Origin of the sequence: Curtobacterium phyllosphaerae, from assembly GCF_049341865.1 — a bacterium.
GTDB classification, from domain to species: domain Bacteria; phylum Actinomycetota; class Actinomycetes; order Actinomycetales; family Microbacteriaceae; genus Curtobacterium; species Curtobacterium phyllosphaerae.
Window position 1 is genome coordinate 111,709 of record NZ_JBMPIU010000006.1, and the last position, 57,671, is coordinate 169,379.

General features: G+C 69.9%; 48 protein-coding genes (2 of these 48 only partly in view). 22 read left to right on the plus strand and 26 right to left on the minus strand.

Translation table 11 applies throughout. The features are described from left to right. The 3 genes from ACO0E0_RS12340 to ACO0E0_RS12350 form a co-directional block, all read left to right on the plus strand. Positions 1-611: the final stretch of a TIM-barrel domain-containing protein gene (locus ACO0E0_RS12340; protein WP_422871727.1), read on the plus strand. The gene continues 3,112 nt to the left of window position 1, outside the view; 611 of the gene's 3,723 nt are visible here — the last part of the coding sequence; its start codon lies beyond the left edge, outside the window; the stop codon is at positions 609-611. A 184-nt stretch (positions 612-795) separates the two neighbouring features. Continuing rightward, the gene (locus ACO0E0_RS12345; RefSeq protein WP_422871728.1) at positions 796-3,477 is read left to right on the plus strand and encodes an OmpL47-type beta-barrel domain-containing protein; all 2,682 of its coding nucleotides are present in this window, start codon (positions 796-798) and stop codon (positions 3,475-3,477) included. A 168-nt stretch (positions 3,478-3,645) separates the two neighbouring features. Then, a complete protein-coding gene (locus ACO0E0_RS12350; RefSeq protein WP_422871729.1) occupies positions 3,646-4,224 on the plus strand; it encodes a hypothetical protein in 579 nt (192 codons plus the stop codon). 1,274 nt (positions 4,225-5,498) lie between these two features. On the opposite strand, the gene ACO0E0_RS12355 is transcribed toward ACO0E0_RS12350, so the two are convergent. The 4 genes from ACO0E0_RS12355 to ACO0E0_RS12370 all read right to left on the minus strand — a co-directional run bounded on the left by ACO0E0_RS12355 (position 5,499) and on the right by ACO0E0_RS12370 (position 8,553). Next, on the minus strand, positions 5,499-5,723 hold the full coding sequence (locus ACO0E0_RS12355; protein WP_422871730.1) for a hypothetical protein: 225 nt from the start codon (positions 5,721-5,723) through the stop codon (positions 5,499-5,501). After that, positions 5,720-5,956, minus strand: coding sequence for a hypothetical protein (locus tag ACO0E0_RS12360; RefSeq protein ID WP_422871731.1), 237 nt, complete (start codon positions 5,954-5,956; stop codon positions 5,720-5,722). The genes ACO0E0_RS12355 and ACO0E0_RS12360 overlap by 4 nt, the downstream gene beginning before the upstream one ends. Before the next feature lie 22 nt (positions 5,957-5,978). Next, positions 5,979-7,439, minus strand: a complete 1,461-nt coding sequence (locus ACO0E0_RS12365) for an MDR family MFS transporter (RefSeq protein ID WP_422871732.1) — start codon at positions 7,437-7,439, stop codon at positions 5,979-5,981. 97 nt (positions 7,440-7,536) lie between these two features. Next, positions 7,537-8,553, minus strand: coding sequence for a LacI family DNA-binding transcriptional regulator (locus tag ACO0E0_RS12370; protein WP_422871834.1), 1,017 nt, complete (start codon positions 8,551-8,553; stop codon positions 7,537-7,539). A 162-nt stretch (positions 8,554-8,715) separates the two neighbouring features. Between ACO0E0_RS12370 and ACO0E0_RS12375 the strand changes: the two genes are divergently transcribed. Genes ACO0E0_RS12375 through ACO0E0_RS12390 form a run of 4 tightly spaced genes read left to right on the plus strand, consistent with a single transcriptional unit; the run spans position 8,716 to position 14,400 of the window. Further along, the gene (locus tag ACO0E0_RS12375) at positions 8,716-10,011 is read left to right on the plus strand and encodes an ABC transporter substrate-binding protein (RefSeq protein WP_422871733.1); all 1,296 of its coding nucleotides are present in this window, start codon (positions 8,716-8,718) and stop codon (positions 10,009-10,011) included. Positions 10,012-10,013: 2 nt separating this feature from the next. Beyond that, positions 10,014-11,042 carry a carbohydrate ABC transporter permease gene (locus ACO0E0_RS12380; RefSeq protein WP_422871734.1) on the plus strand — a complete coding sequence of 343 codons (1,029 nt, stop codon included), beginning with the start codon at positions 10,014-10,016 and terminating at the stop codon, positions 11,040-11,042. Beyond that, the gene (locus ACO0E0_RS12385) at positions 11,042-11,926 is read left to right on the plus strand and encodes a carbohydrate ABC transporter permease (protein WP_422871735.1); all 885 of its coding nucleotides are present in this window, start codon (positions 11,042-11,044) and stop codon (positions 11,924-11,926) included. The genes ACO0E0_RS12380 and ACO0E0_RS12385 overlap by 1 nt, the downstream gene beginning before the upstream one ends. Further along, complete coding sequence (locus ACO0E0_RS12390; protein ID WP_422871736.1) at positions 11,923-14,400, plus strand: beta-xylosidase/alpha-l-arabinosidase; 2,478 nt, start codon at positions 11,923-11,925, stop codon at positions 14,398-14,400. Before ACO0E0_RS12385 ends, ACO0E0_RS12390 begins: the two co-directional genes overlap by 4 nt. A 79-nt stretch (positions 14,401-14,479) precedes the next feature. Here ACO0E0_RS12390 and ACO0E0_RS12395 read toward each other — a convergent pair whose 3' ends face one another. The 5 genes from ACO0E0_RS12395 to ACO0E0_RS12415 form a co-directional block, all read right to left on the minus strand. Beyond that, positions 14,480-15,997, minus strand: coding sequence for an FGGY family carbohydrate kinase (locus ACO0E0_RS12395; protein WP_422871737.1), 1,518 nt, complete (start codon positions 15,995-15,997; stop codon positions 14,480-14,482). Continuing rightward, positions 15,990-17,183, minus strand: coding sequence for a xylose isomerase (gene xylA, locus ACO0E0_RS12400; RefSeq protein WP_422871738.1), 1,194 nt, complete (start codon positions 17,181-17,183; stop codon positions 15,990-15,992). Before xylA ends, ACO0E0_RS12395 begins: the two co-directional genes overlap by 8 nt. A gap of 37 nt (positions 17,184-17,220) precedes the next feature. Beyond that, positions 17,221-18,438, minus strand: coding sequence for an ROK family protein (locus tag ACO0E0_RS12405; protein ID WP_422871739.1), 1,218 nt, complete (start codon positions 18,436-18,438; stop codon positions 17,221-17,223). Positions 18,439-18,509: 71 nt separating this feature from the next. Beyond that, the gene (locus ACO0E0_RS12410) at positions 18,510-19,418 is read right to left on the minus strand and encodes a serine hydrolase (RefSeq protein ID WP_422871740.1); all 909 of its coding nucleotides are present in this window, start codon (positions 19,416-19,418) and stop codon (positions 18,510-18,512) included. Next, positions 19,411-20,334, minus strand: a complete 924-nt coding sequence (locus ACO0E0_RS12415) for a LysR family transcriptional regulator (protein ID WP_422871741.1) — start codon at positions 20,332-20,334, stop codon at positions 19,411-19,413. Before ACO0E0_RS12415 ends, ACO0E0_RS12410 begins: the two co-directional genes overlap by 8 nt. An 88-nt stretch (positions 20,335-20,422) precedes the next feature. Between ACO0E0_RS12415 and bla the strand changes: the two genes are divergently transcribed. Both bla and ACO0E0_RS12425 read left to right on the plus strand, forming a co-directional pair. Continuing rightward, the gene (bla, locus tag ACO0E0_RS12420; protein WP_422871742.1) at positions 20,423-21,391 is read left to right on the plus strand and encodes a class A beta-lactamase; all 969 of its coding nucleotides are present in this window, start codon (positions 20,423-20,425) and stop codon (positions 21,389-21,391) included. A gap of 54 nt (positions 21,392-21,445) precedes the next feature. Beyond that, positions 21,446-21,958, plus strand: a complete 513-nt coding sequence (locus ACO0E0_RS12425; RefSeq protein ID WP_422871743.1) for a helix-turn-helix domain-containing protein — start codon at positions 21,446-21,448, stop codon at positions 21,956-21,958. 73 nt (positions 21,959-22,031) lie between these two features. Here the strand turns inward: ACO0E0_RS12425 and ACO0E0_RS12430 are convergent, their stop codons facing one another. The 8 genes from ACO0E0_RS12430 to ACO0E0_RS12465 form a co-directional block, all read right to left on the minus strand. Continuing rightward, positions 22,032-22,286, minus strand: coding sequence for a hypothetical protein (locus ACO0E0_RS12430; protein WP_422871744.1), 255 nt, complete (start codon positions 22,284-22,286; stop codon positions 22,032-22,034). Between the two features lie 559 nt (positions 22,287-22,845). Continuing rightward, the gene (locus tag ACO0E0_RS12435) at positions 22,846-24,957 is read right to left on the minus strand and encodes a beta-galactosidase (protein WP_422871745.1); all 2,112 of its coding nucleotides are present in this window, start codon (positions 24,955-24,957) and stop codon (positions 22,846-22,848) included. 100 nt (positions 24,958-25,057) lie between these two features. Continuing rightward, the gene (locus ACO0E0_RS12440) at positions 25,058-25,978 is read right to left on the minus strand and encodes a carbohydrate ABC transporter permease (protein ID WP_422871746.1); all 921 of its coding nucleotides are present in this window, start codon (positions 25,976-25,978) and stop codon (positions 25,058-25,060) included. Then, the gene (locus tag ACO0E0_RS12445; RefSeq protein ID WP_422871747.1) at positions 25,978-26,934 is read right to left on the minus strand and encodes a carbohydrate ABC transporter permease; all 957 of its coding nucleotides are present in this window, start codon (positions 26,932-26,934) and stop codon (positions 25,978-25,980) included. The genes ACO0E0_RS12440 and ACO0E0_RS12445 overlap by 1 nt, the downstream gene beginning before the upstream one ends. A 10-nt stretch (positions 26,935-26,944) precedes the next feature. Then, positions 26,945-28,303 carry an ABC transporter substrate-binding protein gene (locus ACO0E0_RS12450; protein WP_422871748.1) on the minus strand — a complete coding sequence of 453 codons (1,359 nt, stop codon included), beginning with the start codon at positions 28,301-28,303 and terminating at the stop codon, positions 26,945-26,947. 162 nt (positions 28,304-28,465) lie between these two features. Further along, positions 28,466-29,545, minus strand: coding sequence for a LacI family DNA-binding transcriptional regulator (locus ACO0E0_RS12455; protein WP_422871749.1), 1,080 nt, complete (start codon positions 29,543-29,545; stop codon positions 28,466-28,468). A gap of 432 nt (positions 29,546-29,977) precedes the next feature. Beyond that, positions 29,978-30,232, minus strand: a complete 255-nt coding sequence (locus tag ACO0E0_RS12460) for a hypothetical protein (RefSeq protein ID WP_422871750.1) — start codon at positions 30,230-30,232, stop codon at positions 29,978-29,980. Further along, complete coding sequence (locus tag ACO0E0_RS12465) at positions 30,229-30,753, minus strand: hypothetical protein (RefSeq protein WP_422871751.1); 525 nt, start codon at positions 30,751-30,753, stop codon at positions 30,229-30,231. Before ACO0E0_RS12465 ends, ACO0E0_RS12460 begins: the two co-directional genes overlap by 4 nt. A 466-nt stretch (positions 30,754-31,219) precedes the next feature. Between ACO0E0_RS12465 and ACO0E0_RS12470 the strand changes: the two genes are divergently transcribed. Further along, on the plus strand, positions 31,220-32,590 hold the full coding sequence (locus tag ACO0E0_RS12470; RefSeq protein WP_422871752.1) for an AAA family ATPase: 1,371 nt from the start codon (positions 31,220-31,222) through the stop codon (positions 32,588-32,590). After that, positions 32,590-33,054 carry a hypothetical protein gene (locus tag ACO0E0_RS12475; RefSeq protein WP_422871753.1) on the plus strand — a complete coding sequence of 155 codons (465 nt, stop codon included), beginning with the start codon at positions 32,590-32,592 and terminating at the stop codon, positions 33,052-33,054. Before ACO0E0_RS12470 ends, ACO0E0_RS12475 begins: the two co-directional genes overlap by 1 nt. Positions 33,055-33,680: 626 nt before the next feature. On the opposite strand, the gene ACO0E0_RS12480 is transcribed toward ACO0E0_RS12475, so the two are convergent. From ACO0E0_RS12480 to ACO0E0_RS12490, 3 genes are all read right to left on the minus strand, one after another. Continuing rightward, positions 33,681-34,556 carry an HIT family protein gene (locus ACO0E0_RS12480; RefSeq protein WP_422871754.1) on the minus strand — a complete coding sequence of 292 codons (876 nt, stop codon included), beginning with the start codon at positions 34,554-34,556 and terminating at the stop codon, positions 33,681-33,683. A gap of 5 nt (positions 34,557-34,561) precedes the next feature. Continuing rightward, complete coding sequence (locus ACO0E0_RS12485; RefSeq protein ID WP_422871755.1) at positions 34,562-35,044, minus strand: TIR domain-containing protein; 483 nt, start codon at positions 35,042-35,044, stop codon at positions 34,562-34,564. Between the two features lie 313 nt (positions 35,045-35,357). Then, entirely contained in the window at positions 35,358-36,398 is a 1,041-nt protein-coding gene (locus tag ACO0E0_RS12490; RefSeq protein ID WP_422871756.1) for a LacI family DNA-binding transcriptional regulator, read from the minus strand. Positions 36,399-36,576: 178 nt separating this feature from the next. Here ACO0E0_RS12490 and ACO0E0_RS12495 point away from each other — a divergent pair, with 178 nt between their 5' ends. The 7 genes from ACO0E0_RS12495 (at position 36,577) to ACO0E0_RS12525 (ending at position 46,030) form a co-directional block, all read left to right on the plus strand. After that, complete coding sequence (locus tag ACO0E0_RS12495) at positions 36,577-37,899, plus strand: ABC transporter substrate-binding protein (protein WP_422871757.1); 1,323 nt, start codon at positions 36,577-36,579, stop codon at positions 37,897-37,899. 2 nt (positions 37,900-37,901) lie between these two features. Next, entirely contained in the window at positions 37,902-38,780 is an 879-nt protein-coding gene (locus ACO0E0_RS12500; protein ID WP_422871758.1) for a carbohydrate ABC transporter permease, read from the plus strand. After that, the gene (locus ACO0E0_RS12505; protein WP_422871759.1) at positions 38,777-39,751 is read left to right on the plus strand and encodes a carbohydrate ABC transporter permease; all 975 of its coding nucleotides are present in this window, start codon (positions 38,777-38,779) and stop codon (positions 39,749-39,751) included. Before ACO0E0_RS12500 ends, ACO0E0_RS12505 begins: the two co-directional genes overlap by 4 nt. Beyond that, complete coding sequence (locus tag ACO0E0_RS12510; RefSeq protein ID WP_422871760.1) at positions 39,751-41,259, plus strand: glycoside hydrolase 5 family protein; 1,509 nt, start codon at positions 39,751-39,753, stop codon at positions 41,257-41,259. Before ACO0E0_RS12505 ends, ACO0E0_RS12510 begins: the two co-directional genes overlap by 1 nt. Before the next feature lie 43 nt (positions 41,260-41,302). Further along, positions 41,303-44,332 (plus strand): alpha-mannosidase, encoded by a 3,030-nt coding sequence (locus ACO0E0_RS12515; RefSeq protein ID WP_422871761.1) that lies wholly within the window; start codon positions 41,303-41,305, stop codon positions 44,330-44,332. A 281-nt stretch (positions 44,333-44,613) separates the two neighbouring features. Beyond that, on the plus strand, positions 44,614-45,111 hold the full coding sequence (locus ACO0E0_RS12520) for a hypothetical protein (RefSeq protein WP_422871762.1): 498 nt from the start codon (positions 44,614-44,616) through the stop codon (positions 45,109-45,111). Between the two features lie 187 nt (positions 45,112-45,298). After that, complete coding sequence (locus ACO0E0_RS12525) at positions 45,299-46,030, plus strand: VIT1/CCC1 transporter family protein (protein ID WP_422871763.1); 732 nt, start codon at positions 45,299-45,301, stop codon at positions 46,028-46,030. Positions 46,031-46,100: 70 nt separating this feature from the next. Here the strand turns inward: ACO0E0_RS12525 and ACO0E0_RS12530 are convergent, their stop codons facing one another. Genes ACO0E0_RS12530 through ACO0E0_RS12540 form a run of 3 tightly spaced genes read right to left on the minus strand, consistent with a single transcriptional unit; the run spans position 46,101 to position 49,148 of the window. Then, complete coding sequence (locus ACO0E0_RS12530; RefSeq protein ID WP_422871764.1) at positions 46,101-46,787, minus strand: response regulator; 687 nt, start codon at positions 46,785-46,787, stop codon at positions 46,101-46,103. Continuing rightward, positions 46,784-48,220 (minus strand): sensor histidine kinase, encoded by a 1,437-nt coding sequence (locus tag ACO0E0_RS12535; RefSeq protein ID WP_422871765.1) that lies wholly within the window; start codon positions 48,218-48,220, stop codon positions 46,784-46,786. Before ACO0E0_RS12535 ends, ACO0E0_RS12530 begins: the two co-directional genes overlap by 4 nt. Then, on the minus strand, positions 48,207-49,148 hold the full coding sequence (locus tag ACO0E0_RS12540) for a CPBP family glutamic-type intramembrane protease (RefSeq protein WP_422871766.1): 942 nt from the start codon (positions 49,146-49,148) through the stop codon (positions 48,207-48,209). The genes ACO0E0_RS12535 and ACO0E0_RS12540 overlap by 14 nt, the downstream gene beginning before the upstream one ends. Before the next feature lie 141 nt (positions 49,149-49,289). On the opposite strand from ACO0E0_RS12540, the gene ACO0E0_RS12545 reads away from it, so the two are divergent. Further along, complete coding sequence (locus ACO0E0_RS12545) at positions 49,290-50,873, plus strand: phospholipase D family protein (RefSeq protein ID WP_422871767.1); 1,584 nt, start codon at positions 49,290-49,292, stop codon at positions 50,871-50,873. Positions 50,874-51,008: 135 nt separating this feature from the next. Continuing rightward, complete coding sequence (locus ACO0E0_RS12550; RefSeq protein WP_422871768.1) at positions 51,009-52,091, plus strand: class I mannose-6-phosphate isomerase; 1,083 nt, start codon at positions 51,009-51,011, stop codon at positions 52,089-52,091. Positions 52,092-52,183: 92 nt separating this feature from the next. On the opposite strand, the gene ACO0E0_RS12555 is transcribed toward ACO0E0_RS12550, so the two are convergent. Continuing rightward, positions 52,184-53,635, minus strand: a complete 1,452-nt coding sequence (locus tag ACO0E0_RS12555; RefSeq protein ID WP_422871769.1) for an NCS2 family permease — start codon at positions 53,633-53,635, stop codon at positions 52,184-52,186. A 276-nt stretch (positions 53,636-53,911) separates the two neighbouring features. Between ACO0E0_RS12555 and ACO0E0_RS12560 the strand changes: the two genes are divergently transcribed. Both ACO0E0_RS12560 and ACO0E0_RS12565 read left to right on the plus strand, forming a co-directional pair. Next, a complete protein-coding gene (locus ACO0E0_RS12560; protein ID WP_422871770.1) occupies positions 53,912-55,936 on the plus strand; it encodes a hypothetical protein in 2,025 nt (674 codons plus the stop codon). 41 nt (positions 55,937-55,977) lie between these two features. Then, positions 55,978-56,574 (plus strand): ABC transporter ATP-binding protein, encoded by a 597-nt coding sequence (locus tag ACO0E0_RS12565; RefSeq protein WP_422871771.1) that lies wholly within the window; start codon positions 55,978-55,980, stop codon positions 56,572-56,574. A gap of 101 nt (positions 56,575-56,675) precedes the next feature. Here ACO0E0_RS12565 and ACO0E0_RS12570 read toward each other — a convergent pair whose 3' ends face one another. After that, positions 56,676-57,239 (minus strand): hypothetical protein, encoded by a 564-nt coding sequence (locus ACO0E0_RS12570; protein ID WP_422871772.1) that lies wholly within the window; start codon positions 57,237-57,239, stop codon positions 56,676-56,678. Between the two features lie 51 nt (positions 57,240-57,290). Further along, a protein-coding gene (locus ACO0E0_RS12575) for a zinc-binding dehydrogenase (RefSeq protein ID WP_422871773.1) crosses the window boundary here: on the minus strand, positions 57,291-57,671 show its 3' end. It continues 657 nt past the right edge of the window; 381 of the gene's 1,038 nt are visible here — the last part of the coding sequence; its start codon lies beyond the right edge, outside the window; its stop codon occupies positions 57,291-57,293.

A 57,671-nucleotide genomic window follows, 5' to 3' on the forward strand; every position in this document is an offset into this window, starting at 1 on the left:
AGGTCGACGGCGAGCGCGTCCCCGCGACCGCCTGGAGCTACGACAGCGCGACCCGGACGGTCTCGGTGCCGGTCGCCTCGCGGTCGGTCACGGCGCGCACCACGGTGTCGTTCACGACGGCGGCGATCGCTGCACCGCAGCTGCAGGTCGGCTCCTCCACCATCGCGGCCGGAGCCACCCAGACGGTCACCGGCACGGGGTTCCCGTCGTCGACCGACGTCGTGCTCACCACGACGCCGGACGTCGGCGGCACGAGCGTCCGGACCGACGCGGACGGCGCGTTCACGGCGGCACTGCCGGTCTCCGCGAGTGCGTCCGGGGCGGTCGACGTGATCGCGTCGGTCGGCGGGACCGAGGCCGCGCGGGCATCGTTCACCGTGACGGCGTCCGCGGGTGCTGCGCCGGGGAACGGCGGCGGTGCCGGCACGCCGGGATCGGGTGCGGGCGTGACTCCGGGCGGCACCGGGGGCGGTGCCACCGCGGACGATCCGGACCGGAGCGGACGCCTGGCGTTCACCGGGTCGGACCTCGTGCCGATCGGCCTGCTGGCCGCGGCGCTCCTCGCCGCGGGCGGGGTGCTGCTCCGCATCCGGCGGCGCCGGTCGCGCTAGGGCGGCGCCGGTCGCGCTAGGGCGGCGACCGGCCCGCCGGGACCGTGTGCCCAGCGCCTTCCGGCGATCACACGGCCAGGTCGTTGACAACCGCTCATGTGAGGGCTTGACTTCGTGTCGCTGCGCGACGTCGCCGGGGGACCCTCGTGCGCCGAGCCGCAGCGATCGTTCGAAGGAGAACGTCGTGGCGTCGACCCAGATCCCGTCCCGTCCCCGATCCGGTGTGCGGACCAGTGCCGCCGTCGGTGCCGTGATCGCCGCCGGAGCACTCCTCGTGGGCGGTCTCGCCGTCGCACCCGCGAGTGCCGCACCGGCGTTCGACCCCGCGGACCCCGCCACCTGGCCGAACGTCTCGGTGCTCGACCCGAGCATGTCGACGAGCACCGTGAACGCCGCGCTCGCCGCCGCCTCCGGGGAGACCGAGTTCAGCACCGGCCGCCACGCGGTGTTCTTCAAGCCCGGGACGTACGGCAGCGACGCCGGGCAGGACACCCCGAACACCGCGACCGACATCGTCAACGGCACGGTCGGCTTCTCCGAGTCGGTCGCCGGGCTGAGCCCCTCGCCCGACGGGGTGCACATCAACGGTGCGCTGCACGTCGAGCCGTACCAGGCGCCGGGGACCTCGGACCCTTGGGACCACCAGGCTCCGGGATCGCTCGACACCTTCTGGCGCTCGATGAGCAACCTCCGGATCAACCCGATCCAGCAGCCGACCGCCGCGCAGACCGCGCAGGACGTCACGACCTACGGACAGGCCGACCCGCACCAGCTGCGGTGGGCCGTGTCGCAGGCCGCCCCGCTCCGCCGGGTGGACGTCCGGGCCGACACCGTGAACGGGACGACCCCGGCCGCGAGCCTGACGCTCTTCGGGCAGTACGGCGAGCAGGCGAGCGGTGGGTTCCTGTCCGACTCGGCGGTGTCCGGCAAGGTGGTCTCCGGCTCGCAGCAGCAGTTCATGACGCAGGACAGCCAGATCGGCTCGTGGGAGGGCGGCGTCTGGAACATGGTGTTCTCCGGCACGCAGGGCGCTCCGGCGCAGTCGTTCCCGGAGGGCCGGCAGAACGGTGTCCTGCCGTACACGACCCTGCCCGCCACCCCGGCGACGCGGGACGCACCGTTCCTGACGATCGGCACGGACGGCGCGTACTCCGTGTTCGTACCGGCGGCCAGGACCGGCGCGAGCGGCGTCCAGTGGACGGCGACGGATGCCGGGCCCGGGACCTCGATCCCGCTGTCGCAGTTCTTCGTCGCACGGCCGAGTGACTCCGTCACGACGATCAACCAGGCGCTCGCGGCGGGCAAGGACCTCATCCTGACCCCGGGCGTCTACCAGTACGCGCAGGCCATCCAGGTGACCCGGCCCGACTCCGTCGTGCTCGGCCTCGGCATGGCGGCCGTCACCCCGACGAACGGGAACGCCGCGGTCACCGTCGGCGACGTCGCCGGCGTGCAGCTCTCCGGGTTCACGGTCGACGCGGGTGCGACCACCTCCGACGTGCTCCTGCAGGTCGGTCCCGCCGGAGCGACCGCGGGCAGTGCCACCGACCCGACCGCACTCACCGACGTGTTCGTCCGCGTCGGCGGTCCGCACGCCGGCTCGGCCCGGACCGGCATCGTGGTCAACTCCCCGCACACCGTCCTCGACGACGTCTGGGCTTGGCGGGCGGACCACGGGACGGGCGTCGGGTGGACGGCGAACACCGGGGCGACCGGCCTCGTCGTGAACGGCGACGACGTCACCGCCGTCGGCCTCGCCGTCGAGCACTGGCAGCAGAACCAGGTGCTCTGGAACGGGAACGGCGGGACGACCGTGTTCTACCAGAGCGAGCTCCCGTACGACGTGCCCGACCAGGCGTCCTGGAAGGACGGGACGACGAACGGGTACGCCAGCTACCGGGTCGCCGACGACGTCACGAGCCACCATGCGTACGGACTCGGTGTCTACTCGTTCTTCAACGAACCCGGCATCGTGCTCGACAGCGCGATCCAGGTGCCCCGGAACGCCGACGTGCAGATCACGGACGCGATGACCCGCTACCTCAACGCGTACGGCGGCATCTCCTCGATCGTCGACGGCGTCGGACTCAGCGCCGACTCGTCGAACGGCGACGCCACCTCCACCGCGTTCCTGGGCACGTTCCCCGGAGCGGACACCACCGCGCCGACGCTCACCACGACACCGGCCGTCGCCGCACCGAACGCGGCCGGCTGGTACCGCTCGGAGACCATCGCGGTCGCGGCGACCGACGACTTCACCCCGGCGGCCGCCGTCGAGGTGCAGGTCGACGGCGGGGCATGGGCACCGGTCAGCGGGACGTTCACCGTGCCGGACGGCCAGCACGTCGTGGCGTTCCGGGCGCGGGACGCGGCGGGGAACCTCTCGGCGGTCCAGACCTGGTCGGGCAAGGTCGACCAGACGGCACCAGTGGTGCAGTCCACGGTCCACGAGGCCGGGACGCCGGGTGCGTCGGTGACCCTGACCGCGACGGACGCCACGTCGGGTGTGGCGGCGCTCGAGTACGCGGTCGGCACCACGACCGCCGGCGACGGCGCGGACTGGACGCCCTACACGGGAGCGGTCACGCCACCGGCCGGTGCTCGCGTGGTCAGCTTCCGCGCGACCGACGCCGCCGGGAACACGAGTGCCGTCGCGAGCGTCACCCTCGCCCCGGTCGTCGACCCGACCGCTGCCGGACCCGTGGCGTCGGGCGGGGTGACGGGAACGGTCGTCGCGACCCGGGTCGGCACGGCCGGCGTCCTCGCGTTCACCGGTTCCCAGGTCGCGTGGCCGCTCGGTCTCGCGGCGGTCCTGCTCGGTGCCGGACTCGTCCTCGTGCTCGCCAGGAGGCGACGCACGCGCTGACCGCGCGATCCGATGACGGACGGGAGGCACGGGGCGGGCTCGCTCCGTGCCTCCCGTCCGTCCGTGTCGTGGTCCGGCATCCGGATGCCCGCCGTGCGCTCACGACCCCTTGTTGAACTCATATCCAACGTGTATGTATTAACGCACACACCGACGACAGGAGTCACCATGACGATCTCGCGAGTTCTTGCGATCGCCGCCGTCCTCATCGGTTGCTCGGGAGCCGCTGACCACGGCACATCGTCGACTCCGACGGCGGTGGGTGGCCCCTGGGCGCAGGAGTTCTCGGCTGCGATGAGCGATTCGTCGCCGTACGAACAGCAGATACTCGCGGACGGCGTCATCACCGCCGCCGAGCGCGCCGATGCGCAGAGTCGTGTGCGCTCATGCATGCGGGACGCGGGGTACGACTTCCGCGCCCAGGACGACGGGACGTCGGAGGCCACCGGCCTGCACGGCAAGCCGATCACGGACAGCGAGGCGGCGAACTCCGCGCGGCGGCAGTGTGCCGACCGTTTCGACAAGAACGTGACCTACCTCTTCGGCGAGATCCGCCGAAACCCCGAGCGGCACGACGAGGCCGAGATCACGGTCAGGTGCCTGCGTGCGTCGGGTGTGATGGGGAAGGAGTACACCGAGCGCGACTGGCGCCGGCAGAACGACACCGGCCGCTTCTCGTTCGATGAGTACTCGGTCGACGCGGTGCAGTGTCGCCTCGACCCGCTCGGATCGTGGCTGGGACGTTGAAGGTCGGCGCATGGACGACGACGACGGTCGGCCTCATGTGCCTGGTCGTTGCCGCTCCGATCGGAGCTCGAAGGGCTCTCGGTCGCTGATCATTCGCCCGTCCCGTCGTCCATCGGACGCTCACCGGACGCGTCTCGGGGTCGGGCCGACCGGGTCGCCAGCAAGACGCCGGCGCCGAGGCCGGCCTGGACGCGGTATCGATGCTCAGACCCGCCGCCGAGCGCATCACCGCGACGCGCTTCTCCGCGTCCAGAGAGCGCCTCACCGGTCCGATTCAGCTTGAATCCCTTTGCAACATCATCGGCGTTCCGCATTCCTATCGATCTCGAGTGTACCTCCTTCGATATCGAAGCCGTGTACTGCTGTTCAGGTACAAGAAAGCAAGAATGGAAAAGACGAGACAATCTGTGATCAGATAGGAGTACGCCCGCAAGGGCATGCCAGACCGGACGTCGATGCTCCATCCGATACTGGTGAACACTGCCAGTGCGGCGAACAGCGACCCCAGTAGGAACCCCAAGCGCTCTTGCTCGCAGAATTTCCACCACGGCCGCGGGCCGCGATCTTCGTTCGATGCGCGAAACATTCGTGCACCGAATGTGACCATGCAGACGGCCAAGATCCCATGCGCGATTGCGACAGAATTCAGGTTCGCACTGAGGGGGCTTGCTAGAACGCCGCCGATGAAGTAGATCAGTACGCAGACCACTGCGTAGCTCAATTTCTTCCAGAGGCTGTCAAATCGAATCGTTCAATCCAATACAATCGATGCAGTAAGCGATACCAACGGTTCCGACGATGCGTCGGCCGGTACCGACATGTGAAATCGTGAACTGACTCATGTTGGCGTGAGCTGGTCCGTGAAATGTACTTGTGTGCCGTTACACCCCTCGCGCCAACCCTACCTCCCAGTTCGGTGAGAGATTGTAGGAGTTCTTGGATTGACTCCGTGGCATCACCCGCGGTTTCATGAACATCTTCATCCAACTCCGGGTCTGCCGATTCCCGGAATGTGCGAACCGCCAGGCTGCTTTCAAACCCAGCATCGACGCCATCGCCAACAGAACTCACCACTGACCAAACGTGATCTCGCCACCAGTGTCGCATCACGTAGGTGGCTGTTCAGACATCAAAACGGCACTTTGAAGACGGCCGGGCAGGAAGATCGACTCACTCAGCGGCGCGTACGCGGACCAGCCGAACGACAGGGTGACGGAACGGGGTCGGCGACGCACGACTAACGGGGTGACCGATCGGCACCGGACGAAGCGGTGTCAGCCGTGGTCCGGGAGCACCCCTGTCAGCGCGAGGACCACGAGGAGCGTCCCGCCGACCGCGAGGAAGATGCCGATGACACGCACGAACGTCGGCGTCAGCGGTCGACCGTTGGCGAGCTGGTCGCCGCCGATCGACTGCGCCCAACGGTTCCAGATCGCGATGACGATGCCCCACACCGCGGCGACGGCACCGCCGATGCCGAAGACGAGCTGCGGGTTCATTCGCCGCGCCGTCGCGCCAGTTGCTGTCGGAGGTTGTGGACGAAGCCGACCTCCATCGAAGCCGCGATCGCGAAGCCGATGACGGCGCCCACCACGTTCACCGGGGGATGCCCGTAGTGCAGGGCGACGATCGGTACAGCGACGATGAGGACCCCGCAGATCGCCACGTTCCACCACGCACCGATGACCCCGCCGGGCGTCCGCCCAGTCCGTTGCATCCACCGCACCGCCATGCAGCGGAGCGTACCCCCGTGCTCAGGTCGCCGCCGGTTCCACCTCCGCCGCCAGCTCCGCCCCGGCCCCGCCCTCCTGCCGTCGGTGAGCCGGCATGAACGTCACCGCGACGAGGAGCACCACCGCGACGGCCGCGATCGCGGCGAACACCAGGTGCATCGCCGTCATCAGCCCCGCACCCTCCGGGACACCCGCGACGTCGAGGCGGACGTGGGAGTTCACCACCGCGCCGAACACTGCGACGCCGATGGCGGATCCCATCGACCTGGCGAACATGTTCGTCCCGGTGACGGCGCCGCGCTCGGTGATGGCTGCGGACGACTGCGCCGCGATGAGTGTCGGGACTGCCGTGAGACCCATGCCGGCTCCGACGACGAAGCAGTACACCGCGACGAGCCAGATCGGGGACTGCGCACCGAGGGTGACGGTCAGCACGCCACCGACGACGACGAGTGCCGCGCCGATCATCGCGGTGACGCGGAAGCCCCACCGCAGGTAGATCCGGCCGGCCTGCGACGCCGAGATCGGCCAGCCGAGCGTCAGTGCGGCCAGGGCGAAGCCGGCGATCAGTGCCGACGCGCCGAGGACGTCCTGCGCGTAGATCGGGACGTACGTCGACAGGCCCATCACGATGACGCCGATCACGAGCGAGGCGACCGTCGATGCGAGCACCACCCGCCGTCGGAGGAGTCCGAGGTCGAAGATCGGGTGCTCGACCCGGAGTTCCACGACGACGAATGCAACGAGGAGGACGGCGGCCGACGCGAAGATGCCGAACGACGCGGGTGAGTCCCATCCCCAGGTGGTGCCGCCTTCGAGGAGTCCGAGCAGGAGCGCCGTCGTCCCGCCGGCCAGGAGGCCCGCACCGAGGAAGTCGATCCGCTCCCGCTGGGCGGTGTGGGCACCCTCGTGGTACGAGCGGAACAGCATGAACCCGGCGATGAGTGCGAGCGGGACGTTGATGAAGAAGATCCACCGCCACGCCCCGAGCTCGCTGAACAGGCCGCCGAGCGTCGGCCCCACGACCGACGCGATGCCCCAGACGGATGCGAGGTACCCCTGCGTCTTCGCGCGCTCCTCGAGTGTGTAGATGTCGCTCGTGATCGTCATGGAGACCGGCAGGACGGCGCCGGCACCGAGGCCCTGGACCACTCGGGCCCCGATGAGCACCGGCATCGACCACGCGGCACCGCACAGGACCGAGCCGACCAGGAACACGCCGATCCCGAACAGCAGGAGCCGCTTGCGACCGAGGACGTCCGCGAGCTTCCCGTAGATCGGGACGCTCACGGCCTGCGCCAGGAGGTACACCGAGAACAGCCACGGGAGCTGCTGGAAGTGGCCGAGGTCCTGCGCGATGGAGGACGATGCGGTCGCGATGATCGTCGCGTCGAGGGCGACGAGCGCGGTGGCGAGCATCAGGGCGAGGAGGATCGGGCCGCGCTCGGAGCGCAGGCCGACTCCTTCGGAGCGTGTCGGCATGCCGAGTGCAAGTCCCGTGGACGGCGCGCGTATTCCGGGGGAGGCCGGTTGACCGAGCCTGGGCTGTCGGCGCCGTCCTCGATGACGAGCCCGCGGGTCAACGCGCGGCGGCGGGGCACACGGCCGTGCTCGCGCGCACGACGAGCGTGGTCGGGAGCTGCACGTGTCCCGGGACCTCGCCGCCCTGCAGGAGTCCGAGCAGCATCCCGAACGCCTGCGCACCGAGGTCGTGCAGGGGCTGCGCGACCGTGGTGAGCGGCGGCACGGAGCTCGCCGCCGACGGCACGTCGTCGAACCCGACGACGGAGAGGTCCTCGGGCACGCGGAGTCCGAGGACCCGTGCGACCTCGAGGACGCCCAGCGCTGAGCTGTCGTTCGCGGCGAACACCGCGGTCGGTCGGTCCGGCATGCCGAGGAGCTCGCGTGCCGCGTCCGCCGTGGCGGCCGTCTGGTAGTCGCCGACACGCACCAGGTCCGGATCGAACGGGATCCCGGCGGCCGCGAGCGCCTGGCGGTACCCGACCTCGCGGAGCTCGGCGGAGGCGAGGTCCCGTCGGCCGCGGATGTGCGCGATGCGGCGGTGGCCGAGCGCGATGAGGTGTTCGGTGGCGGCACGCGCCCCGCCGACGTTGTCGGAGTCGATCGCGGCGTGCCCCTCCGGGCCGGTGTGCGGGTCGATCGACACGACCGGGATCGGTGTCGACGCCATGAGCGTGGTCGGGGTGACCACGATCGCGCCGTCGATGAGCGTGCCCGCGAGACGGGAGAGCGACCGCCGCTCCCAACCGGTCCGGGTCTCGCCGACGACGAGCCCGGCGTAGGCGAGCAACTCGTAACCGGTGCCGGTGGCCGCCGAGGAGATCCCCTTGAGCAGCTCAGTGGAGAACGGCTCGAACTCAGTCACGAGGATGCCGATGACGTCCGTCCGAGACCGTCGGAGGCTGCGGGCGACGAGCGAGCTCTCGTACCCGAGCGTCTCGATCACCCCGAGGACTCGCTTCGACGTGGCGGTGGCGACGCCGTCCCGCCCGTTGATGACCTTCGAGACGGTCGGGACCGACACGCCCGCGGCGCGCGCGACGTCGCTGATGGTGATGCGCCCCGTCGGCGGCATCGGCTCGAGCGCGGACTCCACGGACTCACCGTACCGTCCTGCCCGCGCGGCGCCATCTTAGAAATCGTTATCGATATCGATTGACAAGCGACGCGCATCCCTGACACGATCGCCGAGCGGCACCGCAGCCGCGTGTCAACGACGACTACGAGGGACTCCACAATGACGAGGAAGAACAGGGTCGCGGCGCTCATCGCGATCGCAGCCGGGACCGCCCTGCTCGCGACGGGGTGTTCGAGCAGCGGCTCGGCGAACGGCTCCGACGGCAAGGTCACGATGACCTTCTGGCACAACTCCACGACCGGGCCGGGCAAGGCCTACTGGCTCGACACCGTCAAGGCGTTCGAGTCCGAGCACCCGGACGTGACCATCAAGGTCCAGGCGATCCAGAACGAGGACCTCGACGGCAAGCTCCAGACCGCGCTGAACTCCGGCGACGCGCCCGACGTGTTCCTGCAGCGGGGCGGCGGCAAGATGACGGCGATGGTCAAGGCCGGCCAGGTCATGGACATCTCCGGCTCGATCGGGTCGGCGGCCAAGTCGGCGATCAGCGCCGGCACGTTCGCCGGGTACGAGCAGGACGGCGGCACCTACGCGATGCCGGTCGACGTGCTCCCGGAGGGCATCTGGTACAGCCAGGACCTCTTCAAGGCCGCCGGCATCACCGGGACACCGACGACGATGGACGAGCTGAACGCCGACATCGTCAAGCTCAAGGCCTCCGGGGTCGACCCGGTCGCCGTCGGTGCGAAGGACGCGTGGCCCGCCGCGCACTGGTACTACAACTTCGCGCTCCGTCAGTGCAGCAAGGCGACGCTCGACAAGACCGCGAAGACCCTGCAGTTCGACAACGCGTGCTGGACCGCGGCGGGCAAGGACGTCGCGGCGTTCAACGCGACGAAGCCGTTCAACGACGGGTTCCTCACCACGAGCGCGCAGCAGGGCGCCGGGAGCTCGGCCGGTCTGGTCGCCAACCACAAGGCCGCGATGGAGCTCATGGGGTCGTGGGACCCCGGGGTGATCTCGTCGCTCACGCCGGACGCCAAGCCGCTCGCCGACCTCGGATGGTTCCCGTTCCCGGCGATCTCCGGCGGACAGGGCAAGCCGGGCGCGATCATGGGCGGCCTCGACGGGTTCTCCTGCTCGGCGAAGGCCCCGAAGAAGCAGTGCACCGAGTTCCTGAACTTCATCGTGCAGAAGGACAACCAGGAGGCGTACTACAAGGCGTTCGACACGATCCCGGTGAACAAGGACGCGCAGTCGGTCATCACCGAGCCGTACCTGAAGTCGGTGCTCGCGGCCTACAGCGACGCCCCGTACGTGTCCCAGTACCTCGACACCCTGTACGGGCAGAACGTGGGCAACGCGCTCAACACGAGCGTCGTCGACGTCCTCGCCGGCAAGGGCACCGCGGCGGACATCGTGAAGACCACCGACCAGGCCGCGGCCAAGGGCTGATCGTGGCACTCGGCACCTCGCTCGGGACACCGTCGGCCACCGGGTCGGGGCACGCCGAGGGGACCCCGCCGGCGGGACGTGGCGCGACATCCGCGCGACGTCCCCCGGCGGGGCGACCCGCCCGCCCCGCCGACTGGCGGAAGCGCGCCGAGATCGCGGTCCTCGCCGGGCCGGCCCTCGTCGTGTTCGTCGTCTTCGTGATCCTGCCGGTCGGTCTCGCGGCCTACTACGGCTTCTTCAAGTGGCAGGGCTACGGGCCGCCGACGGACTTCGTCGGGCTCGCGAACTACGCCATCATCTTCACCGACGACGCGTTCCGGTCGGTGCTCCTGCACAACGGGTTCATCGTCGTCGCGTCGCTCGTCCTGCAGGGCCCGGTCGCCATCGTCCTCGCCCTGCTCCTCAACCAGCGGATGCGTGGACGGTCGCTGATCCGGGTGCTCGTCTTCGTGCCGTACGTGATCTCCGAGGTCATCGTCGGCACCGGCTGGAGCCTCATGCTCCAGAGCAACGGCGCGGTGAACGACCTGCTGCAGAGCATCGGCCTCGGCGCGCTGCGGAGCGACTGGCTCTCCGATCCGGGCATCGCGATCTGGACGCTGCTCCTCATCATCTCGTGGAAGTACATCGGCTTCGCGGTGATCCTGTTCCTCGCGGGACTGCAGAGCATCCCGGAGGAGCTGTCCGAGGCCGCCTCGATCGACGGTGCGAGCTACTGGCAGATCCAGCGACGGATCACCCTGCCGCTGCTCGGCCCCACCATCCGGATCTGGGCGTTCCTGTCCATCATCGGGTCCCTGCAGCTGTTCGACCTCGTCTACATCATCTGGGGTCAGTACATCGCCTCGACCGCCGGGACCTCGACGATGGCGACCTACATGGTCGCGAACGGCCGGAACTCGGGCAACTTCGGCTACGGCAACGCGGTCGCCGTCGTGATGTTCCTGATCTCGCTCGCCGTGGCCCTGGTCTACCAACGATTCGTGCTCCGACGGGACACCGCCGGCGCGCTCACCGAGAGGACGAAGTGATGGCGACCACCACCATCGGCGCGGTCGGACGCCGAGGCTCCGGGCGACGCCGGCCGGCCGGGACCACCATCGGCCGGGCGAACCCGTTCACCTACCTCGTGGCGATCGTGTTCGTCGCCGCGAACCTGGCGCCGGTGCTCTACATCGTGCTCGGCGGGTTCCGCACGAACGCGCAGATCACCACCAGTCCGGCCGGACTCCCGGCACCGCTCGACCTCGGCAACTACGCCGACGTCCTCAGCAGCTCGACGTTCTGGCAGGAGCTCGGCAACTCGACGATCGCCGCGACCGTCACGACGGTCGGTGTCGTCGTCCTCGGACTCATGGTGAGCTTCGTGCTCGCCCGGTACCACTTCGTCGGGCGCGGCGCGATGTACGCACTCTTCGCCGCCGGCCTGATGTTCCCGATCACGGTCGCGATCACCCCGCTGTACCTGCTCGTCAAGGACCTCGGGCTGACGAACAACCTGGCGGGGGTGATCCTGCCGCAGATCGCGTTCGCACTCCCGACGACGGTGATCATCCTCGTGCCGTTCCTCCGGGCGATCCCGATGGAACTCGAGGAGGCGGCGTCCATCGACGGAGCCGGACGACTCGGGTTCTTCTTCCGGATGGTCGTGCCGCTGTCCCTGCCCGGGGTGGTCACGACCGGGATCCTGGCGTTCATCGCCAGCTGGAACAGCTACATCCTCCCGCTGTTCATCCTCAACAACGAGGGCCAGTACACCCTGCCGCTCGGGGTGCAGGCGTTCTCGTCGCAGTACTCGGTGGACACCGCCAAGGTCCTGGCGTTCACGACGATGTCGATGATCCCGGCGCTGGTCTTCTTCACGGTGTTCCAACGCCGTATCGTTGGCGGTCTGACGGGAGCGGTGAAGGGATGACCACGCAGATCCAGGCGCCGGCGAGCACGCCACGAGGACGCGACGGCGAACCGGTCCGGGCGTGGCCCGCGGTGTCCGACCGTGTCCGTGCACTGCACGCCGACATGACCCTCGACGAGAAGGTCGCGCAGCTCGTCGGCTACTGGCTCGACCAGGACGGCGTCGTCGCACCGATGCAGGGTGAGATGGCCGCCGGTCAGGCACCGGCCACGTCGCTCGCCGAGGTGACCCGCCACGGCATCGGCCACTACACCCGCGTCTACGGCACCCGGCCGGTCGACGCCGCCGAGCGTGCCGCGTGGCTGTGGGACGAGCAGCGGCGGCTCGTCCGGGCGACGCGGCTCGGGATCCCGGCACTCGTCCACGAGGAGTGCCTGACCGGGCTCGCGGCCTGGCGCGCGGCGACGTTCCCGACGCCGCTCGCATGGGGCGCGTCCTTCGACCCGGCCCTCGTCGAGGAGATGGGCGTCCTGATCGGCGCGTCGATGCGGTTGCTCGGCGTCCACCAGGGACTCGCGCCGGTGCTCGACGTCGTCCGCGATCCCCGATGGGGACGGGTCGACGAGTGCATCGGCGAGGACCCGTACCTGGTCGGCACCGTCGGGACCGGGTACGTCCGCGGGCTGCAGGCGTCGGGGGTGCACGCGACGCTCAAGCACTTCCTCGGGTACTCCGGCTCCGCCGCCGGTCGGAACCACGCGCCGGTGCACGCCGGTCCGCGCGAGGTCGCCGACGTGTTCCTGCCTCCGTTCGAGATGGCGGTGCTCGACGGCGGCGTCCGCAGCGTCATGAACTCCTACGCCGAGGTCGACGGCGTCCCGATGGCCGCCGACACCGCGTCGCTGACCGGCGTGCTCCGCGAGCGGCTCGGGTTCGACGGGGTCGTCGTCGCGGACTACTTCGCGGTCCGGTTCCTCGAGGTCATGCACGGCATCGCGGCCGACCGTGGCGAGGCCGCCGCCATCGCGCTCGAGGCGGGCATCGACGTCGAGCTCCCGACGGGCGACGCCTACCTGCAGCCGCTCGTCGACCGGGTCCGTGCCGGTGACCTCGACGAGGCCTACGTCGACCGCGCCGTGCTGCGCGTCCTCGCGCAGAAGGAGTCGCTCGGACTGCTCGAGCCCGACGCCTTCGACGACGGCCCGCCCGCCTTCGTGGACCTCGACACCCCGCAGCACCGGGCGGTCGCGCGTCGACTCGCCGAGGAGTCGATCGTGCTCCTCCGCAACGACGGTGTCCTGCCGCTCACCGCGTCGAGTCCCGCGCGCATCGCCGTCGTCGGTCCGAACGCCGACCGCGCCGAAGCGCTCCAGGGCTGCTACTCGTTCGCGAACCACGTGCTCGCCGCCCACCCCGGTTTGCCGCTCGGCTTCGCGATCCCGACCGTCCTCGAGGCCCTCACCGACGCCGTCGCCCGCAGCGACGGCGCCGGGGGCCCGGTCGTGCGCTCCGCGCGCGGCTGCGAGGTCGAGGGGGACGACACCGCGGGGTTCGACGAGGCCGTCGCGCTCGCCGCGGACAGCGACCTGGCGGTCGTCGTCGTCGGTGACCAGGCGGGTCTCTTCGGCCGTGGCACGGTCGGCGAGGGCAACGACTCGGAGTCGCTCGAGCTCCCCGGGGTGCAACGGCAGCTCGTCGAGGCGGTGCTCGCCACCGGGACCCCGGTCGTGCTCGTGCTCCTCACCGGGCGGCCGTACGCGATCGGCTGGGCCCTCGACGACGACGCGACCACGCCGCCCCGGGTGCTCCCGGCTGCCGTGCTCCAGGCGTTCTTCCCGGGCGAGGGCGGCGGCCTCGCGATCGCGGACGTCCTCACCGGTCGGGTGGACCCGTCGGGTCGGCTCCCGGTGTCGCTGCCGCGGTCCGCCGGCGCGCAGCCGTCCTCGTACCTGCACCCGGCGCTCGGCGGACCGTCCGACGTCACCGCGACGGACTCGACCCCGGTGCGACCGTTCGGGTTCGGGCTCTCCTACACGTCCTTCGCGTACCGCGACCTCGCCGTCGACCCGTCGGTGACCGCGGGCGACTCGTTCGACGCCTCGGTGACCGTGACGAACACGGGCGACCGCGACGCCGCCCACGTCGTGCTGCTCTGGGGCCGCGACGTGCAGGGCTCCGTGACCCGTCCGGTCGTGCAGCTCCTCGGGTACACCCGGATCTCGCTCGCCGCCGGTGCGTCCGGACGCGTGCGGTTCGTCGTGCCGACGACCCGGTTCGCCTTCAGCGACCGCCGGATGGTGCGGGTCGTCGAGCCGGGCGACGTCGAGGTCTGGGTCGGCGCGCACGCCGCGGCGTCGGTGTCGAGCGTCGACACCGACGAGACCACCGGCGGCGTCATCGTCAACGAGCGACAGTCCATCGTGCGGGACATCCCCGGCGGCGCGACCGCTCGGGCGACGGTCGCGATCACCGGACCGGTGCACGCGGTCACCACCGCGGACGGCCGGATCGTGACCGCGCACCGCGTCGACTGAGCCGCTGGCCGGACGAGGTCACGAGACGGACGGGAGGCGCGGGTGCCGGCCAGCACCGCGCCTCCCGTCCGTCGGGGGTTCAGCGATGCGCCCGGTAGGTCTCCAGCACCGCGGGGTGCGGGTCCGCAGCGATCGTCTCGGCATCGACCGACCAGTCCGGCAGGCGCCCCGAGAACACCCACGCCGCCTGCCGTGCGGCACCGGCAGCGACGTACTCGCCGGGTTCGGGCACGAGCAGGTCGTGGCCGAGGACCTGTGCCGCGACGACCCGGACGGCCTCGTTCTGCGCCGCACCGCCGATCAGGAACACGCGCTCGACCCGCGTCCCGGTGTCCTCCACCGCGGCGAGACCGTCGGCGAGGGCGCAGAGCATGCCCTCCACCGCGGCCCGGGCGAGGTACGGCCGGGTCGTCGTCGCCGGCGTCATGCCGAGGAGCGAGGCGGTGGCGTCGGGGCGGTTCGGGGTCCGTTCACCGACGAAGTACGGCACGAGCACGAGCCCGCCCGCACCCGCCGGCGCCTCGAGCGCGAGCGCACCGAGCTCGTCGTGGTCGACGCCCAGGAGGCCGCCGACGACCTCGAGCACCCGGGCGGCGTTCAGCGTCGTGACGATCGGCAGGCGCGCGCCGGTCGCGTCGGCGAACCCCGCGACGGTGCCGGTCGGATCCGCGAGCGCCGCGGTGCTGACACCGAAGACGGTGCCGGACGTGCCGAGCGAGACGGCGACGTCACCCGGGCCGAGCCCGAGGCCGAGCGCCGCACCGGCGTTGTCGCCCGTCCCCGGTCCGACGACGAGGCCGGCCCGGGCGGTCGTCCCGCCCGGCAGTGCGACGTCGGCGTGCAGGCGGCCCATCGGGCGGTCGGGAGGCACGACCACGGGGACGACGACGGCCGCCTGCCCGTCTCCGGTCGAGTCCCGGGTGGTGTCCGCGTCGGCCCCGGTCGCCTCGCGCATCGGGCGGCCGAGCGCCCGCTCGAAGAGGTCGGCGTCGTACGCGCGGCGCACCGGGTCCCAGTACGCCGTGCCGCTCGCGTCGGAGCCGTCCGTCGCGAGCGCGTCGAGGTCTGGTCCGAGGGGGCTCTCGTCGGCGGGACCGTACCCGCGCAGGCGCCATGAGAGCCAGTCGTGGGGGAGTACGACGGCCGCGACGCGGTCGACGTTGTGCGGCTCTGCATCGCGGAGCCAGCGCAGCTTGGTGCCCGTGAACGAGGCCACCGGGACGAGCCCCGTGCGGGCGACCCATGCCTCCCGGCCGAGCTCCTCGACCATCTGCGCGGCCGCGTCGGCGCTCCGGACGTCGTTCCAGAGGAGGGCGTCGCGGATCACGTGACCGTCGACGTCGAGGACGACCATGCCGTGCTGCTGGCCGCCGATCGCGATGGCTGCGACGTCGTCGAGACCGCCGGCGTCGGCGATCGCGCTGCCGAGTGCGTCCCACCAGTGCGCGGGGTCGACCTCGGTGCCGTCCGGGTGCGGGGCCCGACCCTCGCGGACGACGGCACCGGTGGCCGCGTCCCGGATCGAGACCTTGCAGGACTGCGTCGACGAGTCGACCCCGGCGACCAGGGTCGCCGGGGTCGGGTCGGTCTCAGCCACGAGCGCCCATGAGGTGCTCGAGCGCGAGCTGCTGGAGGTGCACGAAACCGAAGCCCTTGCCACCGAGGTAGGTGTCGGTGTCGAAGTCCTCGTAGGCCGAGCGGTCCGCGAGGATGTCGTCGTAGGACTCGCCGTCGTTCAGGGTCGGGGTGCGGAGCTCGGCGACCTTCGAGGTCTCGAGTGCGGCCTGCACCTCGGGGTCGGCACGGAACGCGGCGGCGCGCTCCTTGAGGAGCAGGTACATCCGCATGTTCGCCGCGGCGGTCGTCCAGACGCCCTCGACGTCCTCGGTGCGGCTCGGCTTGTAGTCGAAGTGGCGAGGGCCGTCGTACGCCGGGACGCCGCCGGGGCCGCCGTGCTCGAGCAGGTCGACCAGCGAGAACGCGTTCTGCAGGTCGCCGTGCCCGAAGACCAGGTCCTGGTCGTACTTGATGCCGCGCTGGCCGTTGAGGTCGATGTGGAAGAGCTTGCCCGAGTACAGCGCCTGGGCGATGCCGGCCGTGAAGTTGAGCCCCGCCATCTGCTCGTGGCCGACCTCGGGGTTGACGCCGAACAGCTCCGGGCGCTCGAGCGTGTCGATGAACGCGATCGCGTGACCGAGCGTCGGCAGCAGGATGTCGCCGCGGGGTTCGTTCGGCTTCGGCTCGATCGCGAAGCGGAGACCGTAGCCCTTGTCGGTGACGTACTGCGCGAGGAGGTTGACCGCCTCGCGGTAGCGCTCGAGCGCGGCCTGGACGTCCTTCGCGGCGTCGTACTCGGCACCCTCGCGGCCACCCCACATGACGAAGGTCTCGGCGCCGAGCTCGGCGGCGAGGTCGATGTTGCGGAGCACCTTGCGGATCGCGAACCGGCGGACGTCGCGGTCGTTCGAGGTGAACCCGCCGTCCTTGAACACCGGCGCGGAGAACAGGTTCGTGGTGACCATGGGCACGACGATCCCGGTGCTCTCGAGCGCGCCCTTGAGGCGGTCGATCTCGGTCTGGCGCTCGGCGTCGGTCGAGCCGAACGCGAAGAGGTCGTCGTCGTGGAAGGTCAGGCCGTAGGCGCCGAGCTCCGCGAGCTTCTCGACCGCGTGGACCGTGTCGAGCGGGGGACGGGTCGGGCCGCCGAAGGGGTCCGTGCCGTTGTAGCCGATGGTCCAGAGACCGAAGGAGAACTTGTCGTCACGCGTGGGCGTCGTTGCCATGGTGGTTCCTCACGTCGAGTTTGTTGTGGGTCACAACCTATTCCATGATCGACGCCGAGGCAAGGCGTCCGGCCTCCGCGGCGTCGAGGTCCGGCAGGTCCTCGACCACCCGGTCGAACGGCAGCGCCGCGGCGCCGATGAGCAGGATGTCGTCGCCCAGCACCGCCGCGCGGATGTCGACGTCCTCGAGCGGCCCGAGGACGTGCCGGTGGAACTCGGCACGGAGCCCCGCACCGTCCGCGGCGAGCAGCACGGCGAGGAAGCCCCCGAGGACCACCCGTTCCGTCCCGAGGACGTTGACGACGCTCGCGAGCGCCGTGCTGAGCGCCCGCACCTGCTGCCGGACGAGCGCCACGACCTCCGGGCGGTCGCTGTCGACCACAGCCCGTGTCAGCGCGGCCGACCCGACGCCCACCAGCCCGACCGCCCGCTCCAGCGCCTGGTGCGTGACGTGCGCCTCGAGCGTGCCGGGCAGCCCCGCGGAGTCCGTCGTGTCGTCCGAGGCGACCGTGACGTGTCCGATCTCGCCCGCGTGCCCACCTGCGCCGACGAGCGGGACCCCACCCGCGACGATGCCGCCCCCGATGCCGCTCCGTCCGCCGTTGACGTAGAGCAGGTCGTGCACGCCGATGCCGGCACCGAACACCCACTCGGCGGCGGCACCGAGCGTCGCCTCGTTCGCCGCCCGGACCGGCATCCCGAGTCGGGCAGCGAGCCGTTCGGCGAGGGGTTCCTCATGCCAGCCGAGGTGCGGGGCGAGCCGGACGAATCCGTCCGCGACGCGCACCAGCCCCGGAACGGCGACCCCGGCGCCCACCACGACCGTGTCGGACGCGAGGGTGGTCCGGATGGCGGCAACGGCCTCCACGGCGATCTGCACGACGTCGTCGACGCTCGGCGGTTCGGTGCACGCGACGCGCTCGACGCGGAGGACGCGTCCGCCGGGGAGCACGGCACCGACGCGCACCGCGTCGATCTCCGGGTGGATCGCGATCGCGACGGCGCGGTCGCTCGGCCGCACGAGCGGGCTCGGTCGGCCGACCGCGCCGACACCGTTCGCATCGTCCTCGACCACCAGCCCGCGGTCGATGAGCTCCCCGACGAGCGCCGCGATCGTGGAGCGGTTCAGCCCCGTCGCGCGGGTCAGGTCGCTCCGTGAGCGGGGTGCGGCATGCACGCGGCGGAGGATGCCGCCGAGGTTCTGATGGCGCCCCGGGTCCCGGCGTCGGGGCTGGGCTGCAGTGTCTCGGGGCATGCGGCGATCGTAGCCACCGCCGTGGGGACCGCGTCGCGCTCGGGTCGCGACCGTCCGCGGCGCGCTCCGCTTCAGGGCTGTCGGCTGTCCCGCACGCGGTCGTGCATCCGCCGGGCCGCCGCGCCGAGCGACGCCTCGGCCGCCCACTGCACCGACGCGGGCACCGAGGACGTGCTGAGGGCCACGACCGCGAGGCGGGTCCCGTCGGCGTGCTCGACGACACCCGCCTCGTGCCGGAGGTTCAGGAGCGTCCCGGTCTTGGCGGACCACCGGCTGTCGTCCGTCGCGAAGTCCGGGGTCAGCCGGTGCTGGACGACGTTCCCACCGAGGTGCTCCCGCAGCCGGCCGGCGACGTCGGGGTCGACGCGCCGCGGGACCCACACCGCGCCGAGGAGGTCGGCGACGGCGCGTGCGGTCCCGACGTTCGTGCGAGCGACGTCGAGCTGTCGGACGGGGTGGCCGGCCGCGGGCGTGCTGCCGCGGATCGCGAGCGTGTGGGCGAGATGCGCCTCGCCGGGGGCGAACCGTTCCAGCGGCGTGTCCGAGAGGTCAGCGAACCGGTGCCGGAGGACGATGCCGGTGATGCCGATCGCGTCCAGGTCCCGGGTGACCTCGACCGGCGGGACGAGGTCGAGCAGAGCATCGGCGGCCCCGTTGTCGCTGATCGTGAGCGCCAACGAGACGAGGTCGTCGACCGCGATGCTCGACGCGTGGCGGAACCGGCTGGTGCCCGGGGTGCCCGAGACCGGGTCCCCGGCGGGCACGTCGATGCGCTGTGCGCCGTCGAGCCTGCCGTCGGCGATCCGCCGCAGGACCGCGAGGGCGATCGGGATCTTCGCGAGTGACGCGATCGGCGTCGGGACGTCGCCGTCGAGCTCGAGTTCCCGGCCGGAGTCGAGGTCGCGGACGACGATCGAGGCGTGGAGACCCGCGCGTGCCAGGTCGCCACGGACCTCGGCGAGCAGGCGTTCGTCACGCATGGCGTGCCTCCCGGCGGTCCTGGCGGGCTCGCGCGGTCGGCGCTGCCCCGACCGCGGCGGCGAGCTCGTCCTGGACCGCATCGAGGACGGCGCGGACGTCGCGGTCACTCTCCCCGACCAGGTCGTGGCCACGGACGAGTCGGAGGCCCTCGATCGGCCGCCAGTGCAGGCCGAGCGCCTCGGCCTCGACGACGGAGCAGAGCAGCAGGTCGCCGTCCGCGAGGACCGCGGCGAGCGCCGCCGTGACCGAGCCGTCGACCGGGACCTGTCCGGGGAGCACGCCGGCGGCGAACGCGGCCCGGGTGAGGACGTCGCGAACGTGCGAGACGTCGTCCTCCGGTCCGGTACGGAGGCGGCTGCCGGCGTCCTCGCGGACCGGCGCACCACGGCGGACTGGCCGGAGACCGTCGAGCCGGAACGGGTGCGCGACCGCCTGCCGACCGGCGACACCGACCTCCACCGTCCAGCGCGCGTCCGCCGCCGGGACCGCGACGACGGCGACACGGACCTCGGCGGTCGCGGCGAGACCGGACCGGCGCGCAGGACCGTCGGTCCGGAACTCGAGACGCAGTCCGGCCTCCCGCGCCGCTGCGTCCGCCACCGCGAGGTCCCGCGTCCCGCACCCGGTCGGGACGGCGACCGTGATCGGACGCAGTCGGGCCCGCTCGGCGTCGAGTTCGAGTTCGTCGGCGAGCCGCACGAGCCGCCGGGCGGGTGGCACGAGATCGCGGCCGAACGGCGTGAGGACCGCCCGTCGCGCCGAGCGTTCGAGGAGCGGTCCGCCGAGCCGGTCCTCGAGCGCGAGGATGCGTCGGCTCGCGACGGACTGGGCCACCCCGAGCGCGAGCGCCGCCTGCGTGACGCTGCCTCGTTCCGCCACCTCGACCAGGACGCGGCATGCCGAGACGAGATCCATGCCGTCACCGTACGCCCATGCTGTTCTGGCATCGGTCGGCGTGATCTGGTCTTGGACGGGGATGACCTGCTCCCGTCAAGCTCGGTGCATGCACGTTCGACTCACCGTCTTCCTGACTGCCGGCGCGGCCGCCGTCGCCGTCGCCACCGCCGTGACGCTCGCCGGTGTCCCGGCCGATCCGTCGACGGCGAGCACCACCCTGTCGACGGCGACCGCCTCGACCTCGACCTCGATGTCAACGTCGACCACGCCGACCTCGTCGGGCCGGACCCGAGCCGCGTTCCGGTCGCTCGAACACGACCACCACGCCACGCTCGGCGTGACGGCCATCGACACCGCCGACGGACGCACGATCGGCTACCGCGCGGGCACACGGTTCCCGTTCGCGTCGTCGAACAAGACGTTCATCGTCGCCGCGACGCTCGCGCGGTCCTCGGACGCCGACCTCGACACGGTCGTGCACTACGGCCGTGCCGACCTGCTGTCCTACGCGCCGGTCACCACGGTGTACGTCGATCGGGGGATGACCGTTCGTCAGTTGATCGACGCGGCGCTCCGGTTCAGCGACAACACCGCGGCGAACCTGCTGGTCGAGCGGCTCGGCGGTCCCGAGGTCGTCGAGCAGTGGCTCCGCGGCATCGGCGACCGGACCACGGAGGTCGACCGCACCGAGCCCGACCTGAACCAGGCGCTCCCCGGCGACGAGCGCGACACGACGACGCCCGCGCAGTTCGCGCTCGACCTGCGCACGGTCGTCCTCGGCCACTCGCTCGAGACCGCCGACCGGACCCTCCTCCGCAACGAGATGCTGGGCTGCACCACCGGGGACGGCACGATCCGCGCCGGTGTCGACCCCGCGTGGCCGGTCGCCGACAAGACGGGAACCGGGGAGTACGGCGTCCGTGACGACATCGCCGTCGTGTACCCGACGGGCCGCGCGCCGATCGTCGTGACGACGATGTCCCGGCAACAGGACCCGACCGCGACACCCGATGACGCGCTGTTGGCCGCCGCGACGACGATCGCCATCCGGGCGTTGCGGGTGACTGGCGGGTGAGTGGCGGGTCCGTGTCGTGGTGGTGTCGTGTCGGGCTCTCCTAGGTTTGGCCCCATGAACCAATCACGAGTCCAGGAACTGCGGGTCGGTCGAGGGTGGACGCAGGAGCGCCTCGCCTCGGAGTCGGGCGTGGCCGTCCGCACCATCCAGCGGCTCGAGTCCGGCAAGGACGCCGCCCTCGAGACGGTCGCGCTCATCGCCGCGGCACTCGAGGTCCCCGCCACCGAGCTGTTCGGCACCGTCGAGCGCCCCGTGTTCGAGACGGCCCTCGACGGACTCGAGGAACGGACGGCAGCGCAACAGACCCGCCGCGACGCCACCGTTCGAGCATGGCGGAGCCTGTACATGGCGGTCGGCGTGGCGGTCTCGATCCTCGTCATCGTCCTCGTCAGCACGCGCACGGTCCCCGGGGTGGCGTTCCTCGTCGTCGGGCTGTACTGGGCGGCGGGCGGCACACTCATGCGCTTCCTCATCACCACCGTGCTCGACCCGCGGCTCGATGTCCGGTACCCGCTCTCGCAGCCGTCGTCCGGGGCTCGCGGTCGGTCATCGGCGCGCCTGCGCTGACGATTCGCAGACGCCCGTCCGCGGGGGCGTCGGTTGCGCACGCCGACGGGCGGAGGGGCGTGCTCGTCGCCGGTCAGCGCTGCAGTGCGGCGATCGCCTCCGTGATGGTCGCTCCGGGATGCTGCTCCCGGTACCGGCGCACCGCGCGTGGATCGATCGTGGTGCCCGCCGAGATCGGGGTGTTCCCGACGACGGGTCGTGCGGATGCGGCGAAGACGAGCGTCGCGAGGAGGACCATCCCCGCGATCGGCGCGTCGATCGCGACCCACGCGATCACAACGGACGCGAGTCCGCCGAGGACGGTGAGGGCAACGCCGCGTCGCGTCATCTGCAGCACTCCTGCCGGATCGGCTCGACGGCGAACGTCTCCGCCGGGAGTCCCCGATGCTGCCGCAGTCCCGAGCCGGAGCGGATGGACAATTCCGACGACCTACCGGACATGGCGGTCCCGGTAACGCTGGCGAGCCATGGAACCGAAGTAGCATCCGCCAGCCCCAGCGCTCAGACTGAGGGAGGCGGTCCCCGCGAGTGCCCAACCAGTCGAGACAGTCGCCGCGGCGAAGGTCACCGCAGCGACGAAGACTGAGACTGACACCGCGAGCGCGAACCAGAGGTTCGTGATGACCTTCATGATCCGACCGTGGTCACGCGGAGCGCGGAGTCCGGCGTGTGGTGGTGGCGTCCTGGTGGGTGACTGCATCGTGATCCCTCGTTCCTGCTCCGGTTCCTCACTCGGGTGGACCAATCATGTATCTGATACATGAGTTGCGCAAGGTCTTGGTGGTTCACAACCTCTCGCCGGGCGCATGGCACCACGAACGGCGCATCGCACCACCTGGGATCAGTGGTGCGATGCGCCGATGCTGGTGTGACTCAGGCAGCCGGGCCTACTCCGCGGCGAACACCCGCACGTCCCACGCCCCGAGCGCGATCTCCGCGCCGGCCTTGAGCGCGCCGCCGCCTCCGAGCACGTCGTCCGCAGCGCCCGGCAGCGTGAAGGTGCTCGGCGTCCAGGACCAGTTGTGGACGACGTGCACGGTCTCTCCGTGCCGGTTCACCGAGCTCGACACCGACTGCGTGTCGACCTGCGGCTGCCACGAGGGCGTCCCTGCACCGACCGAGACCGCCCAGTCCATGAGCGCCCGGGCGAGGTCGATCGACGGGACCGTCCCGACGTACGTGACCCGACCGGCCCCGTGCGCACGGGTCGTCACGGCGGCGAACCTGCCGAAGTGCGGGTGGTCGTACCCGGCGAGGACCTCAGCGTCGTCGACCTGGACACCATCGATCCACCGCGTCGCCGTCGCACCGGCCGGCACGACGAAGCCAGCGGCAGCAGCACCAGCGGCCCCGGCCACCACCGGCACCGCCACGTGCAGGTTGCTGAACTCGTCGTAGTGGATGCCGCTCGCCTCGTCGAGGAACGCCGGCTTCCGCTCCACCCGGGCCCGGGACTCCTCGTCCTCGTACCCGGTCCGGATCCCGACGACGAGGTGCCCGCCCGCCGCCGCGTACGCCCCGAGCCACTGCAACTGCGCATCCGTCGCGATCGTGAACGCCGCCGCGACGAACACGGGGTGGGTGGCAGCGAACGCCGAAGGATCCTGGTCGAACACCTGCGACGGATGCACCGTGTTCGCCTGCAGCCCCGCGTCGAACGTCCCCCGGGCGAATGCGTCGAACACCGTCTGGAACGACCGGCGGTCCGGCTCGACCCCACCCCGACCGAGCGCGGGGTGCTCGTTCAAGGCCCACTTGCTCGCGTTCGAGAACAGCAGCGCGACGTCGGAGTGCGGCTGCAGCTCGGTCACGCGGTCCCCGGCGCGGGCGAAGTCCGCACCGATCGTCGCGACCTCGCCGTAGGTCCGCCCGGGCTCGAGCGAGTGGGGGAGCACCCCGCCCCAGTACGTCTCCACGCCGTAGTGCAGCGTGTGCCAGTGCCAGTACTCGATCATCGTCGCGCCGCGGGACACGAGGGCCCACGCCGCCTGCCGCCACTGCCCGTCGTACGCGGGCTCGTTCGACCACGAGAACCCGATCGCCTGCGCGTTCGTCTCGGTCACGAGGAACGGTGCCTGCTTCGACCCGTACATCCGGTCGCCGGACGCGATGAGGGTCCATGCCCCGGAGGAGGTCCAGTACTGCTCGGTGTCCTCGGTCGACGGCAGCTCGAGGGCGTCCTGCATCCGGTAGTACGGGTTGCCGGCGGTGATGTCGAGCGCTTCGGTCAGGGCGTCGTCCTCGACGGTGGGCCGCTCGTACGAGATGCACGTCGTCACGAACTGGTCGGGGCGGGAGTACTCCCGGACGACCGCGGCCTGCCACGCGATGAAGTCCGTCGTGATCGACGCCTGGAACTTCCGCCACGCGAGGTCGTACTGCGGCTGCACGTTGCCGTCCGGGGTCCAGAGGTCCGCCCACGTCGACAGCTTGTGCGACCAGTAGGTGAGGCCCCACTCGCGGTTGATCGCCTCGACGCTGCCGTAGGTGTGCCGCAGGTGGTCGACGAACTTCTGGAACACCTGCGGGTTCGCGATGAGCTCGTTGCCGGGCTCGTTGTCGACCTGGTACCCGATGACGGCGGGGTGGTCGGCGTAGCGGGCGGCGATCTTCCGGATGACCCGCTCGGCGTGGAACAGGAACGCCGGGTGCGCGTAGTCGATCTCCTGCCGGGCGCCCCAGCCCATCGGCTGGTACTTCCCGCGCTCGACGTTGACCTCGGGGAACTGCCGCGCGAGCCACATCGGCACCGCGTAGGTCGGGGTGCCGAGGATGACGCCGATGCCGTTCTCCTCAGCAGCGTCGAGCACGGGGGCGAGCCACTCGAGGTCGAACACCCCGTTCTCCGGCTCCCACGTCGACCACACCGACTCGCCGACGCGGATGACGGTGAACCCGGCCTCCTTCATGAGGCGCATGTCCTCGGCCAGACCGGTGGTCGGTTGGTACTCGTGGTAGTAGGCGGCGCCGAAGCGGACGGACTCGGTGAGGTGCTGCATGGGACTCCTCCTGGAGGGTCGTGGTCAGGTGGGCAGAGCGGGTGCGGTCGCGGGGCGGGGGCAACCCGCGCCTCCCGGCCGTCAGGTGGTCACCGGCACCTCACCCCTTGACCGCACCGGCGGTCAGGCCGTCGAGCAGCTGCTTCCGCAGCAGCAGGAAGACGAGGATGGTCGGCACCGAGGCGAGGACGGACCCCGCGAGCACCAGGTCGTAGGAGCGGTTCTCGGACGCGAACACCGAGTTCAGGCCGAGCGGCAGCGTGTACTGGTCCGAGTTCGAGATGAGCACGAGCGGCCAGAGGAACGAGTTGTACGTCTGCAGGAACCCCCACACCGCGAGGGCGCCGAGGGAGGGACGGAGGAGGGGGAGGACCACCCTCCAGAACGTGCCGAACTCGGAGTTGCCGTCGATGCGGGAGGCCTCGATGATCTCGTCCGGGATCGACTGCACGATGAACTGCTGCATCATGAAGATCCCGAACGCCGGGGCGACCCACGGCACCACGAGCGAGAACCACGGCGTCGACAGACCGGACTTCACCACGAGGATGAACAGCGGCACGAGGATCACGGCGAACGGCACCGAGAGCGACGAGAACATCACCGTGAACAGGACCCGCTTGCCGCGGAACCGGAACTTCGCGAACCCGTAGCCGGCCATGGCGCAGACGAACACGGACACGGTCGTGGCGATGAGCGCGGTGCCGATGCTGATCGCGAACCAGTTCCAGAACGGCTGCGTGGTGAGCAGGTTGACGTAGTTGTCGATCGTCGCCGGGCTCGGGATGAGCGACGGCGGGGTGGCGAAGATGTCGCCGCGGTTCTTGAACGACCCGGAGATCGCCCAGACGAGCGGGAACACGAACACGAGCAGCAGGACGCTCAGCGTGACGTAGAGGAGTCCGCGGCGGGCGATCCAGCCGCTGGACTTGCGGGCGTGGGCGCGGTTCCTGCCGCCGCGCTCTCGTCGGCGGCCGTTCCCGCCGGTGGTGATGCTCTCGGTGTGGGTCGTGGCGGTCATCAGTCGGTCCTCCCGATGGCGAGTGCGCGGTTGAGGATCTGGCTGACCCCGAAGACCACGACGAACAGGACGACACCGGCGGCTGCGGCGTAGCCGAACTGCTGGCGCTGGAACGCGGCGCGGAAGATGAACATCGCGACGCTCAGGGTCGATTCGCCCGGGCCGCCCTGGGTGAGCAGGTACGGCTCGTCGAAGATCTGCGCCGCGCTGATGAAGCTCGTGACGACGACGAAGCTCGTGACCGGGCGGATCTCCGGCAGCGTGACCGAGAAGAACTTGCGGACCGGGCCGGCGCCGTCGAGCGACGCCGCCTCGTACTGCTCCGGCGAGACGTTCTGCAGTGCGGCGAGGAAGAAGATCGTCAGGTAGCCGACCGTCCGCCAGAGGAGCACGAAGCCGATCGCGCCCTTCGCGAGCGTCGGGTCCCCGAGCCAGTCGGTGTTCGGGAGTCCGAACAGGGCCTTCAGCGTCGCGTTGAGCAGCCCCGAGTTCGTGTCGAAGATGAGGCTGTAGACGAGCGCGATGACGATCGGCGAGAGCACCATCGGGATGAAGAAGGTCACGCGGAAGAGGTCGCGCGCCTTGAGCCCCTTGGCGTTGAGCGCCTGGGCGACGAGGAGCGCGCACGGCACGATGATGAACACCGCGATGAGCGTGTAGATGAGCGAGTTCGTCAGCGCGGTGCCGAAGCTCGTGTCCCGGAACAGGTTCGCGTAGTTCTCCAACCCGATGAACGTCGGGGCGCCGAGGCCGACCCACTCCGTCAAGGAGAGGAAGATCGCGGCACCGACGGGGACGATCATGAACAGGCCGTACAGGACGTAGAACGGCGCGATGAACAGGTACGGCGCCATCCCGCCGTTCGTGTTGAGGCGACGACGCTTCGTCCTGGCACCGGCGGTCGTGGGGTCGGGTTGTGCGGAGACCGGGATGCCGGTCGCGGCGGATGTGGACATGTCTCGTTCCCTACGCGCGGGTCTGGCCGCGGAAGTCGGATGCAGCCGCGCTGAGCGCCTGCTTGGGGGTGAGCTGGCCCTTGTACGCCTTGATCAGGTAGCCGCTCAGGACGGTCTGCAGGATCGCCGCGTCGGCGCTCTGGTGCTGCGAGGGGACGTCGTCGATGATCGACTTGTAGACCCCGAACAGCTGCTGGTTGCCGAAGTACGGGTCCTGCAGGGCTGCCAGCCGCGGGTCGTCGTAGACCGAGCGGAGGGTCGGCAGGTAGCCGAGGTCCTCGTACCGCTTCACCTGCTGGTCCTTGTCGAGGTAGGTGGCGAGGACGAGGTCGACCCCGGCCTTGGACAGCGGCTTGTTCCGGAGGGCCGCGAAGCCCGTGCCGCCGCCGACGCTCGTGGCCCCGCCGCCGTCCTTGAACACCGGGAGCTTCCGGACCCGCCACTTGCCCGTCTGCTCCGGCACGTTCGGCTTGATGCCGTAGCTCGCGTACCAGGACGGCATGTCGACACCGAGGATCGAGTTGTTCTTGAGCCCCGCCTGCAGGCTCGGCCCGTACATGTCCGCGACGGTGGCGATCGCGCCGGACTGGATGCCGTCGGCGAGGAACGCGAGGGTCTGCTCGGCCTCCGGCGTCTCGATCGACAGGCCGCCGTCCTCGTCCCAGAGGTCCCCGCCGCGCTGGAGCAGCAGGATCTGGTAGTTCTGGATCGCGCCGCCCGGGTCGGTCACGGCGACCGCGTGGATCGACGCGCCCTTGTCCTTGTGGAGCTTCGCGCCGATGCTGCTCAGTTCCTCCCACGTCTCGAAGTCCGTCGGCAGGCCGAGCGCGGCGAACTGGTCCTCGCGGTGGTAGTAGACGCAGAGTGGGGTGTCCGAGTCGAGCGCATACAGGTGGTCGTTCTTCGAGAACGGCGTGAGCCGCGCCGCGATGAGGTCGTCCTTCTGGCTCGCGACCGACGGACCGAGGTCGGTGAGCAGCTGGCTCGCGATGTCGCCGCGGAGCATCCGGCAGAACGCGCCGATCTCGAGGCCGACGACGTCCGGTGTCCCGGTGTTCGCGACGGCCTGCGCGATGAGCTTGGTCGGGATGTCACCGGCCGCGATCGTGGTGATGTCGAGCTTGTACGTGAACGGGGACTTCTTCGCCGCGAGGGGGAGTGCCTTGGTGAAGAACTTCTCGTAGCCGGGGTCGTGGGTCCAGAACGAGAGGTCGACCGCGCCGGACGCGACCTTGGCCGTGCTCGTGGGGGCGCAGCCGGCGAGGAGGCCGGCGAGGGCGAGGCCGCCGCCGGCGGTGGCGCCCCAGCGGAGGAGGTCCCGCCGCGAGAGGGCGGGGCCGCGGCCGGGTGTCGGTGGCGGTGGTGTCATGGGGCGTCTCCTGACGTCGGTGACGGAGGGGGTGGTGCGCGGGTTGGGGTGAGCGCTCACTCGGCTCGGGTGGGTGGGTGCGGTGGGCGGCGTGCGGTGGGCGGCGTGCGGGTCGGGTTTCCGGCCGGCGTGGAGGGTCGGTGCGGCCTGGGTGGGAGGCGCTCAGTCGAGCGCGTGGAGCGGCGGGCGGCTCGGTGGCGGTGGTGCCGTCGTCGCGCGGACGACGAGCTGCGCTGGGACCATGCGTTCCCGCTCGATCGGCGCGTGGCCGTCGAGCGTGCGGATGAGCCGGTGCATCGCGAGGCGGGTGGCCTCGTCGAAGTCCTGCCGCATCGTGGTGAGGGGGATCGTCAGGAACTCGGCGACGGGGTGGTCGTCGAACCCCACGACGCTGATGTCGTCCGGGACGCGCAGGCCGTGGTGCTGGACGGCTGCCATCGCCCCGATCGCCATCTGGTCGTTCGCGACGAACACCGCCGTGACGTCCGGGAGTCGTCCCCGGCCGGCCCGGGAGAGAAGCTCGTCCATCGCGTCGTACCCGGCCCGCGGCGACCAGTCGCCCTCGACCACGGGCTGCGGTTCGATGTCGGCGTCGAGCAGGGCGTTCCCCCACCCGGTCGTTCGCCGCGCACTCGACGTCCACGTCGACGGGCCCGCGATGTGCCGGACGTCCGAGTGTCCGAGGGCGAGGAGGTGCTCGGTCGCGGCGAGGGCGGCCCCCACCTCGTCGAGGCCGACCGCGAGGCTGTTCTGCCGGTCGGGCATCTCGAGCGTCCCGAGGGTGAGGATCGTCAGCTCGGCCGGGATGTCGAGCTCGGGGAAGTGGTGGTCGATCGGTTCGGAGACGACGATTGCCTCGACGTCCTGGCTGATGAGGGAGTCGAGTGCGGTCTGGAGTTCCGGCTTCTCTGTTCCCTCGGCCCGGACGACGGTGAGGGCGAACCCGCGGGCCTGGGCCTCGTGCTCGACGCCCGCGACCATCGACGCCGGGCCGTACAGCGCCGTGCCGAGGGTCACCATCCCGATGCGGCGGGAGCGGGCGCCCTTGAGGGAGCGGGCGGCGGCGTTCGGGCGGAAGCCGAGCTCGGCGATGGCGGCGGTGACCTTGGCGCGGATCTCGTCGGTGACGTGGGGCTCGTTGTTCACCACGCGGGAGACGGTCTTCTGCGAGACCCCGGCATGCGCGGCGACGTCCATCATCGACGTCGGGCGGGGCCGGCGTGCGCTGGTGGTGTTGCTCATCGTCGAGCTCCTCGGGGTCGCGTGGCCGGGGGTGGCCGCGCTGCGTCAGAGCAGTACAGCACGGGTCCGACTACGTAGTCAACCCGTACGCGGGAGAAGCTCAGCTGTCGCTGTCGTCATCGCTGCGGTCTCGCACCGCGCCTTCTCGTGTTCGCCGCTGACGCCGTCGCACGGCTGTCCCGGTGAGTGCGATCGCGGCGAAGAGAACGACCGCGGCTGCGACGTTGCCGCCCCATGAGCCAGACGCGCCTGGCCCCACGCGCAGGAAGACATTCAGACAGACGAGCCCGACGCTCAGCGTGACGGCCACAGGTATCCCGCCGAGGACCCGGACGATCCGTCCCCAACCGCCGGAGTCATGCCTGTCGGACGAACACGGTGTAGGTCGGCCCCGGAGCCCGGCGTGACGCGGGGTCCGGGGCCGCTCTCGATTCACCTCTGCGTTGCAGCGACCGCCTCGGTGATCGTCGCGCCCCGGTGTGATTGCCGGTACGCGCGGATCTCCTTGGGGTCGACCGCCTCGTTGGGTCGAATCTGCGTGTCCCCGATGATCGGTCGCCCGAACGCGACGAAACACAGGGTTGCGAGCAGGATCATCCCGGCGGCGGTCAGTCCGATGTACACCGACGCCAGACCCGCCGCGGCGAGACCCCCGATGACGATCAGCGCCCGGCCGCGGCCGCTCACGAGAAGCACTTCTGCTGGACTGCGGTGATGCCGATGAGCTCGGCTCCGAGGGCGGCAGCGGCTCCGCCGAGCGCCTGGATCTTCTCCCACTTGAACGACGCACCCCAGAAGAGCTGCACAGCCTTGGCGACACCGCCGAGTCCGTCGATGAGCTTCTTGATCTTGAGGATCTTGGCGGCGGGGATCGCTGTGGACGCGATGAGCCATGCGATCGCCCCAGCGCATCCGACGACGTCGGCGCGAGCGCCGGTGAGCAGCTCCGGGTGGTTCGTGGCAATCCAGTCGCTGAGCGCAACGTCACCGGCGAGCAACACGCTCTCCGGGATCTCGCTGATCAGGCTGAGCCCGCGTTCCAGGTCGGCGGCCTGCAGGTCGAGGCTTTTCGCGACGCCTTCCGTGGTGGCATGCGGTGCTAGCGGGGCAGCGGTTGCCGGCGTCGAGACGAGCATCGAGGCGCAGAGCCCCGCGCAGACGGCGGCGGCGACGGCGGTCTTGCCCGGAGTGATGGTGAACGACTTCATCGTGATCCCTCATTTCTCCTCCAGTCCCTTGCTGGAGTCAGTTAAATATGAGGCTCATATACTGCATGCGCAAGTAGGCCGGTAGCCGGGCGTGTCGCGACCACTACGGCCCTCCAAGGGTGGTCTCGTCGGCAAGCGGGAACGCGGGAGGCATCAGTGCTGACCAGCAAGACTCGACTGTGTGCCGCGCTGTCCGCTGCGTTCGATCGATCAGCTTCGAGTGAGTGCTTGATCGGGTCATCTACATCCATGAAGCTCGTCGGCCCTGAGCAGAGCCGAGACAACCGCTAATGAGATCTGTTACCGAGACACGTCAGCGGCCCCCTACGCGCTGTTCACGTAGCGACACTGAGTCACGTCCGATCGTCGCCGCGGGCAGCGCCACGTCCTTAGCCGCTGCGCTCTTCGCAGCCAGGTGATCCAGCGCACCCCTCGCCGCACGCTCTCGAAGCTCTACGATCAGTTCATGGCGCCAGCACGAATCATCGAGCTACTGATCGGCGAGTTCAAGTCGTACCGAGACGCATCACTGCCCCTGGGTGGGACAACCCTGCTCATCGGGCGTAACAGTTCAGGCAAGTCCAACGCTCTCGACGGCCTCGAAGTGTTAGCCCGATTAGCGGAGGGCGATGACCTCGTCGACGCTCTCGATGGACGGCGCAGAGAAAGCGGGGCCGTTCGTGGCGGATCGCTTGGCTGCGCCCCGCATGGTCTGAATTACTTCCGGCTCGGGTGCCGAGTCGAATCGGACGGCAATCGCTTCCGCTACGAGGTGCAGATCGAGGTCGAACCAGAGCTTCGCATCGTGCGGGAGAGTCTCTGGGGACCTGGGGTTGCGGTGAAAAGCGGCGCTATCACTCACGGCGTGGTTTATGAGACGAAGCCCGCCGGCGACCCGGGTATGGGCATCGACGTCGAGGTGCATAACGGCCAGCGTGGCCCGAATAGTGTCTCGAGGTTTCGCGACAACCGCCTTATTCTGACGCAGGTTCCGCTAGCAGTTGCTGGGTCCAACAGGGCCGAAAAGTCAGTTCTGGCCGCCGTTGACGCCGTTATGGGCGCTCTCCGCGGTGTCTTCCACTTCGATCCGGTCCCGCATCTGATGCGAAGTTACGTTCAGGAACGGGACGTCGAGCTTCGGCGAACTGGACAGAATCTATCCGCCGCGCTTAGAAATCTCGCGAGGACAGACCCGGACGCCTTCGAAACGATCGAGGATCTGGTCCGATCGGTAGCCGATGAGTCGATCACTGGCATCGCGTTCGTCGGGACGGAGCTGGACGACCTCATGCTCGCCCTGCAGGAAAACCGGGGCGACCGCGATGGAGCGGCTGAGCTCACTCCGGCTCGCGAGATGAGCGATGGGCTGCTGCGACTAATCGGTATCGCAACCGCTTTGCTGTCTGCGCAGAACGGACTCGACATTGACACCGTTCTCCCGTCGATCCAGGCACCCGGCATCGACGAAGATCGGAACGGCGTGCTGGTGGTCTTGGAAGAGCTTGAAAACGGGCTGCACCCCTCGCAGGCGGATCGCATTCTGGCCCTGGTCAGAGACAGCAGTAACGGTGCCGAGACCAGCGTGCTCGCCACAACACACAGTCCGTCGCTCCTCGATGCCGCAGAGGGTAAATTGAATGAGCACATCATCGTGTGCCACCGCGACCCCACGACGGGTTACAGCAGTCTGACCCCGATCGTCAGTCTGCCAGGTTACGCCAGAGCTCTTGCGGAAGGAAGCCTCGGGGCTGCACTCACCGCAGGCAAGCTCAGTGGCAACGTGTCCGTGAACGAGGCCGACTACAGCGAGTTCCGCCGACTGCTCGGACTTGTCTGATGGGGACGATCTCGTTCATCGATACGACGATTCTGTGCAATCTGGTTCCCGTACCTGGCTACGACCAGCATCGAGACCAGGTCATCGAAGAGATGAGTATACGACTTGACCACGGCGAAGAATTCATCCTGCCGATCACTTCGGTGATTGAAACTGGCAATCACATCGCCCAGCTCGGTTCGGGCGGCGCGCGCCGTCAGGCGGCGATGAAGCTGAATGACCTGCTGCGGTTGATCTGTGCGGGTCAAGCGCCCTGGGTTCTACACGACGTTGCGTGGAACGACAGCTTCCTGCAGAAACTCCTCGACGGCGCGGACACAGAAACAAGCTACGTAGACCATGCCGTCGCAGGTGTCGGCGCGGGCGACCTCTGCATCCTGACGGAGCGACAAACATACTCGGAGCGCACACGGAGGCCCGCCGGGATCTGGACCCTCGACGGAGGCCTTTCAGCGCGAGCGTAGCGCCCACGGGTTGCTCTATCGACTGAAGCTCGCTCCTTTACGTCGAACCGACAGCTGAGCTCCCACAACGACGCATCGGCACCGCCGTCCGCCGTCAGATAGTTATACCCGGTTCAGGGCTGGCCCGAGAACACGTAGATGCTGACTATCGATGCGGTCGTGTCGCGCCGAGTACGTGCCTGGATCTGACACGCCTTACAACCCCGCAGCCTGTCTGCCAACCGCAGCCGTTAGCTTAACCCCCAGTTTCTGACGTCGCCCGCAGTGAAGTGAGGCGTATCGGCCCGGCCCGGCCCGGCTTGCTCGGGGCTCCTCGCCAGGCCGTGAGAAGGACGCACCGTTACCGGGTAGGTGTGCCTTGGGCGGTTCAGATGGATGTTCTCGGCCGTCAGCGGCTCGTCTCGTCACAGTAGCCGTCCGGCTATCGGGCGCGGGTGAGCTCATGGCGGACGATATCGACAGGCGAGCCGTCGAGAAGGGGGGCAACGTTGCAGCGAGCGCCAGCTGAGGTCATCGGCGGTTTTGAGTTCCGCGCGTCGGTCGTTCATCGCTGTCGACGACGACTCCAGACTGTGGGACCTCTCCGTCACCGCGATGCAGCTTCCGTGGAGGTGACCGACTACCACTCAGCAGGTAATCGAAATGTAGGTCACAAGAACTCCGCCAACCAAAAGGAGAGGGAGATAGAACGGAGCGATCGCCCAGGACTTCCAGTCCTGCGCGTCCGGCCAGTAGTTGACCTTGGTGCGATCGGCGGGTCCTGCCACAGTGGGATTCAGTGAGAACGGCGGTACGGGCCCGCCGCGGGCAACGTGATCGTAGAGGCTGCGGAAGGAGCGTTCTTGTTTGAGGTAGTTCGCGTCCAGCAAAGCGAAGACCGCCACCGCCGCGATCCCCAGCACGGCGATCGGCCAACTGCGCTGTACGAATGCGTATCCGTAGGCGGCGGTCATTATCGGGAGCAGCCACGTCTTAGCCGATGCAGACGCGGATGCCATCCTCGAGATAACACCCTGAATAAGACCCAGGTGCTGACGCCGGTCTTCCGGAGAGCTTACCGGGAGCGGCGCCATAGAGGTTACGCCCTTCAACTGATCCCGGATGGTCGCGGCGGTGGCGCGCTGCTGATTGCGGGATTCTGCAGCTTTCTGGGGCCAGCGCAACACCATCCGGTCTCGCCGCCACCGGGGCACCAAGTGCACGTGTACGTGATCGACTGTCTGTGTGGCCGCCGCTCCATTGGATTGGATCACATTCAGCCCCTGCGGGTGGAGCGAATGTCGGAGAGCCTGCGCGACCGCGACGACCGTGCTCGTTACCGCGGCCGCGTCCTCGCTCCCTAAATTCCACACGCGGGGGATATGGGTCTTCGGGATGACGAGCGTGTGGCCTCGCGTCGCTGGTTCCAGGGGAACGAACGCGACCGTCTCATCGTCCTCATAGAGGACGATGACGTCAGGGTCCTCACCCCGCACGATCCGGCAAAATGAGCACTCATCCATCTAAATCAGGCCGTGGCACCTTGAGCGGACCAGGACTCGATGTTGTCAGCGAGGTAGTTGTAGGTGGCCTTCGAGTCGATGTTTCCACCCCGGTCCCGCCGGGTGGGGTCGAACACGGGAATCAAGTTGCTGGGGACGTCGGCGCTATCGAACGGGTTCGCGCCCTCCCCGTCGACAGAGCCCATCGAGGAGATGCCATGGATGCGGATACCCAGCAGTGGGTGATTATCCGCCCAGGCCTTCTCGATTTCGTACTGCACCCAGGGCCGCTGGGATGTGTAGCGGCCGATAAGTACAATCACTGCCCGCTTGTACTTCATCTGGTCGTCGATCCACTTCTGGATCGCGGCCTCACCCCGCGCCTGGATGCTCTCCCAATCTTGGGAGTTCAGGATCGGCTGCCCTTCTAGGGCACCGATCTTCTCCACCAGCTGCACCCTGTGCACGTCCTGCGCGTAGTGAAAGCTGTAGAACACCGTCTTGGCCATGATCTCTCCTCACCTCTTCGTGTGCCTCGGATTCTACGGTCGGCATCCGACACCAGCGCGGTCCGTCGTTGCTGAATGCGATCGTGCGTCGGGCCGCGCGGGTCTCGAGCTTTGCGCGTGGGGGCCGATCCGCCCGCGTGGGCCGAGCCCTGCCAGTCCCCGCTCTCGCTCTGTCCAGCAGACGGTCGGGCGGACGCGCGCACTGTTAGGCGTTCCAGGGCCGTAGGTGAAACTGCCCGCTGATGAGTTGTTCAGCCTGTCTCATCTGACTGGTCTGATGACATCCTGGGCGGCTCAGCCTCAAACGGACGCGTCAGGGGCGGGCGGTGCTGTCCCTCACGCTCAACGTCAGCGGGGGGCCCGGGCGCGACGAGAGCGGGGCGTCGGCCTCGATCTGGTCGAGCAGCAACTTCGCCGCCCGCTGTCCGAGCTCGACGGTGTCGCGAGTCAGTGTCGTGAGCGCCGGGCGGACCAAGCGCGCCATCGCCGAGTCGTCGAACGACACGATCGACAGGTCGGCAGGCACCGCGACGCCCATCTCTGCCGCGACACCGAGCCCCGCCACCGCCAGGACGTCGTTGTCGTACACGATCGCGGTGGGGCGGACCGGCCGTGACAGCAAGGTGCGGGTCACCGACGCACCAGCAGCGGCCGAGTAGTCCGTCGGGATGGTCTCCGCCGCGAGTCCGACGGAATTAGCGAACCGAGCAAGGGCAGCAGCACGCATCGCCGTGTGCTCGAACTCTTCGCGACCGGCCACGTGCGCGATGCGCTGATGCCCGAGCGCATGCAGGTACCCGAAGACGGTGTCGGCAGCGTCCGAGTCGTCGATCCACACCGACGGAGCGTTGCCCGGCTCGGACGGGTGGGACCCGACGACGACGGCCGGCATCCCGAGCTCGTTCAGGAGCGCGACGCGGGGATCGTCCGTCCGCGGGTCGATGACGACCACCCCGTCCACCCGGTGCCCGCTCCACCACTCGCGGTAGGTGTCGAGTTCCTCGGAGAGGTCCCGCGCGACGAGCAGGTTCATGCCGATGTGGGTTCTGCCGGCGGCGGCGGCCCCGGTCAGCCCGAGCTGGATCCCGGAGATGAGGTCGCCGAAGAACGACTCGGTGCCGAGGGTCCGGGCGGGCCGGTTCAGGACGAAACCGATCGTGCCGGCGCGTGCCCCACCGAGAGCCCTGGCTGCAGTGTGGGGGCGCCAGTTCATCTCACGGGCGATTGCCTGGATCCGCGCGCGCGTCTCGTCGGAGACCCCCGGTCGATCGTTCAGCGCGAACGACACCGCTCCGAGTGAGACCCCGGCACGCGCGGCGATGTCCGCGATGGTGGCGCGCTTCGGTGGCGTCATGGAATCCCCTCCAGGAGCGCGACTGTTTGTGAGCCGCCCCGCGCACATCATTGCGCACCGGACTTGACTATAGCGCTTTAGTGGTCTTGTATGGCGTCCATCAGCGGCAGCGGTGTCGTGACGGCTGATGCCGCTGAAGCGCTCAAGTCACGTCGCACGAACGAAGGAGTCCGAAGCGATGCCAATCCGAACACGTCCCGACGCAACCACCGATCCCACCCGCAGCCGGCGCGCTCGACGCGCCACGGGCCTCCTGGCCGGCGCAGCAGCGGTCGCGCTCGTCCTGACCGGCTGCGCGAGCGGCGGGGACAGCGCCAGCGGCGACAGCGGCAAGATCACGGGGACGATCACGCTCCAGACGTGGGCGCTCACCCCGACGTACAGCGGCTACCTCAAGGGCGTCGCGTCCGCCTTCGAGAAGAAGTACCCGGGCACCACGGTCAAGCTCGTCGACCAGCCGGGTGACGGCTACTCCGACAAGGTCCTCTCGCAGGCGAGCTCGAACTCGCTGCCCGACGTCATCAACCTCCCGCCGGACATCGCCCTGCCCCTCGCCAAGCGCGGGTTCCTGCAGGACATCAGCAAGGACGACAGCACCCTCAAGAAGACGTACGTCGCCGGTGCGCTGTCCGCCTACAACTACAAGGGCGTCACCGGCACGTTCGGCTACCCGTGGTACCTCAACACGGACGTCGACTACTGGAACAAGTCGATGCTGGAGCAGTGCGGACTCGACCCGGACAACGTGCCGAAGACGACCGACCAGCTGTTCGAGCAGGCCGCGTTGATGCATTCCAAGTGCCCGGACGACTACCTGATGAGCCGGAAGCCCGGTCTCTCGGACTTCTCGCTCGCAGGCGTCAAGATCCTCAACAGCGACGGGACCAAGTTCACGTTCGCGGACTCCTCGAAGGCCGCCGACCTGATCGACAAGTACGCCAAGGCGTACCAGAACGGCTACATGCCGTCCTCGGTCCTGAACAGCGACTACCTCGGCAACTCCACCCTGTTCACGCAGGCCAAGGTCGCCTGGACGACCGGTGGCGCGACGGCGATCGCCGACTTCGAGAAGAACAACCCGTCGCTCAAGGGCAACATCGTCGTGTCGCCGGCTCTCGACACCCCGCCGCTCTACGTGCAGGGTCTGTCGGTGTCGAGCAAGAGCAAGCACGTCGCCACGGCCGAGGCCCTCGCGAAGTTCATGACGGACGCCGCGAACCAGGAGAAGTTCGCGCACCTCGTGAGCATCTTCCCGTCGACGATCTCGTCGCAGTCGGACCCGTACTTCTCCAAGGACGACGGCACGGTCGAGGCGAAGGCGCGCGTCCTCGCGAACAAGGCGCTGAAGACGGCGGAGAACCTGTCCCCGGTCGAGGCGAACGACGCGATGACGACCTTCCTCGACCAGCAGATCGCCCTTGCCATGAAGGGTCAGACGACAGCCAAGAAGGCGCTCGAGACGGCCCAGACCAAGATGAACACCCTCCTGGCGAACGGCTGATCATGCGCGCCAATCGTTGGTTCACCCCGTGGCTCCTGATCCTGCCGGCACTCGTCTGGCTGCTCGCGTTCAGCCTGTGGCCGTCGATCAACACCATCCGGCTGTCGTTCACGAACGCCAGTCCGCTCGGTGGGGTCAGTCGCTACGTCGGCCTCCAGAACTTCCAGACCATGCTCGGTGATCCGCAGGTGTGGGAGGCGCTCCTCAACAGCGTCATCTACATGGCGATCTGCCTGCCGCTCCTCACGCTCCTGCCGTTGCTGATGGCTCTGCTGGTCGAGAAGAAGATGGCCGGGATCGCGTTCTTCCGGACGGCGTACTACACGCCGGTGATCGCGTCGGCGGTCGTCGTCGGGCTGATCTGGAACTGGATCCTCGACGACCGCGGGGTGATCAACGAGATGGCGCAGCACCTCGGGATCGTGCAGCACGCGGTGCCCTTCCTGACCGATCGGTGGCTGCTGCTCTTCAGCGCGATCAGCCTCACGGTCTGGAAGGGCCTCGGGTACTACATGATCATCTTCCTGGCGGCCCTCGGGAACGTCGGCAAGGACCTCCACGAAGCAGCCGCGATCGACGGTGCGGGATCGGCTCGTCGGTTCTGGTCGGTCACGGTCCCCGGTGTCCGCGGCACGATGACGCTCGTCGGCATCCTGGTCTGCGTCTCGGCGCTCCGGGTGTTCAGCGAGCTCTACATCCTGACGAACAGCACCGGCGGACCGGGCGGCCAGGACAACTCCCTGGTCATGCTCATCCAGCAGTACGCCCGCGGGTTCACCGGCAACCTCGGCTACGCCTCGGCACTGAGCCTTCTGCTCTTCGTCGTGACCCTCGTCCCGATGCTCGCCCTCGCGCGGATGAACAACAAGGCGGAGAAATGACGAACACCACCACGACGTCGGAACCCGTCATCGGGGGTGCACGCGGGATCGCGGGCGGTGCCGACGCGCCGGACGTGCGCCGCGCCTCCCGGTCGGGGATGCGCGACCAGCGCACCGGAGGCAAGCGGCGACGCCGCACGTTCGGGGTGATGACGACCCGTGAGAAGGCCGTCCGCTACGTGCTGCTCGTCATCGTCCTGTTCATCACGGTCGGACCGTTCCTGTGGCAGTTCTCGACGTCGCTCAAGGGCGCCGGCGAGGACATCTACACGGCGAACCCGTCGTTCATCCCGACGCAGCCGACGATCGCGAACTACCTCAAGGTGGGCAGCGCGATCCCGGTGTTCACGTTCATCGGGAACTCGCTCATCGTGGCGGCGATCGACGTCGTCGGGAACATCGTGTTCGCGACGCTCGCCGGCTTCGCGATCGCACGGTTGCAGTTCAAGGGCCGCAAGGTGGTCCTCGGGCTGTTCCTCGCGACGCTGGTCCTGCCGGGCGAGGCGACGATCATCTCGCAGTTCGTCACCATCAAGGACCTCGGGCTCGCCGACTCCCTGGCCGGTGTCGCACTGCCTGGCATGATCGCCGCGCTCAACGTCCTGCTCATGTTCAACGCGTTCCGGCAGATCCCCGAGGAGATCGACCAGGCTGCCGTGATGGACGGTGCGAACTCCTGGCAGCGACTGTGGAACATCGCCCTGCCCGCCGTGCAGGGGACGATCGCCGTCATCGCGATCTTCTCGTTCATCGGCGCCTGGGACGACTTCCTCTGGCCGCTCATCGTGCTGCAGTCGCCCGACAAGCTGACGCTGACCGTGGGTCTGCAGTACCTGCAGGGGTCCTTCGCCACGGATCAGCGGATGATCGCGGCCGGCACGATGATCGCGTTCATCCCGATCGCCGTCATCTTCTCGATCCTGCAGCGGTTCTTCTTCAAGGGCGTCGAAGAGGGTGGAGTCAAGGGCTGATGCGCTTCGGCGTCAACTACACGCCGGCCGTCGGGTGGTTCCACTCCTGGCTCGACTTCTCGCCCTCCGACGTCGCTCGGGACATGGAGCAGATCGCGTCGCTCGGGGTCGACCACGTGCGGATCTTCCCGCTGTGGCCGGTCATCCAGCCGAACCGGACGCTCATCCGGCAGTCCTCGCTCGACGACGTGGTCGCGGTGGTCGACATCGCGGCGTCGTTCGGGCTCGACGTCAACGTCGACGCGCTGCAGGGGCACCTGTCGAGCTTCGACTTCGTGCCGTCGTGGCTCGAGTCGTGGCACCGGCGGAACATGTTCACCGACCCGGACGTCGTCGCGTCGACGGCGGCCTACGTGGCGGCGCTGGCGGCTGCGGTCGCGGACCGGCCGAACCTCCTCGGCGTCACGATCGGGAACGAGGTCAACCAGTTCGCGCACGCCCCACACCCGACCCCGCACGCGGTGTCGGCGGCGGAGGCGTCCGCTTGGTTGGCGACGATGGTCGCGGCGGCACGGTCCGGACTGTCGGCCAACGCTGCCGGTGCCGGTGCCGGTGCTGGTGCTGGTGCTGGTGCTGCCGGCGCTGACGCTGCCGTCGCCGTCGGCCTGGAGGCCCGGGGTGCGTCCGCCGGGTCGGCTCACGGTGCGCCGTGGGTCACCGTGGCGCAGTACGACGCCGCCTGGTACGACGACGCACAACCCTTCGGGCCGGCGCACGCGGCCGATCACGGGGACATGACGGTGACGCACTCGTGGGTGTTCAACGGGGCGGCGCGCGTGCACGGACCCCTCGGTGCCGGGAGCGTGCGGCACGGGGAGTACCTGCTGCAGCTCGCGGCGGCGTTCGGACCCGCGTCGGTCCCCGGTGAGCCCGGTCGGCCGAACTGGCTCCAGGAGGTCGGGGCGCCGACGAACGTGGTGCCCGTGGCCGACGCTGCCGACTTCCTCGAGGGGACGATCCGACACGCGGCCGACGTGCCGGACCTCTTCGGGATCACCTGGTGGTGCTCGCACGACGTGTCGCGGTCGCTCGCGGACTTCCCCGAGCTGGAGTACGACCTCGGCCTGTTCACGAACGACGGCGTGCTGAAGCCCACGGGGGAGCGGTTCCGGGCGATGGTCCGAGAGCTCGGCGTGGGACACGCCCACCCCGACCGTCCAGATCGCGCGACGCGCCGCGATGTCGCCCGGGGAGGCGGCGTGTTCCGCGATCTCGATGGTTCGGCGGGCGGCGTGGCGAGCATCGGCCCGGTCGACGCCCTCGTGCTCGACGACATCGACGCCGACGGGCACGCGAACCCCGGCGTCCGGGCGGACTGCGCCCCGGGCGGACGGTTCTCGCTGGCGTGGGTCGAGCTCGCCGAGGCGCTCGGGCGGGGGCCCCGGGTGGTCTTGCGGTCTCGTCTGGGTGAGCCGAGCCTCCAAGCCGACGGCCTCGTCCTGCACAGGGTGCCCGCGGATGGGGAATCCATCCACATGTCCGTGGCACACCCCGCGACCATGCCCTGACGGACAAGACTGGTCACCACTTCTTCCACCTCGAAAGGCAACGATGCACGACGACATCCCCCTCACCACCGGCCGTGCCAAGCGCGTCCTCGACGAGCGCATCCTCTCGGCGATCCACGCGGACTCCGTCCCGCTCACCGTCGAGTGGAACGAGCTGCCGGGGGAGCCGATCCCGCCGACCGAGGGCCTCGCGCTGCCGTTCGAGCCGTACGAGGTCGGGACGCCGTGGGGTGCTGCGTGGGGCACGACGTGGTTCCACCTGACCGGGACCGTCCCCGCCGCCTGGGCCGGCAAGCGCATCGAGGCGCGGATCGACCTGGGCTTCGACATCAACATGCCGGGCTTCCAGTGCGAGGCCCTGGCCTACCGCCCGGACGGCACCCCGATCAAGTCGATCAACCCCCGCAACCAGTGGGTCCTCATCGCCGAGAGCGCGGAGGGTGACGAGAAGGTCGACCTGTACCTCGAGGCCGCGTCGAACCCCGTCCTGCTCGACTACCACCCCTTCCTGCCGACCGAGCAGGGCGACATCCAGACTTCGTCCTCGAAGCGTCTGTACACGCCGCGGCGCATGGACCTCGCGGTGTTCGAGCAGGAGCTGCACGAGCTCTCTCTCGACATCGAGGTGCTGCTCGAGCTGCAGGCCGAGCTGCCGGACGGCCCCCGGCGCATGCGGATCCTCCAGGCGCTCGACGACGCGCTCGACGTCCTCGACCTCCAGCACCTGTCCGAGACCGCCGGGGCGGCCCGCGCCGAGCTCGCCGGGGTGCTCGCGCAGCCGGCCGAGGCCTCCGCGCACCGCATCTCGGCCGTCGGGCACGCGCACATCGACTCCGCGTGGCTCTGGCCGGTGCGTGAGACGATCCGCAAGGTCGCCCGCACCACGTCGAGCATGACGGAGCTCATCGATTCCACCGACGACTTCGTCTACGGCATGTCGAGCGCCCAGCAGTACGCGTGGATCAAGGAGCACCGCCCAGAGGTCTACGCACGGGTCAAGGCCGCTGTCGCCGCCGGACGCTTCCTGCCGATCGGTGGCATGTGGGTCGAGTCCGACACCGTGATGCCGACAGGCGAGTCGATCGTCCGGCAGTTCTCGCAGGGTCAGCGGTTCTTCAAGGAGGAGTTCGGCATCGAGCCGAAGGGTGTCTGGCTCCCGGACAGCTTCGGGTACTCGCCGGCCCTCCCGCAGCTCATGCGCCGCGCGGGCTTCGAGTGGTTCTTCACGCAGAAGATCTCGTGGAACCAGGTCAACAAGTTCCCGCACCACACGTTCCTGTGGGAGGGCATCGACGGCTCGCGGATGTTCTCGCACTTCCCGTCGATGGACACCTACAACTCGCAGCTGTCCGGGTCCGAAGTCGCCAAGGCCGCACGCCAGTTCAAGGAGAACCGGATCGCGACCGGGTCCATCGCTCCCGTCGGCTGGGGTGACGGCGGTGGTGGCACCACGCGCGAGATGACCGGCAAGGCCGAACGTCTCGCCGACCTCGAGGGCAGTGCTCGCGTCGCCTGGGAGCACCCCGACACGTTCTTCGACCGCGCCCGCTCCGAGATGCCGAACCCGCCCGTGTGGGTCGGCGAGCTCTACCTCGAGCTGCACCGTGCAACGCTCACCAGCCAGCACAAGACCAAGCAGGGCAACCGGCGGAGCGAACACCTGCTGATCGAGGCCGAGCTGTGGTGCACGACCGCCGCGGTCCGTGCCGGGTTCGAGTACCCGTACGAGCAGCTCGACGCCCTGTGGCAGCAGGTCCTCCTGCAGCAGTTCCACGACATCCTCCCCGGCACGTCGATCGCGTGGGTCCATCGAGAAGCCGTCGCGGAGTACGCACGCATCGCGGACGCCCTCGTCGCGATCATCAGCCAGGCGATCCGTGCCCTCGTGGGCTCCGGCGACCGGTCGATCGTCGTGAACCCGGCCCCGGCCCTCCAGTCCGGTGCGCCGGCGCTCGGAGCGACCGTCGTCGCGGCGTCCACCGGGTCCCCGGTGACGCTCGACTCGGTCGCCGACGGGTACGTGCTCGCGAACGACCTCGTCCGGGTCGCGATCAGCTCGGAGGGCCTGGTGACCTCAGCGGTCGACCTCGCGACCGGGCGCGACGCGATCGCACCCGGGCAGGTCGGGAACCTGCTCCAACTGCACCAGGACTTCCCGAACATGTGGGACGCATGGGACGTCGACCGGTTCTATCGGAACCGCGTCGACGACATCCGTGCCGTCGGGTCGATCCGCGCCGAGCTCGGGGACGACGGCGTCGCGCGGGTGGTCGTCGAGCGCTCGTTCTCCGAGTCGACGATCACCCAGACCCTGTCGCTCGCTCCCGGATCCCGGACGCTCCAGATCGGCCAGGTGACGGACTGGCGCGAGACCGAGAAGTTCCTGAAGGTGGCGTTCCCCCTCGACGTCCGTGCCGAGCACACCATAGCCGAGACGCAGTTCGGCGCGCAGAAGCGGGTGACGCACCAGAACACCTCGTGGGAGTCCGCCAAGTTCGAGACGTCGATGCACCGGTACGTGCACATCGAGGAGCCCGGGTTCGGGGTCGCGCTCGTCAACGACTCCATCCACGGGTACGACGTCACCCGTGACGCCGTCGACGGGCACGTCACGACGACGCTGCGGCTCTCGCTCCTGCGGGCACCGCGGTTCCCCGACCCGGAGACCGACCAGGGCGTCCAGACGCACCGGTACGGGCTCGTGATCGGCGCGACGCTCGCGGACACCACCGCCGAGGGCCTCCGGCTCAACCTCGATGCACGAACGGTCTCGGGCGACCACGGGTTCGAGCCGCTCGTGTCCGTGTCCGGCGGGATCGTGGTGTCGAGCGTCAAGCTCGCCGACGACCGGTCGGGGGACCTCGTCGTCCGGGTGTACGAGCCCGTCGGGCAACGTGCCTCCGGGTCGGTCACCGTGGCCGCGGGGGTCGCCTCCGTCGAGACGGTGTCACTCCTGGAGGCCCCGATCACCGATCCCGCGCAGGCTGCGGACGCGCAGGTGGACGCGTCCGGCACGGTGCCGCTGGCACTGTCGGCGTTCGAGGTGCGGACACTCCGCTTCACCCTCGCCTGACCGGGCTGCGGCCGGACCCGCACACGACACCGCTCTGCGCGCAGGACACCGCGTCACAGGGCGGTGTCGTGTGCGGAGGGCGGTGTCATGCGCAGGCGGTGGCATGCGCGGGAGGTGTCGGGCGCGGGCGGTGCCGTGCCGGGCGCGTGCGGGTTCTCGCAAGAATCCGCCGCCGGGGAGCGGACATGGAACGTCCCGATCGCCGGAGCCGTAGCGTGGCGAGGCCGGTCGCACCCGTGGACCGGTCCGTCGCGCGCCGTCGCATCGAACCAGGAGAGTCCATGTCCCAGTACCCGGCTGCCCAGCCCACCGCACCCGGCGCATCCACCACGCCGCCGCGACCGGTCCAGATCGCGTTCCTGTTGTTCCTCGTCGTCGCGCTGATCCGCCTCGTCACGACGATCATCAGCCTGGCGAGCATCGGTTCCGTGCGCGACCAGGCTGCCAAGAGCGCGAGCGGATCCGGTGTCTCGTCCTCGCAGGTGCAGGGCCTCGTCACCGGCGGTGTGGTCGTCGCCGTCGTCTTCGGCATCCTGTTCCTCGTCGCGTTCGTCCTGTTCGCGTTCTTCATGCGTCGCGGTGCGAACTGGGCGCGCATCGTCCTCACCGTCCTCACCGGGTTGTCGATCTTCGGCATCCTCGGCGCGTACGGACTCGGCGCGCTCGGACTGGTCGCGGGCATCGTCGCCGTCGTCCTGATGTTCCTCGCTCCGTCGAACGAGTACTTCCGGGCCGTCAAGGCACGGAAGACCGGCGTGAACCCCGCAATGGGCTCCTGACCCCGGCGCTGGACACCGTCTCGCTCCAGAACACCGCCCTCCGCACAGGACACAACTGCGGAGGGCGGTGTTCTGTGCGCTGGGCGGTGTCACCCTCCGGAACGCCCGCCCCGCCGCCGACAAAACCCCTGGTGAGGGCAGGCTTACCTGGCTAGTATTGTGCGCCGCGGCGTGCTTTCATCGGCACATGACCACGATCGCGGACCTCTCCCACGTCGACCTCGGTGACCCCGATGCGCGCTCGGACGCCGGGCGCCTGAACTGGCTGCGCGCCGGCGTGCTCGGCGCCAACGACGGCATCGTGTCCGTCGCCGCGATCGTCGTGGGCGTCGCAGGTGCGTCCGGCTCCACTGCCGCGATCGCCGCCGCCGGGACCGCAGGCCTCGTCGGCGGAGCGATCTCGATGGCCCTCGGCGAGTACGTGTCGGTGAGCGGTCAGCGCGACGCCCAGCGCACCGGGCTCGAGGAGGCCACCGTCCGTGCCACGATCGACGCCGAGGACGAGTCGATGCTCGCGAGCCGGTACGAGGCGCTCGGCGTGACCCCGGCGGTCGCCCGAGCCGTCGCGGGCGAACTCGTCCGCCCCGAAGCCCGGGAACGCCGAGCCGCCATGGCCGTCGCCGCCGCCGAGGACGACATCGTCAGCCCCTGGCGCGCCGCCTGGGTCTCCGCTGCCACGTTCACGGTCGGCGCGCTCCTCCCGATGCTCGCGATGCTGCTGTCGCCGGTCGCCGACCGCGTCTGGATCACCGTCGCCGCCGTGCTCGTCGCCCTCGCACTGACCGGTGCCACGGGTGCGATCCTCGGCGGTGCGGCCCGGACCCGCGCGACCGTGCGGGTGGTCATCGGCGGAGCACTCGCCCTCGCCGCGACCTACGCCGTCGGCATGTTGCTGACCGGGCACGCCGGCGGCATCTGACCCGGTCGCGGTGGTCCGGGCCTGCTGGGGTGGCCCGGGCAGATCGAGATGGTCGGACACGGCCGGGTGGTCAGGGCCGGTCGGGCTCCGGGATCGCCACGACCCGGTTCTGGTAGGCCCACACCACCGCCTGCAGTCGTGACCGCACCCCGAGCTTCGGCAGCATCCGCGCGAGGTGCGACTTGACGGTCGACACCTCGACGACGAGCGTCGCGGCGATCTCCTCGTTCGACATGCCCTGGGCGAGCAGCAACAGGACGTCCCGCTCCCGGGCTGTGAGCACCCCGTCCGCCTGGTCGCCGGTCACGGGCTGCAGGCTCCGCCGTGTCACGAACTCGTGGAGGACCCGCCGGGTGAGCGCCTGGTCGAGTGTCCCGTTGCCCGCGGCCACCTGTCGGACCGCTCCGACGATGACGTCCGGCTCGGCGTCCTTGAGCAGGAAACCGGACGCCCCCGCCTCGAGCGCGCCGAACACGTGGTCGTCCATGTCGAACGTCGTGAGCATGAGCACCGGCACGGCGGGATCGGCGGAGGGTGCACAGAGCTCGCGGGCGACCTCGATGCCGTTCCGCACGGGCATCCGGATGTCGAGACATGCCACGTCCGGACGGGTGCTCCGGGCGAGGGCGAGCGCCTCGCCCCCGTCCGCGGCGACGGCGACGACCTCGATGTCCGGCTCCGCGTCGAGCAGCGCGGACACCCCGGCGCGGACGAGCGGCTGATCGTCCGCGACGAGGACCCGGATGACGTCGTTCACGGTCGGTCCTCCCGGTCGGTCGGAGCCGCGGGAGCCGCCGCTGGGGCCGGAGCCGCCGGAGCCGTGGCGGGAGCCGCTGCCGGGGCCGCGGCAGTCTGCACGCCCGGACCGGACGTCGCGGCGTCGAGCCGTGCCTCCCGGTCGAGCACCAGGACCACCGACCACCCACCGCCGTCGCGCGGTCCCGCCTCGAGGGAGGCCCCGACCAGCTCGGCGCGCTCCCGCATCCCGCGGAGCCCGTTCCCGCTCGCGCTCCCGCTCCTGCTCCCGCTTCCACTCCCACTCGCCGCGCCTGTCGGCGCGGGCGGGGCCATCGTCGGTCGACCGGTGTCGATGCGCACCACGAGCTGGTCCGCACCACGGTCGTCGATCGTCACCGTGCTCGTCGCGCCGGGCGCGTGCAGGGCGGCGTTCGCCAGCGACTCCTGCACGGTCCGGTACGCCGCGAGCTGCGCCAGCGGACCGATGCCGTCCGCGAGCGGGCGCTCCGGTCCGACCTCGACGACGAGCTCGACCGCGCTGCGGTACCGGGACTGTTCGACGAGGTCGACGATCCCCGGCACGGTCTCGACCGCACGTTCGGCGGGACCGTCCTCGCGGAGCAGCCCGACCAGTCGGCGGAGGTCCTCGAGGACGGCGGTGCTCTGCTCCCGCACCTGTCGGGCCCCCTCGTGCGCCCGTTCCGGGTCCGAGTCGATCTGCCGGTCGATCACCGCCGACATGAGGGCGATCCCGGACAGGTGGTGTGCGGCGATGTCGTGCAGCTCCCTCGCCATCGCGCTGCGTTCACGGGAGATCGCGGCCTCGAGCCGGGCGTCGTGTTCGCGGTCGACTGCGGAGGCCTCGGCGGTGCGGGCAGCCCGGACGTCGCGGCGGGAGCGGATCACGAGCACCACCAGGAGCGGGAGGGCGACCGCGCTGAGGGCCTGCAGGACGCCGTGTCCGCCGGAACCGGCGATGCCCTGACCCCATCCGGCGCGGAACGAGCCGGATGCGGCGGCGTCGTCGACCGCGGTGCCGACGGCGACGAGCACCCCGGCGGAGACGAGCGCCGGCCACAGCCGAGCGAGCGGGAGCCGCAGACCGAGCAGGACCACGGCGACGACGACCGGCAGGACGACGAGCCCGTACAGGGAGCTCGGCGCGACCGCGGCGATGGCGGCGATCGCGGCGACGACCACGAGCGTGGTCCGCGGCGTCCGGGAGGCGACCGTCAGGACGGCGGACTGAGCGAGCAGCGCGAGGACGCAGAGCACCCACGGCAGGGTCGCGACCGCCGGGTACACCGTCGAGCCGCCGGTCCCCGGGCCGTCGAGGTCGGCGGTGTCGAGCGGGGGCAGTCCGAGCACGAGCCCGAGGGAGAGGACCGCGGTCCCGACCGCGACGAGCACGTCCGTCCGGCGACGCCGTGCGCCGACCTCAGCGAGTGCCATGGTGCGATCCTACGAGGACGGGCGCCGCCGCCGAGGGAACGAGGTCCGGGTGACCGCTCCGGTCACGCGGGAGCCCGAGGCGCCCACGGGTCGCGACGAGGAGCACCACCGCGGCCGTGGTCGACACGATCGTGAGGCCGTGCATCATCGTGCTCGCCGTCATCGTCGGGTACATCTCCGCCCAGAGCGTCGAGATGGTGTTGTTCACGCCGACGTGCAGCAGCAGCGCGAGCGGCAGGCTCTCCCCGGTGCGGTTGAACACCCAGATCATCACGACGTTGAAGGTGATGGTGAACGCCGCGAAGACGAGCGGGTCCGTCCACGGCGCCGTCGGCCATCCGCCCCAGTCGCTGAGGTAGAGCGGCATGTGCCAGAGGGCCCAGACAGGCCCGAGGACGGCGGCGGCCCCGAGCGGGCCGAACCGGGACTGGAGGCGAGGCAGGGCGAAGTCGCGCCAGCCCGGCTCCTCGGACAGACCGGTCGTGAACAGCTGCACGACGAGTCCGGGTACGAGGGCGGCGAGTGCGAGCGCCGTCGGTGCGTGCACGTCGCCACCCGCGAACGGCAGCCCGGTCACGACGATGAGCGCGGGGACCCCGACGAGCGCGAGGGCGTACCAGTACCAGGCGACCCGCCACCGCCAGAGTCGGCCCACCCACCGGCGCAGTCCGGCGCGACCGTCGGCGACCGCCGTCACGAGGAACGCGCTGCCGAGCGGACCGAGGAGGGCCCCGGGGAGGACGCCGGTGAACTGCGCCGAGCCGAGGAACTCCGGGAAGCGCAGGTCCCACACCCCGAGACCGTGCGGGGAGAGGATGTACGGCACCCAGGCCAGCCAGCTGAGCGTGAGTGCGAGCACGAAGAACGTGCGGAGCGGGTTCCGGGCGACGAGGCCGCGGACACCTGCTCGTTCGGTGGTGTTCGTCATGGCATCCACGCTAGGAACCGGCATGCGCCCGGACGACCGGCGGAAGGACGCACCTGCGGGAGTTGCATCGAACGATGCAAGACCGCTCAGGCTGCCCGGATGGCGGTGGCGACGTCGTCCCGGTCCCGTAGTGTGCGACACGTGCGTGATGACCTGGGCGAGTGGTTCCTGAGCGGTACCGAGCGCGGCAACCTCGCGACGGACGTCCACGCGGACGCGGACGGTGACGGCACGTCGTGGTCGACGGGCAATGCCGTCCGTCCGATCGTGCACGGCGCGCCGTACTTCGCCCGCCTCCACGAGGAGCTCTCTGCGCTCGACGCCGGGGACAGCGTCTGGTTCACCGACTGGCGCGGCGATGCCGACGAGCGACTCCTGCCGGACGGGCCGACCATCGGGGACCTCCTCGCCCAGCTCGCCCGACGCGGGGTGCAGGTGCGCGGTCTCCTATGGCGGTCGCACGGCGAGAAGCTGTCGTCGTCCATCAGTGGTCGGGCGAACGACATGCTCGGTCGCGAGGTCAACGACGCCGGTGGCGAGGTCCTGCTCGACCAGCGCGTCAAGCCGTTCGGGTCCCACCACCAGAAGTTCTTCGTCCTCCGCCACAGCGAGGACCCGAGCCGCGACGTCGCGTTCGTCGGCGGGATCGACCTCTGCCACAGCCGGCGCGACGATGCCGAGCACGGCGGCGACCCGCAGGCGCTCAGCCTGGACCCGCGCTACGGCGACACCCCGCCGTGGCACGACGCGGCCCTCGAACTCCGGGGACCGGTCGTCACCGACGTGCTCGCGATCTTCGCCGAGCGGTGGAACGACCCGACCCCGCTCGACCACCGCAACCCCTACCGGATGCTGTTGCAGCGCCTGGCCCGGATGCCGCGCCGTCCGCAGCCCCTGCCCGAGGCGACGCCACCCCCGCCGCCGGCCGGACCGCACGCGGTCCAGCTGCTCCGCACCTACGGGCACAAGCGGCCACCGTTCCCGTTCGCGCCCGACGGCGAGCGGAGCATCGCGCGTGCCTACGGCAAGGCGTTCGCGCGGGCGCAGTCCCTGATCTACATCGAGGACCAGTACCTGTGGTCCCGCGAGATCGCCGCCGGCATCGCCGACGCGCTCCGGAAGACACCCGCACTCCGGGTGATCGCGGTCGTCCCGCGGTACCCGAACTCCGACGGGGCGCTCGCCGGACCCCCGAGCCGCATCGGCCAGGTCGACGCGATCAGGATGCTCCGGCGAGCCGGTGGGGACCGGTTCCGGGTGTTCGACCTGGAGAACGAGGCCGGGACGCCGATCTACATCCACGCCAAGGTGTGCGTCGTCGACGACACCTGGATGACGTGCGGGTCGGACAACTTCAACCGCCGCTCGTGGACGACGGACAGCGAGCTCACGTGCGCGGTCCTCGACGGTGAGGACGGTGGCGGGACCTCGCCGCTCGCACGCGATCTCCGTCTGCAGCTGTGGTGGGAGCACCTCGCGATCGATGCCGAGGAGCTGCGGGACCTCGACGTCGACGCCGCGTTCGCGCTGTGGAACCGGTCGGCCGACACGCTCGACCACTGGCACGAGGACGGGTACCCGCGTGAGCGCCCGACCGGTCGCGTCCGGCATCACCAGCCCGAGCCGGTCACCGCGCTCCAGCGCCTGTGGGCCGGGCCGGTCAGTCGCCTGGCGGTCGACCCGGACGGCCGCCCACGAGCGCTCCGCCGCACCGCCCGCTTCTGACCGGGCCACCCGCCGGACGGGAGGCACGGGGCGAGCTGGCACCGCGCCTCCCGTCCGGCGTTCCGCACCCCCAACGCACGTGTCGTGCAGAACGGAGCAGGTGGCGGAGGGCCGGCGTCTACGCTTCGATGCACCATGACTGCTCCAGATCGCGACGCCACCCGACCACCTCGATCCGCGTCCAGCCGCTGGGCAGCCGTGCCGACGGTGCTCGAGCCGAACCAGCCGGCCGACCGGCCCTACCGGGGCGGCGCGGGCATCGCCTCGTTCCGCCGTCGCGAGCACGACGGTGGCGATCCGCACACGCCGGAGGACTTCGTCGGCTCCACGACGACCGTGCACGGGTCCGCGACCGTCGGGCTCACCACCCTCGAACCCGGGCTGACGCTCCGTGACGCGATCGTCGGTGATCCGGCGGCGTTCCTCGGACCCGAGCACGTCGCTGCGTACGGCGCCGACCCGATGCTGCTCGTGAAGCTCCTCGACACGGGCGAGCGGCTGTTCGTGCACCTGCACCCGTCGGACGAGTTCGCCGCCCGGCACCTCCACGAGCCGCGGGGCAAGACGGAGGCGTGGGCGATCATCGCGGTGGAGGACGGGGTCGACGGGTTCGCGGCGGTCGGTTTCCACCGGCCGGTCCCGTCCGAGGAGGCCGCCCGGTGGTTCGCCGAGCAGGACGTCGACGCGATGCTCGGTGCGATGCATCGGGTTCCGCTCGCCGTGGGGAGCACGCTGCTCGTCCCTGCGGGCGTGCCGCACGCGATCGGCCCGGGGATCACCCTCGTCGAGCTGCAGCAGCCGACCGACCTCTCGATCCTGCTCGAGTGGGACGGGTACGACGGGCTCACGGTCGACGACGCCACGCTCGGGATCGACCCCGCCACGGCGCTCGCCGCGCTCGACCGGCGTGCCTGGGACACGGGCGAGATCGCATCCCTCGCCGCTGCTCCGCGTCCGCTCCGTGCCGACGCGGAGCAGTTGTTCCCGCCCGCTGCCGACCGCTTCTTCCGGGCCGAGCGCGTCCATGTCTCGGGATCGTCGAGGCTCGAGGCGGCCTACGGCATCCTGGTCGTGACCGAGGGGGTGTTCGACGTGCGGTACGGCGGCGGCTCGCTCTCGGTCGTGGCCGGGGACACGGTCCTCGTCCCGTTCGGCGTCGGCGAGGTGGAGCTGGTGGGCGAGGGCGTGCTGATCCGCGCGATGCCGCCCCTGCCCTAGGTCCCGTCCGCGGAACACCGAGTCGGCCGCTCGGCGCAGGGGGATGACGCTGCGCGTTGCGGCCGAGCTGGTGTTTCGCGGGACTGGGGGCGTCAGCCGAGCCAGGCCTGGATGGGACCCCGGGCGAAGTAGACGACGAAGCCGACCGCGACGATCCACAGCAGCGGGCTGATTCCCCGCACCTTGCCGGAGAACGAGCGGACGAGCACCCAGGCGATGAAGCCGACGCCGATGCCGTTCGCGATCGAGTAGGTCAGCGGCATCACGATGATCGTCAGGAACACCGGCAGCGACACCGAGAAGTCCGACCAGTCGATGGTCCGGATCTGCGACACCATGAGTGCGCCGACCACCACGAGGGCAGCGGCGGCGACCTCGAGCGGGACCACCTGCGTCAGTGGTGTCAGGAACATCGCGAGGAGGAACAGCACCCCGGTGACGACTGAGGCGAACCCGGTCCGGGCACCCTCCCCGATGCCGGCGGCCGACTCGACGAACACCGTGTTCGACGACCCGCTCGATGCGCCACCCGCGACGGCGCCGATGCCCTCGACGATGAGCGCGGGGCGGAGGCGGGGGAAGGTGCCGTCGGGTGCGGCGACGTCGGCCTGCTTGGCGAGCCCGGTCATCGTGCCCATGGCGTCGAAGAAGTTCGTGAACACGAGGGTGAAGACGAGCATCGTCGCCGCGACGCCGCCGATGCGACCGAACGCGCCGAAGGAGAACTGGCCGAGGAGGGACAGGTCGGGCAGCGAGACGAACGCCTTCGGGAGGACCGGTGCGTTCAGGTTCCAGCCGGCGGGGTTCGTGCCGAGCGACGGACCCACCTTGAAGATCGCCTCGAGGATGATCGCGATCACGGTCGTCCCGACGATGCCGATGAGCAGGGCAGCGGGGACCTTCCGGGCGACGAGGATCCCGATGACGACGAGACCGATGACGAACGTGATCGTCGGCAGGGTCACGATCGAGCCGTCGTCGCCGAGCTGCACGGGCGGGGACGCCGCACCGCTCGACCGGACGAACCCGGAGTCGACGAGGCCGATGAACGCGATGAACAGGCCGATGCCGACGCTGATCGCCGTCTTCAGCTGGTTCGGGACCGCGCGGAAGATGAGGGAGCGGAGTCCGGTCGCGGCGAGCACCACGATGACGAGGCCCTCGATGACCACGAGACCCATCGCCTCCGGCCAGGTGACGTCCTTGACGACGCTGACGGCGAGGAACGAGTTGATCCCGAGGCCGGCGGCGAGTCCGAACGGCAGCCGGGCGACGACCCCGAACAGGATCGTCATGACACCGGCGGTCAACGCCGTCACCGCACCGACCTGCGCGTTCTGCAACCAGTGACCGGCGATGTCCTTGGCGGCCTGGTTCCCGGAGAACCCGCCGAGGATCAAGGGGTTGAGGATGACGATGTACGCCATCGTGACGAAGGTGACGATGCCGCCCCGGACCTCGCGGCCCCAGGTGGAGCCTCGCGTCGTGATCTCGAAGTAGCGGTCGGCGGCGGGCAGGATCCGGCGGGACGTCGCGGTGGTCATGCGGTGGGGGCTCCCGGGTTCGCGGACTGAGAAGACGCCAGCCTAGATCGCGACGGCCCCGCGCGGGGAATCGGGGACGCGGGGGTTGCGCGGAGGGCCCGACGGGAGGGCGCGGGAGGGTCCGGCCCGCGCGTACCGCCGCCGACACTCCGCGCGCTCGCCGAACTGAGATTCTGACTTAGAAACAAGAGGTGTTGACGTTGATGTTTCAATGCGCCAAGCTGGTGGCGCCCGAAACGGGCCTGTTCAAGGCAGTCATTGCTGTCTCGGGAGATCATGAGCACACGATCGGTGCGGTTGGCGTACGTCGTTCCGCCGCTTCTGGCATTCTTCCTCGGGTTCATCGGATCGTTGAACCTCAGCGAAGCCGGACTCGTCGGCGTCCGGTCGGTGGTGACCGCCGCGAGTGGTACCGGCTCGACGTCGAACCGCGTTGTTGCGTCGTCGATGGAGCGAGTGGCGAGGGCGCACGATGCGACGATCGCGCGGGTCGTCGCTGATCGCTCCGCGCCGACGGATCGCCGTGTCGCGCTCGTCACAGGAGCACCGTCGAGCGACGGGGCAGCGTGGCTGCGGAACGGCTACCGGGAGTTCTCGCGATCGATGACGACGCGCGTACTGCCGATGTCGGCGCTCGATCGGTACGACACCACTGGGCGCTACGACGTCATCGGCGACGAGCGCGCCCGACAGGCCACGGTGGCCGCATTGACCTCGGCCGGCTTCGAGGTGACCTCCGAACGCATCGCACCCCTCGCCGTCCTCGGCATCGTCGACGGATTGCGCGGCTCCGTTGCGCTGATCGGAGCGCTCGTGCTCGGGTCGGTCACCCTCTGTCTGGCCGGGACGATCGGTGCACCACGGCGGACCGCGATCCGACGTCTGCACGGCCACGGCACAGCCGCAGTACTGCGTGACGAGCTCGGCGAGATCCGCACGGCGATCCTCGTCGTCGCGGTCGGCGCTGCAGCGAGCGCGGTACTGCTGCCGCTCTACAACGGTCTGGCAGCCTGGCCGACATTCGCGGTGTCCGTGGCAGTGCTCTCCGTCGTGTTCCTGGTGCCGGTGGTCATGGCGCACACGCTCGGCACGGTCATGGCCTGCCGGCGCCCCCTGCCAGCGACGATCCGCGGGAAGCGCCCGAACGGATCGATGCTCTTCCTCTCCCAGGTCGCACGAGTGCCAGCGATCATGTTGCTCATCGCAGCGGCGTTCGACCTCACCGGGGCGATCGCCACCGCTCGATCCGGGAACGCCGACCGCGACATCAAGGCTGCCGGCGAGGCCGTGCAGCTCTGGGTGACACCAGATGCCGGCAGCGCAGTCCAGTCGCAGGAGTTCTGGACTCCCATCGAGGCGATGACCCGCAGCGCGCTCGAACGGCACGACGCCCTGCTGTCGGCGGCCGTCGAAGTGTCCACGGGGAGCGGTGAGCGCACCGCGCCGGCACTCTTCGTCGACGTCGGGTACCTGAGCGAGCGGGACGTTCGTGCCGCCGATGGCACCAGGATCACAGCCGGACCCGACATCGCTGTCTGGACATCGCCCGATGCCGATCTGTCCCGAAGCAGGCTGCTCCGTTCGTTGACGGGATGGGAGCTGCGCGGGGCGTCGGCGCAGGCCCGTGCGCACATCGGAGGCGGAGAACTCGGACCGCGGCAGATCTACACCTACCCGGGCGATCCTTCCTCGGAGCCGTGGCTGTCCGACGTGGTGCTCGTCGTCGTCCCCGAGCCCACACAGGTGTTCACCGATGACCAACTCGGTGCATGGCTCTCCACTGGGGACATCGTCTTCTCGTCGGCCAGCACCGCGGATCGCGCTGTTCGAGACGCGAACCTGGGCGACGAGATCAGCGCGGTCGTCGCCGTGGGACAAGCCGCTGCCGAACGAGCTCGACACGCCGGCATCGCCGTGAGCACGTCGATCGCCACGGTTCTGAGCAGTGCCCTCGTCGCGGTCGTCCTGGCCCTGCTCGGCACCGCAGCCCACCGCCGTCGGAACGGTCGGCGCCTGTTCGCAGACATGGCGGCCGGACGATCTCTCGCACGCGCGAACGCCACGCTCCTGTTGCTCGAGAGCACCCTGTTCAGCGTGGCCACGGTCGTCGTCGTCAACACCTGGTGGGATCTCCGCCCGGACGGGAGCGGACGGAACTCGGTCCTCGATCCGGTCGCCCGGAGTGCAGACATCGGCGGGATGGTCGCTGCCATCGCGGTCCTGGTCATGACAGCCGCCAGCATCACCGCGATCGTGCGGTCGGCCGATCCCGTCATGAGGAATCGAGGAAACGGATCCTGATGATCACGGTACGGAACGCCGCCAAACGTCGCGGTCACCGCATGCTCTGGCGAGATCTCACCTTCCAGGTCGCCGCGGGTGAGATCCTCGCCCTGACCGGGCCGAGCGGCTCGGGGAAGTCCACGCTTCTCGACTGCCTCGGACACCTCGACGTCCTCGACGCAGGCACCATCACCATCGCCGGCACCACGGCCGGCAAGAACCTCCGCCGTGCACGCCTCCTTCGACGCGACCACCTCGGGTACCTCTTCCAGGACTTCGGTCTCGTCCCGGACATGACCGTCCAGGCCAACATCGACATCGCTCGCACCGTCGGCGGTCGGCGCCGACGTCGACAGCCCCGAACGGATGCAGTGTTGGAACGAGTCGGGCTCGCCGGGCGTGCGATGGACCGGGTGCACGATCTCAGCGGCGGCGAACAACAACGTGTCGCGCTTGCGCGCCTGCTCGTGAAACAACCGAGCGTCATCCTTGCTGACGAGCCCACCAGTGCCCTCGACCATGCCAACGCGCGACTGGTCCTCGATCATCTCGATGAACTCGCAGCCTCAGGGGCGGCCGTCGTCATCGCGACACACGACGCGGAGATCGCAGCCAGCGCAACAGACGCGATCGAGCTCGGTCACCCAGATGAGTAGACGGGTGATCGCGCCGACTCGTCATCGATGTCGGCGGGGCGCGCACGGGTCGCGATGCGGGAAGACGTCGGGCGAGAGCGGCACCGAGTCCGCCGTGGACGTCATTCCCCAGGATCCCCCTCCGGGGAGGCCTCCCGGTCGTGGACACCGTTCGCGAGCATCGACGCCGCGGTCCTCGCCCTCGGGAGCACCACGAGCAGCTGCCACACCCCGGAGCCACCCCAGATCGCGATGATCAGGACGAGGGACACGACATGACCCGTGCCGTGTCCGAGCGGCAGGCGGAACAGCTGGAGTCCGATGATGAACGCGCTGCCGATCGCCCGGGCGATCGCGGACTCCCGGCGCTGTGCCTCCAGCTCGAGCTTCGGGACCCACTCAGCTGCCGGGACGTCGCCCGGGACATGTCGGTCGCCGAGCCACCGGGTGACGGCCGCGACGGTCGAGTAGCCACCATCGGTCTGCCATCCCCAGAGCCGCACCACCACGCCCACGGCCGCACCTGCGAGCGCGGCCGCCAGTCCGATCGAGGTGAGGACGGACGGATCGCCGCCTGCGTCGACGAGGAACACGAGCACGACGGAGAAGCCGAGCCCGGCACCGAGCAGACCGGAGCCGACGAGCGCGAGCCGCCCCCGCTCGTCGATCGGGCCCACTCCGCGCATGGCTGGGACGCTACTCCGGGGCGCCGGGCTCGGTCGTGCCCGCGCGGGTGGTCAGGCGGTGAGCATCGTCTTGATCGACCGGCGCTCGTCCATCGCGCGGTACCCGTCCGCGACCTCGTCGAGCGGGAGTGTCAGGTCGAACACCGCACCGGCGTCGTAGGTCCCGGCGAGGGTGCGCTCGACCAGGTCGGGCAGGTACCGGCGGACCGGCGCGATGCCGAACCGCAGCGTCAGGTGCTGCACGAACGGCTGGAAGATGCCGAGCTGTGGGCTGGTGTGCGGGACGCCGACCGCGCCGATCGTGCCACCGACCCGCGCCATGCCGATCGACATCGCCCACGACTCCGGGGTCCCGACGGCCTCGACGACGTGCCGGACGCCGAGTCCGCCGGTGAGCTCCCGCACGGCGGCGATGCCCTCGTCACCGCGCTC

Coding starts and splice junctions, on each gene's coding strand:
- ACO0E0_RS12350 (WP_422871729.1), top strand. CDS start 3,646: ATGACGATCTCGCGAGTTCTTGCGATCGCCGCCGTCCTCATCGGTTGC.
- ACO0E0_RS12435 (WP_422871745.1), bottom strand. CDS start 24,957: ATGCAGCACCTCACCGAGTCCGTCCGCTTCGGCGCCGCCTACTACCAC.
- ACO0E0_RS12385 (WP_422871735.1), top strand. CDS start 11,042: ATGGCGACCACCACCATCGGCGCGGTCGGACGCCGAGGCTCCGGGCGA.
- ACO0E0_RS12475 (WP_422871753.1), top strand. CDS start 32,590: ATGGGGACGATCTCGTTCATCGATACGACGATTCTGTGCAATCTGGTT.
- ACO0E0_RS12375 (WP_422871733.1), top strand. CDS start 8,716: ATGACGAGGAAGAACAGGGTCGCGGCGCTCATCGCGATCGCAGCCGGG.
- ACO0E0_RS12495 (WP_422871757.1), top strand. CDS start 36,577: ATGCCAATCCGAACACGTCCCGACGCAACCACCGATCCCACCCGCAGC.
- ACO0E0_RS12440 (WP_422871746.1), bottom strand. CDS start 25,978: ATGACCGCCACGACCCACACCGAGAGCATCACCACCGGCGGGAACGGC.
- ACO0E0_RS12510 (WP_422871760.1), top strand. CDS start 39,751: ATGCGCTTCGGCGTCAACTACACGCCGGCCGTCGGGTGGTTCCACTCC.
- ACO0E0_RS12540 (WP_422871766.1), bottom strand. CDS start 49,148: ATGACGAACACCACCGAACGAGCAGGTGTCCGCGGCCTCGTCGCCCGG.
- ACO0E0_RS12425 (WP_422871743.1), top strand. CDS start 21,446: ATGAACCAATCACGAGTCCAGGAACTGCGGGTCGGTCGAGGGTGGACG.
- ACO0E0_RS12515 (WP_422871761.1), top strand. CDS start 41,303: ATGCACGACGACATCCCCCTCACCACCGGCCGTGCCAAGCGCGTCCTC.
- ACO0E0_RS12365 (WP_422871732.1), bottom strand. CDS start 7,439: ATGCCGACACGCTCCGAAGGAGTCGGCCTGCGCTCCGAGCGCGGCCCG.
- ACO0E0_RS12490 (WP_422871756.1), bottom strand. CDS start 36,398: ATGACGCCACCGAAGCGCGCCACCATCGCGGACATCGCCGCGCGTGCC.
- ACO0E0_RS12570 (WP_422871772.1), bottom strand. CDS start 57,239: ATGCGCGGAGTGGGCCCGATCGACGAGCGGGGGCGGCTCGCGCTCGTC.
- ACO0E0_RS12550 (WP_422871768.1), top strand. CDS start 51,009: ATGACTGCTCCAGATCGCGACGCCACCCGACCACCTCGATCCGCGTCC.
- ACO0E0_RS12415 (WP_422871741.1), bottom strand. CDS start 20,334: ATGGATCTCGTCTCGGCATGCCGCGTCCTGGTCGAGGTGGCGGAACGA.
- ACO0E0_RS12560 (WP_422871770.1), top strand. CDS start 53,912: ATGAGCACACGATCGGTGCGGTTGGCGTACGTCGTTCCGCCGCTTCTG.
- ACO0E0_RS12480 (WP_422871754.1), bottom strand. CDS start 34,556: ATGGATGAGTGCTCATTTTGCCGGATCGTGCGGGGTGAGGACCCTGAC.
- ACO0E0_RS12455 (WP_422871749.1), bottom strand. CDS start 29,545: ATGAGCAACACCACCAGCGCACGCCGGCCCCGCCCGACGTCGATGATG.
- ACO0E0_RS12465 (WP_422871751.1), bottom strand. CDS start 30,753: ATGAAGTCGTTCACCATCACTCCGGGCAAGACCGCCGTCGCCGCCGCC.
- ACO0E0_RS12360 (WP_422871731.1), bottom strand. CDS start 5,956: ATGGCGGTGCGGTGGATGCAACGGACTGGGCGGACGCCCGGCGGGGTC.
- ACO0E0_RS12535 (WP_422871765.1), bottom strand. CDS start 48,220: ATGGCACTCGCTGAGGTCGGCGCACGGCGTCGCCGGACGGACGTGCTC.
- ACO0E0_RS12485 (WP_422871755.1), bottom strand. CDS start 35,044: ATGGCCAAGACGGTGTTCTACAGCTTTCACTACGCGCAGGACGTGCAC.
- ACO0E0_RS12450 (WP_422871748.1), bottom strand. CDS start 28,303: ATGACACCACCGCCACCGACACCCGGCCGCGGCCCCGCCCTCTCGCGG.
- ACO0E0_RS12525 (WP_422871763.1), top strand. CDS start 45,299: ATGACCACGATCGCGGACCTCTCCCACGTCGACCTCGGTGACCCCGAT.
- ACO0E0_RS12505 (WP_422871759.1), top strand. CDS start 38,777: ATGACGAACACCACCACGACGTCGGAACCCGTCATCGGGGGTGCACGC.
- xylA (WP_422871738.1), bottom strand. CDS start 17,183: ATGGCAACGACGCCCACGCGTGACGACAAGTTCTCCTTCGGTCTCTGG.
- ACO0E0_RS12410 (WP_422871740.1), bottom strand. CDS start 19,418: ATGCGTGACGAACGCCTGCTCGCCGAGGTCCGTGGCGACCTGGCACGC.
- ACO0E0_RS12430 (WP_422871744.1), bottom strand. CDS start 22,286: ATGACGCGACGCGGCGTTGCCCTCACCGTCCTCGGCGGACTCGCGTCC.
- bla (WP_422871742.1), top strand. CDS start 20,423: ATGCACGTTCGACTCACCGTCTTCCTGACTGCCGGCGCGGCCGCCGTC.
- ACO0E0_RS12390 (WP_422871736.1), top strand. CDS start 11,923: ATGACCACGCAGATCCAGGCGCCGGCGAGCACGCCACGAGGACGCGAC.
- ACO0E0_RS12370 (WP_422871834.1), bottom strand. CDS start 8,553: ATGCCGCCGACGGGGCGCATCACCATCAGCGACGTCGCGCGCGCCGCG.
- ACO0E0_RS12565 (WP_422871771.1), top strand. CDS start 55,978: ATGCTCTGGCGAGATCTCACCTTCCAGGTCGCCGCGGGTGAGATCCTC.
- ACO0E0_RS12355 (WP_422871730.1), bottom strand. CDS start 5,723: ATGAACCCGCAGCTCGTCTTCGGCATCGGCGGTGCCGTCGCCGCGGTG.
- ACO0E0_RS12520 (WP_422871762.1), top strand. CDS start 44,614: ATGTCCCAGTACCCGGCTGCCCAGCCCACCGCACCCGGCGCATCCACC.
- ACO0E0_RS12405 (WP_422871739.1), bottom strand. CDS start 18,438: ATGCCCCGAGACACTGCAGCCCAGCCCCGACGCCGGGACCCGGGGCGC.
- ACO0E0_RS12470 (WP_422871752.1), top strand. CDS start 31,220: ATGGCGCCAGCACGAATCATCGAGCTACTGATCGGCGAGTTCAAGTCG.
- ACO0E0_RS12445 (WP_422871747.1), bottom strand. CDS start 26,934: ATGTCCACATCCGCCGCGACCGGCATCCCGGTCTCCGCACAACCCGAC.
- ACO0E0_RS12500 (WP_422871758.1), top strand. CDS start 37,902: ATGCGCGCCAATCGTTGGTTCACCCCGTGGCTCCTGATCCTGCCGGCA.
- ACO0E0_RS12555 (WP_422871769.1), bottom strand. CDS start 53,635: ATGACCACCGCGACGTCCCGCCGGATCCTGCCCGCCGCCGACCGCTAC.